Source organism: Rubritalea marina DSM 17716, from assembly GCF_000378105.1.
Classification (GTDB): Bacteria; Verrucomicrobiota; Verrucomicrobiia; order Verrucomicrobiales; family Akkermansiaceae; genus Rubritalea; species Rubritalea marina.
Genome location: NZ_KB899250.1, coordinates 113,935 through 171,605, shown reverse-complemented (window position 1 = coordinate 171,605; position 57,671 = coordinate 113,935). Strand labels below are relative to the sequence as shown.

Genomic DNA, 57,671 nt, shown 5'->3' with positions numbered 1-57,671 from the left:
GTTTGATGCCAATAATGAGCAAATTCAAGAGTACACGGTGCAAAAGGGGGACTCCTACTACAAGATTGTGAATCAGCATGAGATGAGTCTCGATTTTTTGATGTTTATCAATCAATTGCATCGAGTGGATCGCCTTTACCCAGGGCAGAAGCTCAAAGTCATGGCTCAAGAGTATCGAATGCAGGTGGATGTGAAGAGGGGGATTTTATCGATTTGGGACGGTGTGAGCTTTGTGAAGGGGTATTCTATCCAGTCTCACACGCTTCCTCAGAGGGAGGCAGACGTGAGTACGGAGTTGCTCGCTGTGGAGGGACACCTAGCTGGTAAGCGAATCAAAGGCCCAGGTTCAAGCTATCGAGATAGCTCTAAGGTTTTGATCCTTAATAGCCCTCAAGTGGAGGTGCGTGCCGTTGGTGATGATGCTCTAGCTGCCGAGCAAACGATCTTTATGAAGCGCGCAGACATCGAAGAACTTTCGGTGTTATTACGCTCTAGCAATTCCGTAGAAATTCGATATTAAACTTTGCCAAGCGCAACGAATACGACACACTAGTAACCATATTATGAGCACGAAGCCGCTGGAATTTGAACAACCAATCGCTGAACTCGAAGCTGAGATTCAGAAGTTGCAGGCGAAATCATCGTCACAGGATATCGACATGAGTGAGCAGATCGCTTCCATGGAAGAAAAACTCCGCCAGACTCGCGACGAAATTTATAACAACCTCACACCTTGGCAGCGGGTTCAGATCGCTCGCCATACCAATCGTCCATTCATGTTGGATTATGTGGTGCATGGTTTTGAGGACTTCTGTGAGCTGCACGGCGATCGCCACATTGGAGACGATCATTCGATGCCGGGAGGATTTGCACGCCTCGGTGACCAACGCGTTGTGGTCCTCGGCCATCAAAAAGGCCGTGATACCAAAGAGAATTTAAAGCGTAATTTCGGCAGTGCGCACCCAGAAGGGTACCGCAAGTCGCTGCGCTTGATGAAGATTGCGGAGCGCTTTGGGCTTCCTGTGATCACGCTCATCGACACACCTGGGGCATTTCCTGGGATTGGGGCAGAGGAGCGCAACATTGCTGAAGCAATTGCCTTTAACCTGCGTGAGATGGCTCTATTGAAGGTGCCGATTCTCGCATGTGTTCTAGGCGAAGGTGGATCAGGTGGTGCGCTAGGCATTGGCGTGGCTGATCGCGTGCTGATGATGGAGAATGCTTACTATTCTGTGATCAGTCCGGAAGGATGTGCAGCCATTCTATGGAAGCACCGAAAGCATGCACCAGAAGCTGCTGAGGCGATGAAGATTGCAGCGCCAGATCTTGGCAAACTAGGTCTGATTGATGAAGTGGTGCTGGAACCTAAGGGTGGAGCGCATCACGACCACGTGCAGTCTGCTGAAAACTTGAAAGTTTCATTGCTCAAGCAGCTTAAGGAAATCCAAGCCTTGAGTACTGAAGAAATGATCCAGCAACGCTACGACAAGTACCGTAAGTACGGTGAGTGGCAGGGAGAATAAGCTCGAGCTATCGTCATAATTCTTAAGGGCCTTGGGAAAAATCTCAAGGCTCTTTCCGTATGGTGAAATCCGAGCCAGATCGTGATAGATGTAGAATGTCTATTTAGTAGTATATTCTATGGAGGGTTTCATGCATTTTGTGATGTTTCACGTCGCATGTGGCCTTGTCATAATTCATTAGTGAGCCAGCACACTACCTGACTCACGCATTCAATACTACAAAGATGTCTGAACAAAATTCGAGTAACACTGTCCCATTCTCCCGTAGAGGCTTTATGAAGCAAGGAGTTCTAGCTGGCGCGGCCTTTGGCATCGCTGGTTTATCTAGCCCTGCCTCAGCTAAAGACTCAGCACCCAAGAAAATCAAAGCCTTGTTGGTCACTGGCGGAGGCCACCACGATTACGAAGCACAAAAGAAGATTCTCACCGAAGGCGTGAGCGAGCTCATTGATGTGGAATGGACGATCTGGCACGACGAAAAGTCTGTCGATACCAAGAAGGCACTTTCCGCAAAGGGGTGGGCGGACCCTTATGACATTGTGGTCTACAACATCTGTCATGCGCATGAGAATGATGAAGCCTACATCAATAGTGTGGTGAACGTTCACAAGGCTGGTAAGCCTATGGTTGCCATCCATTGTTCGATGCATTCCTACCACTGGAATGTGGGAGGAGGTCGTGAATCTAAGCAGGACAAAGAATGGAACAAATTGCTTGGTGTGCGTTCGATGAATCACGGCCCAGTTGGCCCAGCGATCACGGCAAAGAAAACCGAAGTGGATCACCCGGCGTATCGCCCAGCGAATAAGGAATGGAAGACACCGAAAGGTGAGCTCTACAACATCCACCAGATTTACCCAAGTGCGACCGTACTAGCTGAAGGCAACAATGGCCATGCTGATGGCCAGCCGGTGGTTTGGGTCAATGAGTACGGTAAGGCCAAAGTCTTTGGAACGACCATCGGTCATCACAATGAAACGGTGCAAACTAAAGAGTACCTTCAGGTGATTGCCAATGGCATGCTCTGGGCAGTATCCGCTACTTAGAATGCTTAATCTTGACTCGCAACGCGTGCGAGACTCAGCAAGTTTGGTCACCCAAGGTTCATTGTTAGATCTTGGGTGACCTTTTTTCTGAGCGTTGCGTACCTGCTAGGTCAGATGTAGAACATTGGTGTGTCTTCGTCTTCAATCAGGGTGCTCAAGGTGGTTTGTTTGAGGTGCGCGCTAAAGACTGCCCCAGCTTTTTTCCATGCCTTATTGACGCCTGATCCAGAGCTTCCCTCACTGACCGTGGTGTCGTCTAGTAAATTGGGCTCCACTGATTGGACAATATCAAAGAGTGAGATCTCGTCAGCCTTCTGGGCTAGTAGGTAGCCACCTAGCTTCCCTCGCTTACTAGAAACGAGTCCTGAGCGACGGAGGTCATTGAGAATTTGAACTAAAAAGTTCGAAGAAATATCTTCCCGTTGCGCAATCTCGTCGAGTCGTGTAATGGTTTTGGCATCAGCTTGCTTAGCCAACTGAGCCATTGCGCGACAGGCGTATTCTAATTTTTGGGATACTCTCACGCGCTTACTAACACCATACTATGTCAGAAAAAACGAGTCTTATTCCTTTAAAACTTTGCCAATCTACTAATGTATCGACAGAGGAGGTTTGGCAACAGCTCCGCTGTGCTGGCTCTGATCTTGCGGAGAAGGAACCTCAGCTCAGTGCGCTCGTGCACGATGTGTTACTCGACCGTGAGAGTCTGGGGGAGGCCCTGGCTGCGCGTTTGGCGCGCAAGCTGGCACGTGAGGATATGAGTCGTGAGGAATTGATGCCATTGTTGGTGTCTATTTTTACCGAGAGTGATTGCCTCACGGTGAGTGCTTCGGCTGATATGATGGCGATTAAGGAACGCGATGCCGCCTGTCATTCCCCGCTTGAGCCCTTGCTATTCTTTAAGGGGTTTTTGGCGATGACAACATATCGAGTGGCACATCATCTGTGGAATGCTGGTCGCAGGCCACTCGCGCTTTACTTCCAGAGTATTTGCAGTGAAGTATTCAGTGTGGATATCCATCCCGCCGCTAGAATTGGTCACGGGATTCTCTTAGATCATGCCACTAGTATCGTCATTGGCGAGACTGCGATCGTGGAGGACAATGTGTCTCTTCTGCATGAGGTGACGCTGGGGGGAACGGGTAAAGTCTCTGGCGATCGTCACCCGGTGGTGCGTAGTGGTGTTCTGATTGGAGCTGGCGCAAAGATTCTGGGACGCGTTGAGATTGGGCACTGTGCCAAGGTGGGGGCTGGTTCTGTAGTTCTCTCTGACGTGGCTCCTCACGTGACGGTGGCTGGTATCCCTGCGAAGAAGATGGGGAAGGCAAACCGTCCTGCCATGGATATGAATCAATGCTTCGAAAGTGGCCTGATCTAGGGTGCTTGCTAGGTCAAGCGGCTTGAGTCGTGAGCGGGGTCTCCTGAGTGCCGTGTGAGGCGCTCGGTTTTCCGGCTGGTGTGATTTTCGCTAGCGGTAATCTGCTGTAGGCTGCCTTTTCGTGGGTATTAATCGGGTTCATTAAAAACCTGAAATATAGCGGCATGAGTGAGATTCATGGTTTTTGAAAATTTAGGGGAGTGCCAGGATGCCAATGTTGGCACGACCAGTGCTGAGTGAGTGATGTTCTTAGATTATGAAAGCACACACACTCAAACAACATGTAGGTTCTCTATCTCTTGCTGCTGGTATGGCGATGACATCGTTCGTTGCCGCCGAGCAACTCGACGTTGAGAAGTCCGAACTTAAATTTGGTTTCATCAAGCTCACTGACTGTGCGCCGATCGTGATTGCCAAGGAAAAGGGATTCTTCGAAGATGAAGGTCTTCAGGTAGACGTTGTAGCACAACCAAACTGGAAGACTCTTCTGGATAACGTGATCTCTGGCGATCTTGACGGTGCGCACATGCTCTCCGGTCAGCCACTCGCTGCTACGATCGGCTTTGGTACCAAGGCGCACATCATCACCGCCTTCACCATGGATCTTAACGGCAACGGTATCACTGTTTCCAACAACATATGGGAGCAAATGCAGGCGAACGACGAGAAGCTCGATTCTGACACGCCTCCACACCCAATCACTGCGGATTCACTCAAGCCAATCGTAGAAGAGAAGCTTGAAGATGGTGAGAAGCTTCAGATGGGTATGGTTTTCCCAACATCCACTCACAACTACGAGCTTCGTTATTGGCTCGCTGCTGCTGGTATCAACCCAGGCATGTACACCAAGTCTGACGTAGGTGGTCGTACTGACGCTCAAGTAGAGCTTTCTGTGACTCCTCCGCCAATGATGCCAGCGACTCTCGAGTCTGGTAACATCCAAGGCTACTGTGTTGGTGAGCCATGGAACCAGCAGGCAGTATCCAAAGGAATCGGTGTCCCAGTGACAACGAACTACGACATCTGGAAGAATAACCCAGAGAAAGTATTCGGTGTTTCCAAATCATGGGCTGACGAAAACCCACAGACATACCTCGCGGTCACAAAAGCACTCATCCGTGCTGGTAAGTGGCTCGACGCAGCTGATGAGTCCGGTAAGCTTGTGAACCGTGAAGAAGCCGCACGTATCCTTTCACGCTCAGACTATGTGGGTGCTGACTATGACGTGATCAAGAACTCCATGACTGGTTACTTCTACTTCCAGAAGACTGACAAGCGTGAGATGCCTGAGTTCAACGTGTTCTTCAAAGATCACGCAACCTACCCATGGTACTCTGACGGTATTTGGTTCCTCACTCAGATGCGCCGCTGGGGTCAGATCTCTGAGCCTAAGTCTAAGGACTGGTACTACGAGACTGCCAAGAGCGTTTACAAGCCAGAGGTTTACCTCGCAGCTGCTAAGCTTCTCCTCGAAGATGGTCACGTCGAAAAAGCTGAAATCCCATGGGATGCTGACGGCTTCAAAGCTCCAACTAAAGACTTCATCGACGGTGTTGAGTACAATGGTAAAGAGCCAATTAAGTACCTCAACAGCCACACCATCGGTAACAAAGATCCTGAAGCTTAATTCATTCTGTTAAATACATCGGTAATTGATGTTGTTCATAGATGGGGCTCCACATTGTGGGGTCCCATTTTTTTTTGGTGTATCTATCTCATGGTGAGTTGGTTGATGTGTTAGCTTGTTTCACATTCTTGTAAAAGATGAATCAAATTAATGCTTGCTGGTCTACCGCCTGCTGAAGGTATGCCAACCGTGCAACGACATACGTCATGAAACTACTAAAACAACTTAAGTATTCATTATTAAAAGTCATCGACCTCAGTGGTCTGACATTTTTAGCACCCATCGTGAGACTCTGCTATGGCGAGGAACCGAAGGTGCAACTTCAGAAAATCGGGCAATGGATCCTGGTGCCAATCGCGGGTGTTTGTGCATTCCTATTCCTCTGGCACATTACCTCTGGAAGCATCCAGACCAAGTCAGGCACTCTGCCGAATCCGGTTGAAACCTGGCAGGGGTACAACGCGATTGACACCCAAGCAGAGCGTGAGGGTTTGAAGAAAACCTCTTATGAGTTGGTTGGTGAAGAGCGTGACCAGATGCTTGCCGACGCAGAGGATCGTCTCGCTGAGGTGAAGGTTCAAGTAGCTGAAACCAATGCTGCTGTGACTGCTGCCAAAGAGGCAGTGGATGCGCAAACAAAAGAACTTATTGCTCCACTCGATAAGGAATATAAGGAACTCAAGAGTCAGTACAAAGCAGCATCGAAAGCTCGCAAAGCAGTCCTCGTGACAGATGCTGATTCTCTCAAGGCTGGCAACGTGGCTGAGTACAACGCTTATTACGAAAAGGTGGAAGAGTCTGTCGTGAAGACTGCTCAGGAGAAAGAAGAGCTCAGCATACTAAAGAAGAAGATTGATAAGATTCGTGAGATCAAGTCGCCTGAGGTTGCTAAAGCACTCCTCGAGCAAACGTTCGCTGCTGAAGAAGCGCAGTATCTTAGCAAGCAGATTGAGCTCCTCAGCGATCGCAACCGCGCCGTGCAGGTTGAAACTGCTACAGGCATGATCAGCACATACAATGAGGAGTTTCTCAGCCTCACAGGAAAGGCTGCCTACGACAAGGCGCGTTCTATCGCCAAGGCGAAAGAGCGTCTCAGTAAGATGGAGAGTTCCTCATACGCTCAGCCGGCGACTATCTGGTACCAGGTAAAGCGTTCCATCTTCTGTGTGTTCACAGGCTTCATCATTGGAACGGCGATTGCAGTGCCAATCGGTATCCTCTGTGGTTTGAATTCAACCTTCATGGCGGCCATGACACCATTCATTGCAATCTTTAAGCCAGTGTCTCCGATCGTGTGGCTTCCGATCGCCTTGATCATCGTTTCGGGCCTCATCCCGGACCCAGACAACAACCCGCTGATGCTGTTCCTCTGGGATCTTCCACTCATTGGTGAGTACAAGATCAACCCAGCATTTATTGCATCTGCTGTGACTGTGGCTCTTTGTTCACTCTGGGCAACGCTCGCCAACACCGCGCTCGGTGTGGCATCCATCGACAAAGATCACATGAATGTGGCTCGCGTACTCAAGCTTGGCTTCTTCGCTCGTCTTTTCAAGATTGTGATTCCGTCAGCGCTTCCACTGATCTTTGCAGGTCTTCGAATCTCACTTGGAGTGGGCTGGATGGTGCTCATTGCCGCTGAACTACTCTCATCCTCTGAAGGTATTGGTAAGTTTGTGTGGGATCAGTTCAACAATGGAGCCTCCGACTCACTCGCCAAGATGATGGTGGTGGTGTTCCTCGTAGGGATCATCGGCCTCATCCTCGACCGAATCATGATTGTCTTCCAGCGTATGGTGACATTCGAAGGTTCAGTCAGTGTGTAAACTTTCACTCCCAACAGACTATGAACGACATCTTACAAATCAACAATGCTTCGGTGAGCTTCGGCCCACCGTCCAACCGCACCGACGTCCTCAAGGACCTCCAGCTCTCAGTGAAGGAGAATGAGTTTGTGGCAGTGATCGGGTTCTCAGGAGCAGGTAAGAGTACTCTCATGAATCTCCTATCAGGACTTCAACAGCCAAGCTCTGGTGAAGTTCTCTACAAGGGAGAGTCCATCAAAGAGCCTGGTCCAGACCTAGGTATGATGTTCCAAAACTATTCCTTGCTTCCGTGGTTGAGTGTTCTTGATAACGTCAAGCTTGCGATCGGTGCAGTTGAACCAAAGATTAGCAAATCTGAGTTGGACGAAAAAGCGCATCATTATGTGAAGATGGTGAAGCTCGATCACGCTTTTGATAAGAAACCGCATGAGCTTTCAGGCGGGATGCGCCAGCGCGCCTCGCTAGCAAGAACGCTCTCACTCGACCCTGAAGTGTTGCTACTTGACGAGCCGCTCTCCGCACTCGACGCACTCACTCGCTCCGAGTTACAGGATCAAATTCTCAATATCTGGGAAAAAGATAAGCGCACCGTGGTGATGATCACCAATGATGTGGATGAGGCGGTGCTAATGGCCGACCGCATTGTGCCACTCACCATGGGGCCGGGCGCGACACTTGCAGAGGAATTTGAAGTGAATATGGCTCGCCCTCGAGATCGCCACACGCTCAACGATCATCCCGAGTTTATGCGCCTGAAGTCTGAGATCACCAAGTTCATGATGGGGCTCAATAAGGAAAGTAAGGAACTCGCGGCAGACATTATTCCGATGCCGAAGGTGGAGCCTAAGAGCTTTGCACCTCCAGTATTGTCGCCAACATTCAAGCAAAACCCAGTATCCCGTAAGGGCAACAACAACGTAGCTTAAGACCATGAGTACGAATTCAAAGTTTGTAGAAATATCCAATCTCATTAAAGAATACCCCAATCCATACGGCGATCCGTTTCGTGTGGTTGAGGATTTCAACCTCAACATCAAAGAGGGTGAGTTTATTTCCCTGATTGGTCACTCTGGTTGTGGTAAGTCTACCGTTCTCACGATGCTGGCTGGTCTCAATGAGATCTCTGGCGGTGGTATCATTGTGGGAGATCGAGAAATTGACGGGCCTGGCCCGGATCGCTCAGTGGTCTTCCAGGCTCCTTGCCTCATGCCGTGGATGACAGCCTACCAAAACGTCATGCTAGGAGTGAAGAATGTTTACCCGCACGTGGACAAGGCGACTCAAAAACAAATTGTCGAGCACGCTCTATCTGTGGTGGGTCTAGCAGACGCCATGAAAAAGTATCCTAAAGAGCTTTCGGGTGGCATGCAGCAACGCGTGGGTATCGCCCGTGCGATCGCCCTTCAGCCTAAGGTGCTTCTTCTTGATGAGCCATTTGGTCGTCTCGATTCACTCACTCGCATGGAGCTTCAGGATGTGATTATCGATATCCTTGAGCGCGAAAAGCTAACCGCCATGATCGTGACCCACGATGTGGATGAGGCGGTGTTTATGGCCGATCGCTGTGTCATGATGTCAAATGGGCCGCGTGCCGGACTTGGCGAGATTCTAGAAATCGATTTCCCGCGTCCACGCAACCGCGAGGAGATCTTCAGTGATCCTAAGTTCTTCTCCTACCGCGAGCACCTCCTGGCCTTCCTAGAACAGCGCTCCCATATCAAAGGTGACACGCGTGTTTTCTCTGCTGGTGAGACTCTCGGCTTCCTCAATAAAGAGGAAATTGAGGAGATTCAGCACCAGAGTGAGGCCGTAGTAGCCTAAGTTTGAATCATTAATCTCATTCATTGATTTTCATTACTCACATTCATGTCTAACATGAGTGTGAGTGTTCATGCTTGGCATGACTGGTGCTCATGTTCTGCCTGTGAACAACGCAAAATTAAACGTACTAGATTTCAAGAACCCAAGTATTCGTACCTTGCACACGACTTGGGTTGCTTTTTTCATCACCTTTGTGGTGTGGTTCAACCATGCGCCACTGGGAGCGATTATTTCAGAAGCCTTCGATCTAAGCAAAGCGCAGTGGAAGGCATTGTTAATTGTGAATGTTGCCCTGACTATTCCATCACGAGTGATCGTTGGGATGTTGGTGGACAAGCTGGGTCCGCGTAAGACCTATTCCACCTTATTGATGATTTCTGGGCTTCTGTGTACTTGGTTTGCCTCAGCGCAATCCTATGAGCAGCTCGCTATCGCACGCTTTGCGATGGGGTTTGTGGGAGCTGGATTTGTCATTGGCATTCGCATGGTTGGTGAGTGGTTTCCAGCGCGCCAGGTTGGGCTTGCTGAGGGGATCTACGGTGGCTGGGGGAACTTTGGTTCAGCTGCAGCCGCTATGGCATTGCCCACATTAGTCGCAGCCTTTGGTGGTGAAAACGGCTGGAGGTATGCTCTTTATTGCACCGCAGCCATGGCATTTTGCTATGGGATCTTCTTTTATATTGTGGCGCGTGACACCCCGAAGGGAGCAACCTACTTCAAGCCTAAGAAAAGTGGTGGTATGGAAGTGAGTAACCGCAAGGATTTCTATTTCCTCTTGATCATGACGGTGCCGATGTATGCCGCGCTCGCGGTGCTTGCGTGGAAGCTTTCACCCTCTGGTGTGGGCCTTCTCACTCAGAATGTGGTGTATGTGATTTACTTTGCACTAGCGGCATTGTTCGCATTTCAGGTGAGTCAGATTTACCGAGTCAATAAGACGATGCTCAAAGAAGGTGGGGTGCCGGAAATGTTCCGCTACAAGTTCAAGCAAGTGGCCATTCTGGATCTGAATTACTTTGTTACTTTTGGATCTGAGCTCGCTGTGGTTTCGATGCTGCCTCTCTTTTTCATGGAGACCTTTGATTTGAGCCCAGTCAAGGCTGGTCTCCTGGCCTCCGGCTTTGCGTTCATGAACCTCGTGGCGCGCCCGGCTGGTGGGTTGATTTCCGATAAGTTTGGCCGCAGAAAGTCCATGATGATTTTCATGGTAGGGCTTGCGATTGGTTACTTCACGTTGAGTCAGATCGATGGCACTTGGGCTATTCCGCTGGCGGTGTTGGCCACCATGTGTTGCTCCTTTTTTGTACAATCTGGTGAAGGTGCTGTTTTTGCTATGGTGCCGTTAGTTCAGCGCCGGATGACTGGTCAAATAGCTGGCATGGCAGGTGCTTATGGGAATGTAGGGGCTGTGGTCTTTTTGACAATTTTCTCCTTTGTGGATGCCTCCACGTTCTTCATGATTATCGCCGCCTCTAGCTCGATTGGCTTCATTGCGACCTATTTCCTTGAAGAACCTGCTGGACATACCGCTGAGGTGATGCCAGATGGATCCGTTGAACTCATCGAAGTTTCTTAACCGAGAAGCCAGACGATTTTCATAGCGACTTTGCACACGATTGTTGTTGAGTCATTTTATGAGAGTAGTGAGTTCCATTCCTCATTACTCTCATTTTATTTACCGCTTTAACACACCATGATTTTAAATGAACCTACCGAGAATCAATTACAGATCTCTGTGGGACGTTGCTCCCGACCCGGAGTGAAAGCTCGTAATGAGGATAGTACTGGCTTCTATGAGCCAGACGAGAGCCTCATCTACACCAAAGGCTATGCTGCGGCGATTGCGGATGGTGTGAGTGCTGCCAGTGGTGGGGAGCAAGCTGCGGAAATGTGTGTGCATAGCTTCCTTTCAGATTATTACAGCACACCTGACTCTTGGTCGGTAAAAACCTCCGGGCAGAAGGTGCTCACGGCGCTTAATCGCTGGTTATACAGTCAGGGGCACAGTGAGGGGCTCGCTGATGAAAAAGGCTACCTTTCGACACATAGCTCGATCATCTTTGTGTCGAATACTGCCTCGATTTTCCATATTGGCGACACGCGGATCTACCGCATTCGTGAGGGGGTGATCGAGTTGCTCACTAAAGATCACAGCACCCAAATCTCGCGGAAGACCAGTTACTTGAGTCGGGCGATGGGCTTGAATCTCAACCCTAAGGTCGACTACAAAGAGCTGGGGGTTCAAGAAGGTGATCTTTACTTGCTTACTTCGGATGGAGTGCACGGGTGGTTGCTTGATCAAAAGTTATTAGAAATAGCTCAAAATGCGGCCACGCTTGAGGCGGCGGTCGAGCACATGGTGGAGTCTGCCTTGGTCTCTGGTAGTAATGATAATTTGAGTGCCATGATGCTGCGCATCGATGCCTTGCCGGGCGCTAGTCAGGATGAAATTCGGCGTTTTTTGAGTGAACGCCCATTTCCTCCATTGCTGTACCCCGGGGTCTCTGTAGATGGCTTGGAGGTGGAGCAGGTCTTGTTCGAGAGCGCACGTAGTCAGTTGTACAGAGTGAAGGATGTGCATGATGGCAAGCACTACGCGATGAAGACGCCATCACCGAATTTTAGTGACGACCCAGAGTACATCGATCGTTTTGCGGCTGAAGAGTGGATTGGCCGTCGCGTCGATCATAAGAACTTGGTGAAGGTGGTGGAGCGTGAGCACAAAGCGACCTTCCTCTATTACCTGATGGAAGAGGTTTCAGGTGTGACCCTGGCGCAATGGGTGGAGCAGCATGAAGGGGATATCGATACCTTGAAGGTGGTGCGTGTGATTGAGCAAATCGTCTCGGGTGTTCGCGCCCTGCACCGTAAGGAAACTATTCATCAAGATCTGAAGTTGGACAATATCATGCTAACTGAGGACGGGAGACCTGTCGTGATTGATTATGGCTCCTGTAGGGTTGAGAGCTTGCATGGTCAGGGCCGCGGTGCTGGTGAAGTAGATGCTCCTGGAACCATCGACTTTTCAGCACCTGAGTACCGCCTCGAAATTGCTGCCGACATCGGCCCGCGATCAGATCAATTTTCAATCGCGATGATCGCCTACCATTTGCTCACCGGTGGGGAGTCCCCCTATGGGGAGGCTTGGCTCAAAGCAAGGTCCTTCAAGAATTTTGCGACTTTGGAGTACATCCCAGCTCACAAGCATAAGCCCATGGTGCCAGTGTGGATTGATGGTGCGTTGAAGCGCGCCCTTCGGGTGGATACTGATGGGCGGTACAGTAGTATGAGTGAGTTCGTGAGTGATCTACAAAAGCCGAACCCGCTGTACATCGAGTCTCGTCACATGCCCTTGATGGCCCGCAATCCAGAGCGGTTTTGGCAGGTGGTTTCGTTGTTGCTATTGATCGGATTGATTTGTTCTTTGGTGTTCTAGGGTGCGGTTGGATGATTTTGATTCATGGTCTTCTGTGATTTTCACTCATGGTGAATGCGGCTCCCATGGCACACAATGTGCTTTTTACAGGGTATGACGTTGATGCCATCAGGAGTGAAGGAGGAGGAAAAGGTGGATGCTCTAGAGCTAGAGCGTGCCGCTACTTCTGAGCGCACCCTGGTGGATGCCCTGCTCGAAGAGCAGCGCTCGCTCACCGCTATTGAGCGTTTTAGTCAAAAGCATTCCGACGCTGTTTCGCCGATTCAGGCGCGCTACTACAAAGATCTTATCCCCATTCGTAAGCCATCGACAGGTGAGCAATACGCCTTTGAAGTGGACATGGACAAGTGCACCGGCTGCAAGGCTTGTGTTGTCGCTTGCCACAGCCTCAATGGACTCAAAGAGAAAGAATCATGGCGTGACATCGGCACCATCCGCGGGGTGGTGGATAACGAACCACAGCAGCAGACGGTTACCTCAGCATGTCACCATTGCATCGATCCTGGTTGCTTGAGTGGTTGCCCAGTAGGTGCTTATGAAAAGCTCGAAGATACTGGTGTGGTAAAGCATCTCGATGATCAATGCATCGGTTGCCAGTATTGCTCTTTGAAGTGCCCCTATGATGTACCCAAGTATGACGACGCGCTTGGGATCGTACGCAAGTGCGACATGTGTCACGAGCGCCTCGCCGAGGGGGAAGCTCCTGCTTGTGTCCAGTCCTGCCCGAATGGTGCAATATCTATTCAGTTGGTGAATATCGAGGAATCACGTCAGAAGTCACTTGAGGGTGGCTCTATGGTGGCGGGTGCGTTCCGCTCTGATTACACCTTGCCAACTACTAATTTCCGAAGCAAACGCGATCTCAGCAAGTCCATGGAGGCTGCGGATGAGAATGATCTGACTCCATCACACAACCACGTACCTTTGGTGTGGATGTTGGTGCTGACTCAGGTGGCTGTAGGGGCCAGCGGCATTGATCTGCTAGCGAGAGCCTTTGACCTCTATAGCTCCAGTACGACATCGCTTGTCGCGATCACAGCGGCAGTGGTTTTAGGGAAGGTTGGCTTGGTCGCCAGCCTGCTCCACTTAGGCAGCCCGCTGGGTGCCTGGAGGGTATTTCTAGGCCTCAAGACTTCATGGCTCAGCCGCGAGGTGGTGCTCTTTGGGGCTTGGATGCCCGCGTTGATGGTGTATGCCGCCTTGATCTAGTACCCTGCAGTCAGTGGGCTTTTACCTGAGGCTTTGGTGTTTGAAGTTCCTCAGTGGCTCACCCTAGGAGCTGGGGCAATGGCCTTTTTCCTCGGCCTTGTGTCGGTCTTTTGCTCAGTGATGGTTTATGTGGACACGAAGCGTGAGTTCTGGAGTATGTGGAAGACACTCGGTCGTTTTGTTGGGTCTTCGCTGGTTGGAGCCTTTGCGGTGTTATCCTTTTCTGAGCTAGTTTCTGTGGGGACTGTGAGTGCGTGGTTGTCCGTGGGGATGCTCGTCTCTATCTTATTTAAAGCGGTCGTTGAAGCTAGTCTGATCCTGCCGGCGCGAGAGGATGCTTGGAGCTTCTCCAAGAAGAGCGGCATGATCCAACTATACTCCCTGCGCAAGACACTAAGCATCCGATGGGCCGCCTTCGCAGTGGCTGCAGTGGCTGCAATGTTTGCAACACTCGTGCCCGCTCTTGGGGCCTTGATCCTTCCTGCGGTGATCCTTGGCGAACTCCTCGAACGTTGTATTTTCTTCCAGGCTGTGGTGACACTGAAGATGCCTGGTGAGCTTTCCAGAATTCAAGCCCATTAATCCATGAAAACACTCGCAAAAAAACTCGCTCAGTCGCTGCCGCCGATCCGTCAATGGAAAGGCCCAAAGACGGCTGAGTTGCTGCGTAGTCCTGGAAAGTTTGGGCTAGGTCAGGTGCCCACTAGCGTGAAGCCAGACGCCACCACCAACTTAGTTTGTGGCTTTTGTTCCACGGGTTGTGGTTTGAATGTCCACCTCAAAGATGGCAAGGCTGTGTCACTCACTCCTTCCACCAATTACCCTGTCAACTTAGGGATGGCGTGTCCTAAAGGTTGGGAGGCCTTGACGCCGTTGGAGTCAGATGACCGTGCGACCACTCCCATGCTGCGTAAGCAACGTGGTGGTGAGCTCGAAGCTGTGAGCTGGGAGGAGGCAATGGAGACTTTTTGTGGGCGCTTTAAAGAGATTCAAGCTGAGCATGGAGAGGAATCGGTAGCCTTCATCAGTACTGGACAGATTGTGGCCGAAGAAATGGCATTCCTCGGGGCCTTGAGTAAGTTCGGCATGGGGATCAAACACGGCGACGGCAACACACGCCAATGCATGGCGACATCTGTGGTGTCCTACAAGCAAAGCTTCGGCTTTGACGCACCTCCATACACTTACCAAGATTTTGAAGAATCCGATGTGATCATTCTAGTCGGTTCGAACCTATGTATTGCACACCCGATCATGTGGCAGCGCATTGAGCGCAACAAGCACAACCCTGAGATCGTGGTGATCGATCCACGCCGTACCGAGACCGCAGTGGCAGGCACGCAACACTACCCGATTTTGCCCAAGTCGGATCTCAGTTTCTTTTACGGATTGGCTAAAGTTCTAATCGATCAAGGATGGGTAGACCGTGGTTTCATTGCTGAACATTGCAATGGCTTTGCAGAGTTTGAAACCCATGTGGCTAGCTTTACCCCAGAATTTGTGCAGCAACAATCGGGCATCAGTCCTGAGCAGATGCTCAAGCTTGCAGAAACAATCCATAAGGGTGAGCGCGTCTCATTCTGGTGGACCATGGGAGTCAACCAGAGCCACGAAGGGGTGCGTACTGCACAAGCGATCATCAACCTCGCGTTGATGACAGCCAACATTGGTCGCCCAGGCACAGGGGCCAACTCGATCACCGGCCAGTGTAACGCCATGGGATCGCGCCTTTTTTCCAACACTACCAACCTTCTAGGTGGCCACGATTTTGCCAATGAGGCCCATCGTGAAAAGGTGGGCGCCATCACCGGGGTGGGTGCTGAAAACATCACCAAAGAGCTGGGCTGGACCTACGATCAAATTGTCGATGGAATTCATGCCGGAAAGATTAAAGGTCTCTGGGTTCTCGCGACGAATGGATCGCATTCCTGGATCCAGCAGGACAAGTACAGCGAGGCGATGGAGAAGCTCGATTTCCTCGTCGTGCAAGACATGTACAGTAGCACCGAAACTGCTCAACAAGCAGATCTTGTGTTACCTGCTGCGGGCTGGGCTGAAAAAGATGGGGTGTTTATCAATTCCGAGCGCAGAGTAGGCTTGGTGAAGAAGGTGGCAGAAGCACCTGGTCAGGCACTCTCCGACTTCAATATTTTCCGTTTGATTGCCCATTATTGGGGGGTGAGTGAGCGTTTCGCCAAGTGGAGTAGCCCAGAGGCCGTGTTCAAGATGCTTACCGAGCTCAGTGCAGGACAAGCGTGCGATATGACAGGCATTTCGAGTTATCAGATGGTGGACGAATTCGGAGGCATCCAATGGCCGTGCCGTGCGGAGGATGTGCCGGCACTCTCCCGTGACAATCAGCGTCGCCTTTTTGAAGACGGCAAATTCTACCATCCAGATCAAAAGGCTAAATTTGTCTTCGGCGACGCTACGCCGGTCTTGGAAGATACCGATGAGGAATTCCCATACGTTCTTCTCACTGGGCGTGGAAGCTCCGCCCAATGGCATACCCAGAGCCGCACCATCAAGTCTGAGGTGCTGCGCAAGCTACACCCAGCAGAGATCTACGTTGAGATCCACCCTGACGATGCCAAAGGACTAGGAATCAGGCCGAATAGTAAGATCAAGATCGTTTCCCGCCGTTCTACTGTGGAGGTGACAGCGAGCGTCACCCCTAGTGTTTATCCAGGCCAGTTGTTTATGCCAATGCATTATGCCAAGGCAAATAAGCTAACCATCGCCTCCTTTGATCCGTACTCACGCCAGCCAAGCTATAAGTTCTGTGCTGTCAATATCACCGTAGATTGAAGGGCTCACTGATCCTCCATTACGGATTCGTTGTTAGTCTCTAGCAACTAGTATGTTTATCGGATAGCGATCATGGTGAAATGTGGTAGTATTTGTTAGATCTAACATTATAGATCTACATATAGCTATGAGACTCCCGTCAGCCATTATACTGGGCTTATTGCTTGGCCTATTGCTCGTTTCACTACAGACGATCTTGGCCCAGTGGTATGCGTTATCTTTGGATCATTGGACGTATTTGATCAGCTTTTTGGTGTATTTTGTGACGGCGAGTGTCTCTGCAGATAGAAGGCTAGTAGCATGTGTTATCGTCTATCTATTGCAGACGAGTGTGATGTATTTGTGCTATCAGCTGATCTTTCATGGTCAGGCACAATTCCCTAGTACTATGGAGCTCATTCTATCGTCACAGGCGGCGCTTTCGCTGCTCGTTGAGTGTGTCATCATGTTGGGGGCGATCTATCTATCCTTGAAGCTTAGAATGTTTCAGAATGTATGAGTTCTACCCCTTCTTGGTGAGGCTGTTACTCTGAAGAAATGCCGAGAATGAAGACTAGCAGGCACGCTAGTGTTAGGCCGGCGAAGAGAGTCATTTGCAGGCCGCGGCTTTTAAGCTGTGGCAGTTGTTTGGCCATGAGTAAGGCAACGACACACTGAAGCATGTAAAAGAGGGCAAAGGCACGAGAGGCGACGGCGATGATGCTATTCACATCGGTGGCCCAGGTCAGGACAACTGTGATAACAAGAATCAGTGCGTAGGCGAAACGGGGAGAGATTTTCTTGCGGCTGATGTCGCGAATGAGTCCACCGGCTCCCTCGTTGTCTGCCACAGCGGCACTGAACTGGCTGCCCACAGCGGCGATGGCAATCAGGATGGGTAGGAGGAGTGCCACTGGCCGGATCAACTCGGTGATGGCAGTGACATCCGAGCCTAAGCCTTCATGGAAGAGTACCGTAGCAAGCCCGATGAAAATGAGATAAATGCACGATGAGAGCAGCTGGGCCCAGCGCATGGTCTGGATTCGTTCATCAGCGGAGTGCGCTTCACCAAGGTAGCGTGAAGTCTCAAAGCCTTGGACCACGATGAGTAGCCCTAGCAGCACACGCATGTCATGGAAGTCGATCACTGATGAGATGTTGGCAAGCTGCCATTTCCCTTCACCTAAGAGTTCGATGTTATAGATGCCGAGGGCGACCAGCAAGGAGGCGATCATGCCGAGGTTTAGGCTGACCGCGTATTTTTCTAAAAACTCTAGCATGCCGAGACCTCGCCACATGCCAATGCCGCCAATGAGGAGGAGCAAGGCGGTGGTGAAGAGGTTGGTAGTGTGAGGATCGGTGATACCCAGCGCCTGACCGACAAACGCGGCGAGCAGCTGGAGGTAGTAGCTCACCGAGACAAAGTATGCGCCAGCGAGGACGATGCGTGAGACAAAGGCAATTGATTGCGCGGGTCCCCGTTCGTTTTCTACTGGTTCGAAATGCCGGATGTTGAAGCGCACAGCGGAACCCACAGCATACGCTAGCAACAAGAGCACGGCCATGCAGAGCAGGGCACGATTGCCTACGAGCCCTCCGAGTAGCGGGGCGCTGACGAGGAAGCCGCTCCCCATAATCGAGGCCAAGGGGGTGACCAGTGCTTGCCACTTGCTTGAGCGTCGTAGCGTTGGTGAGAAGGACAGGTACGAGCCTAAACCTAATGCCACGACGATGATGATGAGATTGATCATGGATACGGGGGGGGCTTACCAAAGCCAAGATAAGGCGAGAGCATAGTTGTTACTATCGAAGCTCTTCTCGGTTTGGGTGCGGGTTCCGGTGTAGCTCAGAGTGAGGCCGAGTCGCTTGGTGAGTGAGTAGCCAGCGGCGAGTGAGAAGGCAAAGTTCTCTCCTGAGTCAGCTTTGTGAATGCCGTCGATGCGGTTCTGTCCACCGACCCCATAGCCGGTGCTGGCGCTACACCAAACGCCCGGTCGGTGGGTGTAAATGACGTGCCCTTGGAGGGTGTAGAAGGGATCCTGCTGGCGTTTGGTACCTTGCCAGAATTTGTCATTATCCGAATAGATCCAAGCTGAAGTGGAGAGCTCATAGGTCCATTTGCGGCGTTGGTGAATCACCCCGAACTGAGGGCGGAAGGTGAAGCGGTTGCTGCCGATGTTGATCAATTGCTCAGCACTGTAGTCGCCAGTGGGAAGCTGGACGATCAGTGCTGCCCCGATGAGTGTCTCTTGCTCAAAGGCTTGTTGGCGGTATTCTTTGAATGCTTTGCCTTTCAGTGGCGGGGCTCCATAAAGGATCGAGGAAAAGCGCATCACCGTGTCGGTAAGGCCACGACGCGTGGTGCTGGCTGGCTCTCCTTGCAGCAGGCCCTGCCATGTGCCATCTTGCACCGCTTGGCCGATCTCGAAGCGCGAGGTCGTCCCTAGGAATTCGAGGCTTCGAATGTAGCGGAAGGCGAGGGTGTGAATATCAGCTTGAAGGTCTTCCACTTGGAGAACTGGATCAATGAAGATGTCTGCGTCGGTGTAGACGTAGGCGGTCCCGGCAAAGTTGGTGTCGATTGGGAGGTGGCTCCAGCGACGTGGCGTAAGCTCTTGGGCGTGGAGCATCGTTGCCGTTAAAAAGAAACTGAGGAGATAATGTATGATCCGCGGCATGAGTAGAAGCTAGTTGGCTGCTTCATCATTTCAGCAGCGAGTCACTAAATGGATCAGAGACTCAGTAGTCACAATTTTCAAGATTGTGTTCGAAAAAAATTGCAGCTGACGCGATCTCACGGATGAAGTGGATGCTCTAGACGCTGGTCCGCCGCCCCAAGATAAGAAAATGATTAGGATTGTTAAAGCATTTTTCGGCTGATTCAAGCTGGGCCTGCCAGGCTGCGGCGGTATTGACAATCAGGGAAGAGAATTTCCTTGGTGAAAGGGCTATTTTTGTCAGGCATTGATGCGATAGATCTTTTTCATCCTCCGGCATGAGGGGGCCATCTTGATGCGGCGATGTGCCCAATTCGGGTGAAATGGTGGCACTTAGTCGCACCAGCTGAGGCGTCATAGCCAGCCAGAACGTGTGGCTTAGACTGCCATGGGGGAAGCTTGACCTTGGCTGAAATAGTGATTTTAAACGTGGCGCTTGTGCAAGAATCATGTGGCGCAAGCTGTGGTTTGTGACTGATTTGTTAGTTGATTAGTTTGGCTGAGCGGTATACACATTCGGACTCAGCGTTGGCCTCCGGGGGTACCCCACCAATGCGATAATTCAACGACAGCATTTTGGGATTTTTTGATTTAATTAAGCGTAGGCAACTTGCCTTGAAGGGGTTGTCTTCTGGGAAGAAACGCAGGACGCCAGGTGAACGCCAGATGGCGGGGTCGATGGAGCGCAGCCCCTTTTTCCGGGTGCTCATTTATACCTTGTTCATTGTTCTTGTGTCCTTTTTGGTCTACAGCAGCAGTGTCTTGGGGCACATTGCTTCGTCTAACGCCATTTTTGTGGCTACCTTCTTAGTGATCGGCTTGATCGTCATCTTTGATGTGCAGCATCAGCACAAGGTGAAGAACAGCCGAGCGATCTTGCTTTTCGGCAGTATGGCGGTCCAGCTCAGCTTGATCCACGCTGTCAGTTTCGTGGTGGAGGCCATGAAGCTAGATCCGAGTTATTCGTTGCTCTTGGTACCATTCCTCATTGCTCCTCTTACCAACACGGTGTTGTTGGGGCGTCTGAGTGGAATGTATACCAGCTACGTGGTGACATTGCTGGGGGCCACCCTAGTGCCTGTTGATTTCCGTTTGCAATACATGGTGTTGAGCTTGATTGCTGGCCTCACGGTGGTGATGCTGACGAAGCAAGTGCGCCGCCGCAGCGACATTTTACGTGCAGGTTTCTACGCGGGCATTGGAGTCTTGTTGCTTTCGGTGATGTTTGAGTTGGTTCTCATTCCAGGCGATTCTGTGTTGTTCCGAGAGTTTGGCTTGAAGACTCTGGCTGTGATTGGGGTGTCGATGTTTGTGACGATGGTCGTGGGGGGGATTTTACCAATCATTGAGTCTTTATTTGGAATCACCACCAATATTAGTTGGTTGGAGATGAGTGATTTGAACCATCGATTGCTGCGTCGTATGCAGCTTGAGGCTCCCGGGACATTTCATCACAGCTTGATTGTGGCGTCATTGGCTGAAACTGCTGCTGAAGAAGTGGGGGCCAATGCCACGCAGTGCCGTGTTTGCGCTTATTTTCACGATATTGGTAAGTTGAAGAAGCCCACGTACTTTATTGAGAACCAGGGTGATGTGAATCCGCATGATGCGCTCACGCCGAGTATGTCAGCATTGATCATCATTGCCCACGTGAAAGATGGGGTCGATTTGGCGGTGAAGCACAAGCTCAACCCAATGATCGTGGATGTGATCCGTGAACACCATGGTGATTCCCTTGTCTATTATTTCTACCACAAGGCACGTGAAGCTCGAAAAATGGCCGAATCAAAAGCTGGTCAAGGCTTAGAGAACATGGAGGACCTTCCGGATGTGAATGAGGAAAACTTCCGCTACCCGGGCCCGCGCCCCCGCACTCCTGAGAGCGGGATCATCAGCCTGGCCGACAGTGTCGAGAGTGCTTCCCGTAGTTTGAAAAAACCGACTCCAGCAAAGATTTCTTCACTCGTCGATGACATCATCAACAAGCGAATCGCTGAAGGGCAGCTTGACGACTGTGGCCTCACATTGCGTGAACTCCAGCTGGTGCGAGGAAGCTTTAGTAAGACGCTGCGCAATATGCTGCATTCACGCATTGATTATCCGAAAGAGGAAGACCGAAAGAACGATGCTGAGCGCCGCGCTGCTGGCCGTCCATCGAGCTTGCAGTTGCGCGTGGAAGACCGCCCCGAGTCAGTGGCTAAGATGTCTGAACGCCAATTGGTGAAAGCTGACGATGGGGATGCTTGAGGTATACAACAATCAAGAAGTGATCGCCATTGCTGGTGACGTCTTGGAGAAATTTGAAGCACTCGGGAGGCTCGCTCTCCCGATGGCTCTGGAAAATCCGTCGCATGGCGGTGGTGTGTTGCCGGACTTAGAGCTCGTGGAGGTCAGTATTGTTGATGACCCCACGATTGACCAAGTGCACCGAGACTTCATGGATATCCCAGGTGCTACTGACGTGATCACCTTTGCGCATGGTGAGATCGTGGTCAGTGTGGAGACTGCAAAAAGCTATGCTGCTGAGTATGGCCATAGCATGGAGCGGGAGCTGATGCTCTATATCATTCATGGCTTGCTCCATCTTTCCGGGCATGAGGACGCAGCGGCAGATGAACGCGCTACAATGGAGGGAATCCAAGGCGCTATGCTCGATCGCCTCTGGCCACGTGATGCGTGAGTGCCCAGTCGATTATGCCCAGTAGCGATGGAGCCAGAACACATCGAGCAGATGCTTGCTAAAGCTCTTCTCGTAGGATGCGGTGATGGCATCAATGACCTCATCACGCTGCGGCTCAGCAGAGCATTTTGATAGGTCGACTGGGAGAATCTCTACCAGCCATTGGCCTGGCTCAGGAGAGCTGAGGCTGAGGCTGAACAGTGGGGCTTGGGTGCGTAAGTGGAGTATTGCTGGGAGCTTGCTGCGGGCTGAATCGATGCCAAAAAAGGGACGTGTATTCTTTGGTCCACCAGATCGTTGATCGGCCAAAACACCAAGAATACCGCCATTGCGGATGAAGTTTGCCAGTTTGCTGGGTGAGGTTGATTTCGGGAACATCTGGCAATGGTACTCTTCGCGTTGCTGAGCAACGTAGCGATCGGCTGCTTTGCTGTCGAGTGGGCGGTAGACTGCGCCGAATTTTTTAGGTTCGGGGTCGAGGAGAGAGCTGATTTTGGTGAGAATCTCCCAGTTACCCATGTGGGCTAGGCAGAGTACTGCTCCGCTGTTGTTGAGGATTGCTTGCTGGTATTCTGTGGAGATGTGGATGGTGATGTGCTCGCTGAGTTGCTCAGGCGTCATGCCGTATGTTTTTAGTGTGCAGGCAAGCTGAGAAACATTGCGGCGGAAGATGGCTTCACTGAGGGCCGGAGATGGCACTACCTCAGGATGCTGCTTGGCGACGATGCGCATGTTGTTGTCGATGATTGCACGGCGCTTTGGCATGATGCGGTAGCCGATAGCGCCCACGATGTCGCCAATGAGCCAGGTGGTTTCGACCTTCATGTAACGGAACAAGATGTTCACGAGCGAAATGGCAACGATCACTGGGATGGATTTGAGGCGGTCGAGTATCATAGATGACAGTTCGGGCATTGTCGTTCACATCGAAGCATTGTCAATGACGCGCTTGATCTTCGGAGAGAAGAAGCGCTTGCTTCGTTCTGCATAATCTAGCAAGTATTGATCATGGCTTCACTCTCTGTGCTTCTCACCATCGTTTTGCTTTCATTGTTGGCGGTACGCATCGGCTCGAATGCGCTGCAACTTACTGGCGTTTCTGCACAGGCTGCGCAGTTTCAGGCTGCCTCGGCATTCTTTGGTGTGGGCTACACCACCAATGAAGCTGAGCTAGTGATGCGTCACCCTGCGCGCCGTCGCATCGTGTTGCACTTGATTGTGGCGGGGAATATTGGGATTACCTCTGCCTTGGCCACTTTGATTGCGACCTTGATGCATGAGGATAATAGTTCGATCAACAATGGGCTGCAGCTCTTTATCATTATCGTGGCCGTCTTATCTGTTGCATTTTTAGCAAACCTCAAGCTCGTTAAGGCACCGATTGATTCGATCATTGTGCGCAGCCTCAAGCATTCAGGCGTCGTCGATGTCCAAGATTATGAATTGCTACTCAAGGTGCAAGATGGCTTTTCAGTGGCTGAGCTGACCATCGTCGATGGGCACCCGTGGGCATCCCTTAGCCTACGTGAATCGCGACCCTCCGACATTGGCGTGGTGATTTTAAATATCAGCCGTCCAGACGGGCAATTTAGTGGAGCCCCCGACAAAGATTGTATGATTTATGAAGGCGATCAGATCATGATTTATGGCTCAGAAGATTCGGTGCAAGCGGTGAGAATGCTCGCACAATCAGCGGATGCTGGCCCTCTTTCAAGAGCCTAATCACTGATAGTAAACGAGCAAGAAGATGCTTGAATTTGTGCGCCATTTCAGAGTCTTAAAAAAATATCTTTTTTAACAAAAGAGAGCTTGCAATCGCTGAGTGATTCGTGCAGATTGCGCCCGCACCGCGAAAGCGACCAAGTTTACTTCAAGGTTCCGCAAGGAAACCAAGGGGTATGTCCGGTGCAACCACTCCATATCGGGGAGTAGCTCAGCTTGGTAGAGCGCCGGCTTTGGGAGCCGGATGTCGCAGGTTCGAATCCTGTCTCCCCGACCATTTTAAAAGGGCCATCCAATTGCGGATGGCCCTTCTACTTTTTCCAGGATAAGTGGCGATTTAACAGGAAGTCGACCTGGATAGGAAATAGGCAATTAATTTCATGTTTAAATTGACATGTATCGATGAGGCTGCGATTTCCAAGGTGTACTGAGTGCTTGGGTATGGTGCTTGAGCTCGAGGTATCTAGACAAAACGACAAGAGAATGAGTGCGACAGCAAAAGACATTTTGGATGAATTGGTACGTGGAAACGCAGCCTACGCGAGTGGGGAAGTGGTAGCCTATGACAGGGAGCGGGATCAGACGCATTCTGCGAGTCCACAGTTTCCGAAAGCGGTGGTGGTTTCCTGTCTGGATTCACGAGTGCCAGTGGAGCGTGTGTTCAACCAAGGTGTGGGTGATTTGTTTGTGGCGCGCGTGGCGGGCAATGTGATGAATGATGACATTGTGGGTTCTCTGGAATTTGCGTTAATAGCCAATGAGGTGAAGCTGGTGATTGTGCTCGGTCATACAAAGTGCGGTGCGGTGAAGGGAGCTTGTGCGCACGTGGAGCTTGGAAGTTTGACCCAGTTGCTCGACAAGATTCAGCCAGCGATTGAGCAAGCGAAGGCTGATGCCTCTGAAGGTACTGACTTTGATTCTGCAGCATTCATTGACGCCGTGGCGGCGCAGAATGCAGTGCATGTGGTCGAGGAGATCAAGAAGAGTAGCCCTGGCATCGCTGATCTTGCCAAGAAAGGTGAAGTCCTGCTCGTACCTGCAATCTATGATCTAGAGTCGCAGAGAGTCGAACTTCTCAGCTAAGCTAAGCAGGAGCGTTGATCATGAGTGAAGTACGTTCGAATTTATCGTCCCATTGGACTTTTTTAACCAACCATTTTCATGTGTTGTTGGTGCTGCATAAGAACCCGGATTCGAGGATCCGTGATATAGCAGATCAAGTGGGGATCACCGAGCGTGCTGTTCAGAAGATTCTCGCGGAACTCGCTGAGATCGAGGTGATCAACAGTGAAAAAGTGGGGCGTCGAAACACCTACACGATTGATCACAACGTGCACCTCAAGCATCCGATGGAGAGCAAGCACAAGGTCGGTGAGCTACTGCAATTACTAGGATAGAGATCCAGCTTGTGGGATAGAACCATGTTTTAAGCCGCTGGCCATGACGGGTCAGCGGTTTTTTCGCGCACGGCATCCTGAGCTACCAGGGTTGAGAGCCTATGGCGTGAAAAAGTTTTTCACTGTTTGGTAGATCGGCTGACCACTGGTTCTGCGCTTGAATAGGATCATCGCAACGACGGTGAATAGGACATTGGTAGCCCAAGCAGCGGCGATGGGGCTGAGGTAGCCAGACTCGCCTAGCGTCGGAAACACGGTGGAGCAGAAGATCATTCCAGCACAGAGGAAGATGGCTACGGCGATGCCGCCGCCGACACCGCGTCTGCTGAAGACGACTCCGAGTGGCGCTGCGAGCAAGATGGTGATCATGCAGATGAAGGGTTGGGCCAGACGGTAATGCCAGTGAGTTAGATAGGAGCGCTTGTCAGAAAGCGGGTGGTCGCGGTGGTTGCTAAGCCAACTGGTGAGCTCAGGGATGCCCAGAAAGTGGGGCTTCAAGCCGGGGTTGATGATTTGGAAGGGTGTTTCTACCCAATCGAATGTGAGATTATCATCATACTTTGTGGCAGTGATGTCTTTGGAGCTTAAGTCGAAAACGAGTGGGGCTTCAAAGGTCCAGATAGCAGTTTCTTGATCCCAGACAGCACTGTCACTGATGATGCGCGATTGTATTTCCCCATCTTTCAGTTCGGCGACGTTGACGGACTTTAGCGGCTTGCCGTGTTGGTCATCAGCGGGAAAGGCTCCTACGTACCAATGGCGTGTGTCGTCGTCATTTTGAAAGGCCACGTGACGGGCTTCACTGGCGGCGATCCCTTTGGCTTCTTCGAGCAAGCGGCTTTCTTGGCTATCAGCGTAGGGAGCCCAATGATAATTGAAGATCAGGCAAAGAAGGGTGCAGATGAAACCAAATGAAATCAATGGGGTGACGATGCGCGTGACACTGCGGCCAGTCTGCACCATGGAGACAATTTCTTGTGCTTTGGACATTTTCCCCAGAGCCCAGAGCAATCCGAGCATCAAAGTGTATGGCAGGATAAAGGAAATCAGTGCAGGGAGTTTGATGAGGTAATATTCGCCCATCAGTCGCAGCGCTTCGTCGTTCTCCATGAAGTCGGGTAGGTTGTCCTGCACGTCTTCGAGCATGATCAAGATGAAGAGGGCGCCAAAGCAAATGCCGAAGGAATTGAGGAAAATCCGCAGCGTGTAGCGATCGAGAAGTCCACAGCAGTTGTAGTAGATCGAGGTGAGGAAGGGCATGAACAACATGGCTGCCAATAGCCATGGGCGCAGCTCGTAGGCTGGAATCACGGAGTTCGGGTAGCCGATCACCTGCTGATTCACCGCAGCTTGCTCAATCGGGCACAGATAATATGAGGCTGCCGCTCCAAAAAGAAGAAGTAAAATAGGCGGTAGGGCTCTGCGCAGCAGCTTCGGCATAGAGGCAATGTGTGGTTGATAGATGAAATCTTCAATGCAAAATTGTTATTTGAGGAATTGCGGTGAGCAGGAAAGCTTGCTGGTGATTTCATTTGCAGGAATTGGTATCTGGACGTACCGTTGCTGCTAGATGAATCAAGCAAGTATGAGCAATCAGATAGCCAGCAAGTTTCAAGGCGCTCCGGTTACCAAGTACCTATTGATCCTCAATATCCTGTTCTTCATGCTGGACGTGGCTGGTGCTGGGCATGATCGACTAGGACGTTTGGCTCCGTATTTGGCCTTCACTGTGCCTTCTGTATTTTACGATTGGCAGGTCTGGCGTTTGATAGGATTTCAATTTTTGCATGGTGATTTGTTTCATTTATTTTTCAATATGTTTGCGATCTACATGTTTGGGGCAACGGTGGAGCAGATCATGGGCTCGCGCAGGTTCCTTGCCTACTACTTGTTATGTGGTGTTGCTGGGGCTTTGTTCTATTCATTTTTGGTGATTGTTGGGTGGCTAGAAACTGGTGTCTTAGTGGGGGCTTCGGCTGGGATTTTTGGAATCTTAGTGGCTTTGATTGTGGTGGCTCCGGACATGCGAGTGATGTTGTTATTCCCGCCGATTCCGATGAAGTTGAAGACTTTTGGCATGATCATTCTTGGCTTTGGTGTCTTCACGGTGATGATCAATGGTAACAATGCGGGTGGCGAGGCAGGGCACCTTGGTGGGGCCTTGCTAGGTTTCATCTTGATGCGTAAGCCTGGCTTGTTGGACTGGGCGGAGCGCATAGGAAGTGGAGCTTCCATGCGGATGCCTCAGCGCAAGAAGAAAGCAACGCGTCGCTACGAACCAAAGATCAAAGCTCGGAGTTCGATGCGTGAAGATGCCTCTGAGATCGACCGCATTCTCGATAAGGTTTCAGCAGAGGGGATTCATTCTCTCACCGAGCTTGAACGTAAAAAGCTTCTCGATGTTTCCCAAAAGAACAATGAATGATCAAGAAATGGTTGAGTGCTCTGAGCCAGCACGACAAGTAGAACGCCTACGCGCTATCATGCACCGTCTGCGTGCTCCGGGTGGGTGCCCGTGGGATGCTGAACAAACCCATCAAAGCCTGCTGCCGCATTTGATAGAAGAAGCATACGAAACGGTGGATACGATCCAGCGTGGTGACCTCGAGCACATGCGCGAGGAACTCGGGGATCTATTACTCCAAGTCGTATTTCACAGCGAAATTGCTGAGGAGTCCGGGCAGTTTACTTTTGATGACGTGGCTCAAGAAATTTCGGAGAAACTCATACGACGGCACCCCCATGTTTACGCATCGAGCGACGCGCAGGATGCCGATGCCGTACTGACTCAGTGGGATGAGATCAAGCGCCAGGAAAAGGGGATCGAAGAGAAGTCTTATCTCGCTGGCGTAGGTGATGGGTTGCCGGCGATACTCAAAGCACTGAAGTTACAAAAAAAGGCGGCTAAAGTGGGCTTTGACTGGCCCGACCTGAAGTCGACGATGGATAAGGTGCATGAAGAGGTGGCCGAGTTAGAGGAGCTGCTAGATCAGGAAGAAAATACCAGAAACCTTAAAGATATAGAGGCTGAGCTAGGAGATGTTTTTTTCTCACTCATCAATGTGGCTCGTAAACTTAAGATCAATCCAGAGCTCGCGCTCGATTGCACCAATCGTAAGTTTCTGCAACGGTTTGAGAAGGTAGAGACTGGTTTGCGTGCGCGGGGAGAGACGCTTGAAGGAGCCAGCCTGGAGCAAATGGATGCTGAGTGGAATAAGGCAAAGTGACGGATTTACTGGGATAGATTTCCAATCAAATTGCATTCTCTATCAATTTGGTGTCTAATCTATCAATCTGATGGATCCTAAGTTCCAGCAAAATATCGACGCCATATTAGATGCCTCAAATGAAGGGATTTGGGACTGGTCACTCGCGTCTGATTCAATTTATTTCAGCACCAGCATCCACACCTTTTTGGGGCGAATCCCAGGTTCGGACTTGGAGAACTTTTTCCGTAAGCCAGATGGAGTGATTCACCCTAAAGACTTGGTGAGTTTCCGGAGGACCTTGCAGCAGGCGCTCGATGATCCAACGGCCGAATGTTTTGCAATCGACTGCCGAGCCATGCGAATTGATGCGAGTGTCTGTTGGTTACGCATTCGTGCGGTCATTGTGCGTGAGCTCGGAAGGGTGCAGCGCTTGGTGGGCACGATGATTGATATCTCAGAGCGCTGCAATCACGAACAATCCTTGAAGCGCGAGCGTTCGATGTTAGAAATGGTGGTCAATAACGTGCCGGTTTTGATGTACTTTAAGGATCGTTACTCACGTTATCGCATCGTCAATGACAAGATGGTGGAGTGGCTGGGCTGTTCGAGCATGGAAGATGTCGTGGGGCATACCGACGCGCAATTTTATTCCGCAGAGACGGCAGCTAGCATCCATCGCGATGAACTACGTGTGATTGAAAGTGGTGAGCCGATTCCTGAAAAAATTCGCCACGAGCACTGGAAGAATAAGCCAGATTCCTTCGTCAAGGAGGTGAAGTATCCTTGGCTTGATCGTGATGGCGAGGTCATTGGGACCTTTGGTGCTGCGACTGATGTGACTCGCTTACGCTTGCTTCAGAGCAAGCTGGAGAACGTGGCCATTGACCTGCAGAGTAAGGTGCAATCATACCGCGAAGAATTGGCGATGGCGCGCGAGCTTCAGCAGGCAATTTTGCCCGTGAATGATGGGTACTGGCAGGAACGTGTGGATTGCCTCAGCCAGCACGCTAGGATCGACTCGAGCTACCAATCAGCCCTGGAGCTGGCTGGGGATTACTATGACCTCCTACCTCTATCAGATGGAAAGCTAGGTGTCTTTATCTGCGATGTGTCTGGGATTGGCGTGCGATCAGCCTTCATCGTTTCGATGATTCGGGGCTTGATTGAGAAAGCGATGAAGGTAGCTGATGAACCAACGCTTTTTTTGCACAGTCTCAATGCGGGGATGATTAACCTACTAGGCGAGACAATGGGCAAGTTGCCAACGGCAGCTTGTTACACGGTGATGGATTTTAATACGGCCATTGCTACTGTGGCGGTGGCGGGTGATATGGAGCCCTTGGTATTCACCCCTGAGTGTGATGCGGTTCTCGAGCTGAGCGAGGGTGACTTTGAGCCGTCGATGGAGCTAGGCGTGGACCGTGACGCCTTGTTTAAAAGCCATAGCATTGCTCTCTCTGAGGCTGGGATGTTTCTGTTTAGCACGGATGGTGCACGCAATAGTAAGAACCCTCAGGGTGAGTCTCTGGGTTTGGCTCGCTTGGCTGCGTTGGCGATGCAGGCTGCGGATGCGGAGCGTCCTTGTCGCGAGCTTGCTCAGGCGATCTGCCAGTGGACCGAGCAAGATGATTTTGAAGATGATGTGTGTTTGATCTCTGTGAGGTCTGCAGATTGAGAACGATGCCATGGATGAGAAGCAACTAGAACGGATTGATTTGGCTTTGAGAGCCTCGAATGAGGGACTCTGGCAATGGTGCGTCAAGGATGGTGAGATCCTGTATTCGGCACGTAGTCTGAGTTTTCTGGGTGCTAAAGGTGATGGCTATGACAATATTTTTCTCGATCCTGAGCGGCACTTTCACTTTGAGGATCTACGGCGTGTGAGGGCCGCGATCCAGTTGGTGCTAGAGGATCCATACAACCATCCATTGATGGCGGTTGAGGGCAGAGTGAAGCGGATGGATGGTGGCGTCACTTGGTTGCGAATTCGAGCTTCTGCGATCCTCGGGGGTGACGGCAACTTGGAGTTTTTGGCGGGATCGATGATCGATATTTCTCGGCGTAAGGAAACGGAAATCAAACTTGATGATGAACGTTTCCTACTCCACCAATTGATCGAGAATATCCCACACAACCTTTATTTTAAGGATCTTGAGTCACGCTTTGTCATGGCCAACCAAGCGACTGCTGAGAAGATGGGCCTGAGCCGCGTGCAGCAAATTCTCGGTAAGTCAGATCACGACTTTTTCAATAAGAAGCACGCTGACTTTTCACGTGATGAAGAGCTGGCAGTGATGCGCAATGACCGCGTGAGTAAGCCGAAGTTGATTCGTGAACTTTGGAATGGCGACGCGGATACCTGGGGGGTGTCATACAAGATTCCTTGGTTTGACTCGGATGGCAAAGTACTTGGAACCTTTGGCGTCACCAGTGACGTCACAGAAATGGTACAAGTGCAGCAGCGGCTTACCCAAGCGACGGCAAAGTTGCAGGATATGAATACCAGGTATTACGATGAGCTAGAGCTGGCGAAGCAAGTCCAGCAAGCGGCGCTAGATGCCAGCCCAGCCTCATTCCCACGCGGAGATTTTGCGACGGAATGGCGCGCACAATTCACCCCGTTTTACAAGCCCGACAGCGAGATGGCTGGAGACTTCTATGAAGTCTTTCCAATCAGCTCAAGCAAGGCTGGTGTTTTGATTTGTGATGTGATGGGGCACGGAGTGAAAGCTGCTCTCACGGTGGCGCTGATTCGTGGAATGATCGAGAAGGGCGAGGCCATGGCCTCAGCTCCCGAGAAGTTTTTAAGCATCCTCAATGAGCGATTGGTAGATATCTTTGGGCACGCTGGTATTCAGATGTTTGCGACGGCTTGTTATATGGTTTTGGATCTGGAAAAGGGAGATATGCAGATGAGTTCGGCTGGCCATCCGATGCCACTCGTTAGTAATGCAGGGAAAGTGAGTGTGCTGGAACCTGATTCCCCGATGCGCGGTCCAGCCCTCGGGATGATCGAAGATGCTCCGTATCGATCTTGTGTGGTGGCTCTGGAAGAGCTAGAGCAGATACTGCTCTACACCGATGGTATTTATGAAGTAGAGAATGCGGCAGGAGAAGAGCTGGGGGTTGAGGGGCTCGTGAACGCCTTGGCTGGAAGCCCATGCCGAGCCGGCGGTCTCACGATCGACAAAGTGCTCACTGTCGCCAGTGCGCATGGTGGCACTGACGAATTTGGCGATGACGTTTGCCTAGTGGCTGTGGATATAGCCCGCGCTAGCCTTGGTACGCGCCCTGCGAGTAGGTAAGGTCGTAGCTGTGAGAATAAATTTCGAAGACCACGCCAAAGGGGTCTTCGACATAGACCATGCGGTAGGGTTTTTCGCCCGGGTAGTATTCCCTGATGGGCATGCGTTGCTTACCTCCATGAGCCACAATTTTTTCGACGAGCCCTTCGATGTCTGGATCCTGAATACAGAAGTGGAAGGTGCCGGTCTTGTAGTATTCGAATTCCGAAGGCGTGCAGTTGTTCGGGAATTCGAACATCTCGATGCCGATTTTGTCACCGGTAGAAATATGGGCAATCTTGAACGAGCCCCAGCCGGTGCCGAAGACGTCGATGCACATCTTGCCGATAGCTGTGTCATTTTCTTCTGTTACGGTGGTGGGAGCCATGATGGTGTACCAGCCCATAACGTCTTTGTAGAACTTTACCGCGGCTTCGAGGTCAGGTACTGAGATGCCAATATGAGAGAAGGTTTTTGGGTATATCATAACAGTGGGTATACTAACGGATTGACCGCAAATGAAAAGCAAGCATCTCAGCCACTTTACAATGCGTTTGCTAGTTCGAAGTGTCTCGGTCGTGCCTGCTGGTCTTTGTTGGTGATTAGGCCTTCCACCCACCGTGGGGCTGTTTCTGGTGTGAGCCATACGGGCATGCTTTTGAGCTTGCGCCACTCAGACTGGCAGAACTTGCGGTAACTCGCTGGCAGTCGATCCGCAATCCAGGCCTCATATTCAATCCACCATTCCAACAGGGGGCATAGCGATTCTAGCATCTTGCACGGGGGCTGGCGGCGGATGTCATCCTGAGTCCATTTGCCGGGTACCACTGGCTCTTCTGGAAGCCAGCTGTAAAAGCTGTTGCGTTTGCGCAGAAAGACCACGCTACCTTCATGCGTGTAGGCGGCAGCGCAGGAACCATGGAGTTCGATACTGAGGCCATCGCGTTCTAAGGTATAGCAACTGGTGCCTTTGAGTCCTTTAGAAGGTGTTTTTTTAAAGCCAAATGCCTCAAGTTGATTGCCAGACGGGTGCATCACATCCTTCCCCAAGAAGTACATTTGTTGATAGAAGCCTGTTGCGCAGTCCTTTAGGAGTATCCTCAAACGCTTTTCATCGATTCCTTCCGCTTTCATTTGCCACATCTGGTAGCATGAAGTTTCAGGTAAATGCAACTATATTGCGTTTAGTTAGAGTGTGGTGATCTTTGCGTTTGGAGATGTGGAAGGTGAGTGCGGTATTATTTCAGCGACTTGGCAGTATTGAAGACTGTCGGGGAGCCTTTCGCTTGGACGGTGCCATCTTTGTCGAGTAGGACGTAAAATGGCACGCGGCCTGAGGTGTGGTATTTGCCTAGCTTGGATCGTTTGACTTTATCGGGCAGCACGTGAAACCAGGGGAAGTTTTCTTTTTGAGCCCATTGAAGGGCTGCTTTCTCATCTCGATCTAGCGAAACATGGATCATTTCGACGCTGGGATGATTGGCGATGATTTCGTTGTATTTGGCCACTAACTGTGGCGCTCCAGTGCGGCAGGGCGGTCACCAACTGGCTGAGAAATAAAGCAGGTAGTATTCTGGAGCTTTGTCGAGTTCTGCGCGTACGAAGCGGTTGCCATCCAGCTTTTCGAGGATTCCGGGTTTGAGGTTTTTCCCTATAGTTTGCTCGGCGAGTTGTTCTTTGACCGAGGCGGAATCTTCAGCGGTTGTTTCCTTTTGAGATTCGAGGCGTATCCACTGACGGTCCTCTAAAGAGAGCTTAGTGAGGGGGAATGAAAGTTTCTTGTAGCCTTTGGTGACCGTCACCATCCCAGATTCTTCATGGTAGCTTTTGAATTGCCCTTCAAAGGTTCTTGAACCATCGGAGCTGGTCCATGTGCGAGCATTCAAGTTGCTACCCATAATCGCTAGACTCAATGCTGTGATTGTGAATCGTTTCATACCAAACATGTTAGATGTGCGGTAGTAAACCTGCGAGAGAAAAAATTAAGGAGTAAAACAAACAAGCCGCTGAGTGTGACTCAGCGGCTTGTTTTGAGAAGTGGTAGGCCTACTAGGGCTCGAACCTAGAATGACGGAATCAAAATCCGGAGTGTTACCATTACACCATAGGCCTATCGTTGGATAGTGTGCATTTAGAGCCTTTCGGCGCTGCTTGCGGGCGAATGATTACGCTAGCAACGAGAGAGATGCAATAAAAAATTACGATGAAATTAGAGTTTTTTTAGAAGCGACAGTTGCGGGATTGAGGTGAGATATCTTAGTGATTGCTGCTCAGTAGGATCTGCGCTCTGGGTGTTTTCGGCGGGTTGACTCGCGTTGCAGGGGGCTGATGTTCGGAGGCGAGAGCCGACGAGAAAAAAAGCCACCCTCTGGGATAGAGGGTGGCTTTGGTGATTGCTACAATCGAATATTTGCTGGCGATGCCTAGGCTTCGATTTTGGTCCAGGCTGCGTTTTTGGCGCTAGATCCAACGACGGCATCAATGAATGCCATGCCGCGGATTCCGTCGTCGATTTTTGGGTAATCGAGGGCGACTGAGCATGGTTCTTCACCGGCTTCGACCGCGCGGATGTGCTTGCTGAAGTTGAGGTAGAGATTGGCGAATGCTTCTAGGTAGCCTTCTGGGTGAGCCGCTGGAGTGCGGGTGGCTGCTTTCGCTTCATCACAACAATATTCATTGCCCGTACGGTAGACCTGTGCTGGTTGGTCCTTAGGTTTGAAGAGGAGGGTGTTTGGCTCTTTTTGGTGCCACTCAAGGCCGCCATCGCTTCCCCAAACTCGGATGTTGAGGTTATTTTCTTCACCTACGGCGATTTGCGATGCCATGAGAATTCCTTTGGCTCCACCTTCGAAACGGAGTAGCACATTGCCATCGTCGTCAAGACGGCGGCCAGGAACGAAAGCGGTGAGGTCAGCAGCGAGCTCGTCGACGTGGAGACCCGAGATTTCTTCTGCGAGGTTTTCAGCGTGTGTGCCGATGTCTCCCATGCAGCCTGCGGCGCCTGACTTCTCTGGATCGGTGCGCCATGCTGCTTGCTTTTGACCTTCGGTATCAATGGCGTCAGCGAGCCATCCTTGCGGGTATTCCACCACGACCTTGCGAATTTCTCCGAGCATGCCAGAGGCGGCCATGTGGCGTGCCTGCTTGACCATTGGGTAGCCGGAGTAGGTGTGGGTGAGGCCGAAGAGCTTGCCGGACTTTTCGATGATCGACTTGAGCTCGATGGCTTCAGCTTTGTTGAGGGTCACAGGCTTATCACACATCACGTGGAAGCCGGCTTCGAGTGCAGCCTTAGCGGCTGGGAAATGGACGTGGTTTGGGGTGACGATGGCAACGAATTGCATGCGTTCGCTTTCAGGAAGTGCGAGTTCCTTTTCCATCATTTCCTCGAAGGTGCCATAGCAACGGTCTTCAGGAAGGTAGAGGTCAGAGCCAGAGTCTTTGGAGCGTTGTGGGTCAGAGGAGAACGCGCCGCAGACGAGTTCGATCTGTTGGTCAATCGCCGCTGCAATGCGGTGAACGGCACCAATAAAGGCGCCTCGGCCACCACCGATCATTCCCATACGAATTTTAGCCATAAGAATATGTAGAAAGTTGTGATTAAAGGTTGAGGTGTGAGAGCTAGCCTTGCGCGCTGTTGTCGAATGCTCCGTCGAAGGCAAGATTCTCGTTCGGTGTGAAGTCTAGCTTGCGGACGAATTCGCAAGATTCCTTGGCACCGAAGAAGCGATCCATTCTGCCGTCTTCCCATTCAACAGAGAGCGGGCCAGCGTATTTGATGTCGTTGAGTGCTACGATGATTTCTTCAAAATTGACGTCACCACGGCCTACGGAACGGAAGTCCCAGTAGCGTCGGTGGTCGGTAAAGTCGGTGTGCCCGCCAAATACGCCTACGGAGCCATCACCGTGACCGTACCAGACGTCTTTCATGTGGCAGTGGTAGATGCGGTCTTCGAAGCGATGGATGAATTTCACGTAATCCACACCCTGATAGGCGAGGTGGGATGGATCGTAGTTGAAGCCGAAGCGTGGGTTGCGATCGAGTGCGTCGAGCGCGCGTTCCGCTGAAGCGATGTCGAAGGCAATCTCGGTCGGGTGTACTTCGAGAGCGAAGTAGACGTCCTCAGCCTCGAATGCGTCGAGGATTGGGTTGAAGCGGTTTGCGAAGTCATCGAAGCCAGCCTGGATGTACTCCTGTGAGGTTGGTGGGAAGGCGTAGAGAGCGCCCCAGATGGAGGAGCCGGTGAAGCCGTTGACGACAACGCGTTCTGGCGCACCACCAGGACGAAGGTTGAAAAACTTGCGTGCAGCGCGTGCTGTCTCGCTGAGCTCTATTGCGGCGCGTTGGCGCACGCCTTCTGGCTCGCCGTCACCCCAGATGTGCGGGGGGAGGATGGCTTCATGGCGAGAGTCGATTGGGTCGCAGACTGCCTGACCAACTAGGTGCGAGGAAATGGCGTAACAATCCAGTCCTGCATCAGTGATTTGCTTCCACTTTGCTTCGCAATAGCCATCTTCATTGAGAGCTTTTTGAACGTCGAAGTGGTCGCCCCAACAAGCGAGTTCTACTCCGTCGTATCCCATTTCTTTGACTCGTGGGAGTAGTTCGTCAGCTGAAAGATCGGCCCATTGGCCAGTGAATAGTGTGATGTTACGCATATTTATTTGTCTAGTGGGTGGTTGAATGACCTAGCAAATAAAGCGATGGCGTGACTAGAAATCGAGATTAAATTGATCGATTTTACAATTTTTGTTTACCGATAAAGGAGTTCTGTGAACTTTTCACCAAGGCTTGTGTATATCACTTCAGAATCGGGCTGGGGAGTGATGGCGCGGCGTTGCTTTGATTTGCAGAAGTCATGGGCGAGCTGCTCGATTTGGTGCCCGTCGGCATAGGCTGCGATCATCGCTGCTCCGAGAGAGGCCGATGCGTGGGTGTAGAGGCGCTTGATTGGCCGTTGGAAAATATTTGCAATGGTTTGACAGACGCCATCACTCTGTGAAATTCCGCCGGTGACGACGATCGACTCTGGCGCTGGGCCATGCCACAGGGAATGGTGGCGCATGTTGAGAAATTGGCCATCCACCAATGAAGCTGCAGTGGTTTTTGATTGATCCACTGCGCGAGCAGGAGGTGTGATTTCAGTGTCGTAAAATGGTAAGCTGACTGGACTATCTGGTGTGCGCGGCACCAGCAGTGCTCGATCAAAATCATCCCAGGTAATGTTGAGTTGTTCCTTGAGCGCAATGCACGCTAGTGCGCCATTTTTGAAGCAGGAAAGCGACATATAGTTACCCAGGGGGTTGCCAAAGATGTGACCGTAGCCTTGGGGGTCGACGAAGGGGGTTTGGGTGGCTGAAAAGAGGGTGTAGGAGGTGCCGAGTGAGATGACCCATTCGCCTGGGGTGGTCACTCCCATGCCAACAAGGCTGGCCGGGTTGTCACCCGTCCAATGCGCGCATTTGGCATCTGCAGGAATTCCATAACGTTGGGTAAAGTAATGTGAGACGGTGCCGGCAATGTCGGTCGTGCTGGCGAGGCCAGGGAGGCGCTTGATGGTGCCGGGCGCGGTGGCATCGGCCATCTTTTTGTCCCAATTGCGGCGGGTGATGTGCATCAAGTTCATGCCTGCGCCGTCGCCGTAGTCGATGTTCGCTGAGTGGCCCACCATGAGTGAGCCCATGAAGGAAGAGACCAGGTGCACTTTGAAGGTGTCTTGCCAATGGCCGGGAAATTGTTTCGCGTGCTTGCGAATTTGTGAGGCTGAGAAGCGCGGGATGATGGATGAGCCGGTGCGTTGCACGGATTCGCGATTTCCGCCTAGAGTTTCGATGATTTCATCGCATTCTTTCACGGTAGATGCATCTAGCCAGATGGGCGATACAGGACGAGTGAAGCTATCTTTCAGCTGTTCTACCAGTGGCAGGTCTGAACGCAGGTGTGCGAGCGTGCGTTCGAAGTTGTGGTTGAGGTAGACGGTGGAATGTTGCTGAGCGGAGCCACTGATTGCTTTGATTTGATCGAGCGGAGCATTGCTTTTTTTCATCTTCTCTAAGAGAAGATCGAGTGCTTCGACCCACATCAAGGGGTCACAAAAAAACTCATCAGGTTCCGCGCCGCGCACGAAGCCATGATGAGTTTGGTAATGAGGTAATTCTGTCTCGAAGTGAACGGACTCCTGGATTTCGACTGTTCCTGACTCAGCGTTTATGAGTGTGGCCGTGAGGCTTTGGGTAGAACAGTCGAGACCAAGATACATACTTTGCTTTATAAAGGAATGTTAGGGGAAATTCCAAGCAAAGAATTCCTATCGAGAAGAATCTTAGAATTCAGTGTTGGTGTCGAGTTCGACTGGCTTGTAGCCGCCGCGTGACTTGTACCATACTGCGATAAAGAAGTAACAGATGCCCATCACGAGTGGAAAGGCAAGTGCCGTGGTGAAGAGTGCCTGCTTGCCGGACATTGCCTTGGCTGTGGAAACTTCTTCTTCAAGACCGAGTTCTTCAGCCATTTCTGCAGCTTTTGCGCCATCAAGTGCTTCGTACTTGAAGTTGAACATAGCAGCTTCTTTCTTAGCAGCTTCGTAGATCTCTGTAGAGATTTCTCTGACGTTCTTCTGAGCGTGGTGATCCTGGAACGCACCGATGAGTGGTGTGCCGATGATACCCACGGAGAGAAGACCAATCGCGGAAACTGTGTTGAGTGCCATTGCGCCACCTTTAGGGAACTGCTCGGAAGTGAAGCCAAGAACAGTTGGCCAGTAGAATGTTTGACCTACTGCGTAGATAACGAATGCGAGGATGATCATGAATGCGCTGCTCACCTGTGAAAGGAGAATCAGACCAGTCATGGAGAAGAAGGAGCTGATAGTAAGGATCACTGGAGCTGTGAAAAGCTTGGTGAAGATGCCAGCTTGGAAGCGGAGAACCATCATGATGCCTGCTGAAAGAGCAAGAGCAAGACCAGCATATTTACCCATAGAAGAGCGCATGAGTTCCTGAATCCAGCCGTCAGTTCCTAGCTCGGTGGTAGCAAGTGGTACCATGAGCAAGCAGAGAATAAAGTACATGACACTACCAACAGACTTCGTGATGAAGCCGAAGATTGCGCCGATTACTAGACCGATACCAGCAGCAACGTAGATGTCCATTTGCTGACCAGTAATCACGCCGTAAACCGCGTGGGTGAGAAGGAAACCTGCTACAGAAGCAGAGAGGAAACCGACATCCTTAAGAGATTCTTTGTATGGGATCTTTGCAGCAACACGCTCGTCTACTGGGAACTTAGAGATGAGGAACATGACGCCGTAGGCAAGGATTGGAATACCAGTCCAAAGTGCGTTTGTTTGGTAGCCAAGATCAGAAGTGAAGAACATGATCACACAGCAAACCATGAGGCCAGCAGGCCAGGCAGCGTGGAGAATGTTGAGCCACTTTGTTTTGTCTTTGTTGTAGATTGCTGCACAAACTGGGTTGATGACCGCTTCTACGATACCGTGAGCGAAACCAGCACAGATTGCTGCGTACTTGATTTGATCAATAGACTCAGCAGTGAAGGACATGTAGACGGAGATCGCATGAAGTACCCAGCAAATGATCATTGATGGCTTGTAGCCTACAAAGTCAACAATCAAGCTGAAGACGATCATGGTGATCGCAATTGGCCAGAAGTAGTTACCTAGTACAATTCCGCCGAGTTCTGCTCCACTCAGGTTGAACTTGCTACCCCACTCGCCAAGGCTGAGGGCGCGGTATGTGAAGGCCATGCCGGATGCCATGAGGGAAAGGAAGCTAGCCCAAAATAGAACTTTCTTTTGGCTTTCCGTTAGTTGTTCGTTTTCCATAGTTATTAGTGTTAAGGTTTTGGGTTTTGGCTGTTTTGTTAGCCGCAACCGGCCTGCCTATAACCATTATCAATGATACTGTCTAGCATTGAGATTCCATCAGACACATTTTTCTAACTCTTAGTCGAAATTGATTTTTCACCCTACTTGATTAATTTCTACATGTTCGTTGAATGGATATTGGCGTAGAGTGTGTTAGATAATAGATAAAAAGTGTGGACGGTTTTCTGTTTTTGTGATATTTCGTCAGGGGATGAGTGTGATTAAAGATTTAAACGTGACTGATATCAACGAGGAGGAGGTAGAAGAGTTCTTAGATGCCTTGCGACCAGGTCAGATTTCATTGGTTTTATTTCAGGCGATGCCTGATGTGATGTTTTGGATAAAGAACTCCAAAGGGGAGTTTATCTACTTTAATGACGCATTCCGTGGGCACTTGAGAATCAAGCCACAAGTTGGCATGCGTGATTGTGACATGGTGCCGGTGGAAATGGCTCAGGTGTACATGCAAGATGACCAAACGGTGATGGAGACCGATCAGTCGATTTGGAACAAAGTGGAGCTTGTTGTCACGGCCACAGACGGAGTTGAGTGGCGTGCTACGAGTAAGGTGCCGCTGAAGAACCGTGACGGTATGGTGGTGGGGACTGCGGGGATTAGCCGTCGTGTTGGACTCACTGAGGGTGTGCCGCTTCCGAGTCAGCAGCGGGACATGGCTGCCATTGTGGGGGCAATCTACAAGAGTGTGGATAAAGACATCAAGGTGAGTAAGATTGCTGAATCAGTTGGTTTATCAGTTTCTAGTTTAGAGCGTTTGTTTAAGGCAAACATGAACACGACTCCGAAGCAGTTCATTATTCAGGCTAAGGTTTCCACCGCTTGTGAGCGCTTGATTGGCACTCAGATGAGTGTCAAAGAGATCGGTGTCAGTGTGGGGTATTCAGACCACGCGAATTTCACACGTGGCTTCCGCAAGGTGATGAACATGAGCCCGTCAATGTACCGCCGCACCTACCGCAGGCAATAGTACAAGAAGCATATTCTGCACCTGCCTCAGCCGAGGTGTGGTGCACAGTAATCATCTAGCCTCGCTTGCTCTGTTAGAGTGAGATTAATCAATGGGGTTAGATGTTTTGTTTTTCAGATTAGTCATTTTTACGTCTGGCTGAGATATTGGGGCTTGGTTGACAAGTTCCTGGGCTGTCGATAGAAACGGGCCATGGTGAGGCTACCGGTCGAGGACGTTAGGAATAAGATCATTGATGCATTAGGGAACGAGAATGCTCGTCTCTTACTTAAAGCCCCTACTGGATCGGGGAAGTCTACAGTGGTGCCTCAGATTGTATGTGATTCTGGGCTTGTTGATGGTTTGATTGTGGTGGTGCAGCCGCGTCGTATTGCGGCGAGGATGCTTGCTCGGCGTGTGGCTAGCTTGCGTGGTGTCGCTTTGGGGGGGGAAGTTGGGTATGTGGTGAGGTTTGACCGCAAGATGAGTGCGGCCACACGTGTGGTGTTTGTGACGGACGGTGTGCTGGAGTCATGGCTGACGGGAGCGAAGATGGATGGTGTGGGGATGGTCATTTTTGATGAGTTTCACGAGCGCAGGGTGGCCAATGATATTTCCTTGGCCCTCAGCTTAGACATGCAGCGGCGTCAGCCTTTGAGGGTGATGGTGATGTCTGCGACCTTGGAGTTGGGGGCGCTTTCGGAGTATCTGGGGGAGGAGTGTGTCGAACTTGAGTCAATGGGCCGCAGTTATCCAGTTGAGGTTGAGTATCGTGCTGAGGCGGCTGCAGCACGTGGTGCACGCAAGCCAGTGGACTCGTGGCAGCGTTGTGCTTTAGCAATACGCGATCTGGTAGGGCGCTTCCAAGAAGGGCATATTTTGGTATTCCAGCCGGGAGTGTTTGAAATCAACAAGACGGTGCAGTTGATCGAAGCCGCTGGCTGGGCACGCGCTTTCATGGTGTGTCCTTTATACAGTAGTCTAGCAGCAGATAAGCAAGATCTCGCTGTCTATGGAGATGGTTCGGAGCGGCGGCGTATCATTATCTCGACCAATGTGGCAGAGACCTCTCTGACCATAGACGGTGTGCGTGCTGTGGTGGATGCTGGTACTGCCCGGGTGGCACAGTTTGATCCAGTGAGAGGGTTGGATACATTATTGATTGAGAAAATTTCGAGAGCATCGGCGGAGCAACGAGCTGGGCGTGCAGGGAGAACTGGCCCAGGGGTTTGTGTGCGTCTTTGGAGTGAAGCAGACCACGCGAGGCGGGTGGCTTTTGATGCCGCCGAGGTGCAGCGCGTGGATCTCGCGGCTGAGGTGCTACGCTTGAAGCAATTGGGTTATAGTGATGTGCGTGATTTTCCGTGGTTTGAGCAACCGAACGAAGAATTGCTGCAACAAGTGGAGGCGTTGTTGGCGCAGCTTGGAGCGACTGATGCGGATGGCACTCTGACTGAGCTTGGGCAGACGATGCTGCATTGGCATGAGCATCCAAGGTTTACTCGCATGTTGATTGAGGGTGAGCGGGAAGGATGTTTAGCAGAGGTGGCGTTCATCATGGCATCAGTCCCGGTGGGCGATTTATTTGCCAAGCATGGTGACGGTGTGGGGCAATTTCGCTATGCTGATGACGCTTCCGATTTTGTGGCTGAGTGGCGAGCATTCGAGTCGGCCCGAGCCATGCGCTTTGATCTACAAAGATGTCAGGGGATCGGGGTGATGGCGCGAACGGCGCGTGAGCTTGATCAAGGATACCGTCAGATCATCCAGCAGTGCGAACGCGCGGGGCTTGTACTCAATGAAGTGGATTTTTCGATGAAAGCTGAGGCGATCAGTCGTTCGGTTTTGGTGGCGTTTAGTGATCGTGTGGCGATGCGTTTGGGACGTGGGAATTATGCTTGTCGCTTGGTAGGGAAGCGCAGGGGTAGGCTGAAGGAAACTAGTGCGGTGGCGGATGCAGCGATGTTTGTTGCAACGCAGCTTACCGAGGTGCAGGGTAAAGAGGTTCAATTGTATCTAGATCGTGGTGTTGCGATCGATCAGGGGCAATTGGCGGCTCAATTTCCAGGAGATTTTTATGAGAGCGAGGGTGCGCGTTATGACGAAGGGCTGCGGCGAGTGGTACAGAGTCATGAATTGAAGTTCCGAGATCTCATTATTTCCTCAAAGGACGGAGGCGTTCCCGATGCGTCGATGGCTTCACAGTTGTTAGCGGAGCGTGTCGCAGCGGGTGAGTTGAAGTTGAAGAAGTGGGATGCAAGCGCTGAGCAATGGATCGCACGATTGTTGTGCCTGCGCGAGTGGCTACCGGAGCTGGAGCTGCCGGGCTTTGATGAGGAGGATCGCGCGATCGCGTTTGAGCAAATTTGCGAAGGCGCGGTGTCTTACAAGGAGATTAAAGATCGTGAAGTGATGCCGGCTTTGAGGGGCTGGCTTTCTTCTGCACAGACGGCGGCTATGGATCATTACGCCCCCACAAGGTTGAAGTTAGATAATGGTAGGGAAGTGAAGCTCAAGTACGAGCTTGGCAAGGCTCCGGCAATCGCACTGCAGGTTCAGCGGCTTTTTGGGGTGAAGCAGACTCCAACGATAGCAGATGGCAAGGTGAAGGTGTTGGTGAATATTTGCGCTCCCAACCAACGCCCGTGGCAAATGACGCAGGATCTAGAAGGGTTTTGGGCGCGTGGTTTTGAGCAAATGCGCAAAGACCTAGCTGGGCGCTACCCGAAGCACGATTGGGTGAATCCACACCCACCGGCCTGAAGCCTACTTTTTACCGTACTTACGCAGCCTGCGAGGTACCTGGGTTTGTTGGAGGCGTTGGTATTCTTTCTCTGCAATGAGGAACTTTGGTTGTAGTTCTTTCTCGATCCAATCGAAGCCAGCTTGCAAGCCATCCTTAGCGTAGATGCGGCCAATTTGCGCTTCCACTGAAGTGGGGTTGCCGTAGCAGCTGAGGAATTCATTTGACGTGAAGCGCACGAACATTTCGCCATCCATCCTGCCATGTTCTTGGAGAATCCATTCACGGACGTAGAGCGCGAGTACGGCGTCGCCAGTCCAGGCTTCGGCGCGTTCTTGCATAACTGCGGGATCTTGTTTCTTTGGAGCTGCCATGATCGAGGTGGATTGATGATAGCGCATGCCTGCGCGACTCCACGCTGTAGTCTCAAAATCATCATTTGTAAACGCCTAGTGTTGCACAGCCCCTAACAAGTGTAGAAGCAGGGTAATCAGTCTGTGGCTGTTTCTTCGATGATGTGGAGAGAGAGGCTGCAGAGAGCTACCTCTCATGGCGTGGTACTGGCGACGCTTGGTTTCTTGATATTGTTGAACAATTGCGTGGCAACTTCTCTGGATTGTTCCGCAAAGTCTTCGGCGCTGAAATCTTGATTTTTGGCGATGAGGATGAGGTGGACGCCTGGATCTTGGCGGAAGCCAAAGGTTTGTTTGACGTAGCTTTGGTGGTCCTGGATCAGTTTGTGGCTGACGATGAAGTATTCGCAGTACCAATGCTTGCCATCGGTTTTTACTGAGGGGACATCGGCGGGCTCTAGCTCGATGCCACGGTATTTGAGGCAGACCTCTACGGCGTGGTGTCTATCGCTTCCTTGGGCGTCGTACCAGATGAGTCCGAGCTTGGCGGGTTGTCCCTCTATTTTTAATTCGTAGCCCATCCCTTCGATCACGCGTTTTTGAACGTTATCTGGCGGCACGAGGCTTTCTGAGTTTAGGGTGAAAAGAATGGCTGCTAAAAATGGCAGAAAGAGCAGAGGTGCTGAGACGGTAGTGAGGAGTCGCTCCCAATTGAGGCTGAGCCGATTGGGAGCATCGATGGCGTGGGTCTCGCTCCGACGGTACCAATCATAAGCTAGGTAGGCAAAGATCACGCTAGCGAGGACGTTAGAACCCGGGATAAGCACAAAAAGTGGGCAGGCTGTGGCGACGCAGGCAATACCAGCGGGACGCATGAGCCATCTAAAATTGATGGTGAGAGGGCTGATGAGGAGCCATGGTAGCCAGAGGGACTCGATTCCAGCCCATGCGATGGCAAATGCCAGCAGGGCCCATACGGCAATTGCGACGATGTGACGTTTGTGGAATGTTTCCGTAAAACGCGAGTTTACCATGCACAAGAGTGCGCCCACAGCAGTGATCCAGTGGTTGGGAAGGCTGAGTAGTGGGGCTAGCAATCCAAGGATTGCAGAGATGTGGAGAAGTTCAAACCAGAAGGCTTTCTTGGCGTGTTGAGCCTGGCGAGGGATCGAGAGAAGCGCAAATGGGATGAGCCAGATAAACCCGAAGAAATAATGCAGCTGTGGAGATTCAACTTCTGGGTAGACGGCGAATCGATACATGACGAGTGTGAGCACACGCAAGACATTGGCGGCTATAGCTGGAGGGATTACCGCGAGCATGCGCAGCCAATAGCGGCGGTCTTGCTTCACGTTACGGTTCATCCAAGCGAAGATGGCAAGTAACACCAAAAGCAAGTTCATGCCAGCACAGTCGCGTGTCCATGGAACTTGGAGGTGCGCCACATTCATGTAGCTGCCGTGATCTGCGGTGCTCAGTCCAAAGAGGCTTAGGATGAACAAGGCGATCGGCTTACAGATCTCGCCATAGGCGCTGACCACTGTCTCTTGAGAAGCCAATAGTGAGACAATGATCAAAGGGATCAGACCTTTCCAGAGGGGTGGTTTTTCCTGGGAGTTTGAGGAGGGAGGGGTCATGGAGGAGGATAGTTAGGTGCGGCACCCTGGATTTTATTAAACCCAATCTTGCATCATAGGTTGTTAGTCTAGCACAGCTCTGAGTCACAAATCAATGATAGTAGAACAAAGATTTAGATTGGAGTCTCTTGAGGGGGCTCCAATAAAGTGACGCTGATAGCATGAAAAAAACCCACATTGTGATGTGGGGCTTTGCTCTAAGTTCGTCTGTTCGCTTGCTAGGTGGCAACTGGGCACCAGGTTCTAGCGTTTGAACTCTCTGATTTTGTCTTTCATGCCCAAGACTGCGGCGAAAAGCATGAGTGCGTACAGTGGTGGTGTTGGGGCACCTGGAGCACTTTCTTGAGCCCATACCCAAGTGGTGGTGCCGCTGTCTACAGTGGTGGTTTGGGTGCCATTGACTTCGCCTACGACGGTACCAATGTCTGCGATGCTATCGGAGAGTGGGTTGAATGATTCGATGCGGGTGGTGTAGTTGTCCGACTCGAAGCCGCCGCCTCCTTGGGTGGTAAGCTCGACACTATCCCAGCTGGTGTTCTCATCGCCAAAGAAGTTGATGAAGGCATAAGGCTCGCCTTTGTTGCCACCTGTGAGTGGGTTGCCATAATAGTCAGTGCCAAGAGCGAGGTTGTCGAACATGGAAGCCGTGGTGTACTCAGCCACCACATCGGCGCCACTGTAGAAAGTGAGTAAGTTGCTTGCGTCGCCAGCTGACCACCAAAATCCAAAGTAGGAGCTTGGGGAGTTGAGGCTGAGTGTGGTTGTGTTTGACCAGCGGTTGCCTACCCAAGAGAACTTGGAAGCTTGTCCTGTGCTCTCGTCCACTGCGCCGCCCCATACATTGGCGTTAGAAATGAAGAGTTGATCAAATGAACCGACACCTTCCATGGAGACGTCATAGTTGTAGCCTGTGGAGAGGTCGTTAAAATCGAACACGTTGGTGTTGTCCAAGGCGCTGGTGGTCTGGCCAGCGTCAGAGACTGAAACGAGGAGTGAGCCGGCGATTGCGTGATTAGTAAGTGCTGGCACGGTTAGAGCTGCGGCGAAGAGGATCGTTTTAGTGAGTTTAGGAGTCATCGTCTATAAGGTTGGTTTGGAGGTTTGTGAGCCAGCCTGACATTCACGCGGTTTAGGGATTAAGTGATGGTATCACTCAGCCGAGAAGGCGTTCAATGTTTTATCTGGAGGTGGAGGAGCTTGGCCGGCGGCCGATGCTCGATGAACTATTATGCAACCACTGTGCCAAGTTTTCAGAGAGGGTTCAAAAGCTTGTTAAATCAAGGGTTTCGTGGCCAGGTGGCTCAAAGGTGCTCAAAAAAACCTGTATAATTTACCGTCTTGATTGAACGTGATCCGTAAAGATTACACAGCAGGAGAAAACATTCAAAAGAGGTGAAGCATCTCACTTGATCAGAGCGGGGGGGGAGGATTTCCTTCTCATGAAGAAGACTTTAGAAATGCCATCATGATCTAGAAGAGACACATCTTCATTGGGGGGCTATGTGGTAGCTTGCGGTCACCCGAGGTGCCCCCTGGAGTCGTGGACTAGGATCAAAGTACTGGTGACCAGATGGATGGAAGGGTGGCAAGCACTGGAGGGAGGCTGGACTGCCGTGCAGAGAGAATGTGCATGCTTGCCGGCGTCGGAGAAAATCGGGAGAGGGGGGGGACGCCCACTAAAACCCAAAAACACACTCTGGTTTCCTATCTACAGCTGACTGATCATGGATCTCAGCATCATCAATTTGACCTGCTTGGGGTGTGAGCAGATCGAATGGACCTTAGTTTACCAGAGTGTGTTGTTAGCGTGAAATTGTTTAGCGGGGGTGAGCAATTTCATCGCATTGGGGTATCGAGGGGAAAGGGGGGCATTGATCCCCATGGGGGGATGAGGATCAATGTGTTTGGGGGTGTTTGGGGGTGTTTGGGGGTGTTTGGGGGTGTTTGGGGGTGTTTGGGGGTGTTTGGGGGTGTTGCGCTGCGGGGGACGCGCAAGCTAGTTTATTTATACAGGCACTGTGCCAAGATGGATGTGAGTGGTTGTGATCCTTGATAAGTCAAGGGTTGTGGGTTTGTCCACGGGTGATGAATGCAGTTGTGCTCCTGTATGGCTTACAGCAAGCGATGGCTTGAGGCTGTAATATTTACAGTTCTGTTGGCTGCTTGGCCATGAGGGGCGGCTTCAATCATTGGCTAGGGTTCAACAAAAAAGCAGCCCCTCCGGCTAAACCGGCGGGACTGCTACTTGAGAGAGGAGGTGTTGCTTAGGCTAAAGGCCCTTGAGGCACTGCTGGATGGCTTCGAAGTCGGGCATGTCGCTAGGGACTTCGAGGACTTCGGCGTATTGTACGACTCCTTGCTTGTCGATGACGAAGGCGGAACGCTTAGGCACACCGCCCATGATCAGGTTCTTTTCGGGAAGGAAGCTTTGGTAAGCCACTCCATATGCTTCTGTGGCACTATGCTCGTAGTCTGCGAGTAGGCTGATGGTGATGCCTTCTTTTTCGGCCCAAGCTGCTTGTGCGAATGGGTTGTCGCCGGAGATGCCGAGTACCGTCGCATCGAGTTGGTCATAGGTGCTGATGTTCTGAGAAATATCGCAGAATTCCTTGGTACAACCACCGGTGAATGCCATTGGCACGAAGAGGAGAACAATGTTTTTGGAGCCAATTGCTTCAGAGAGAGTGAATGTCTCTGGGCCATTGGATCCTAGAGTGACGAGGGTGAAGTCTGGCGCTTTGTCGCCTACGTTGATGCTCATGGGTATAATTAAGTATGGTTTTGTGGCACAGTACTGTGCGTACGGGGCGTATGTTAGTCTGGAAATGCCAATCATGGCAAGGGGGGAAGGTGGAGGTTTTTACGATTGACCAACAACGGATGCGTGTGACTATCAGCAGTCCCTAATCGCTATGAACCAAGAACAACTATTCCAAGAGATTTTGATGGCACGTCAGCGTGTGTATGCAGCAGGTGATGTCACCCCACTGCAGCAGCTGGAGATTGCGGAATATGATTTTGAATTGTGGGCAAAGCGTGAAGATTTGGGGCCAATCAAAGCCTACAAATGGCGTGGAGCCTACAATGCCGTAGCGGCATTGAGTGAGGTGCAGCGCGCCAAAGGAATCATCGCAGCATCCGCGGGGAATCACGGACAAGGTGTGGCTTTGGCTGCGCGTAAGCTGCAGTGCCAAGCAATTGTGTTCATGCCGGTGTCGACTCCTGAGGTGAAGCAACACGAGGTGAAGCGTCATGGTGGCGAGCACGTAGAGATCCGCCTTATCGGAGACTCATACGACGAGGCGGGAATTGCCGCGCGGGCCTATTGTGATGAGGTAGGTGCTGAATACATTCATCCATACAATGATCCTGTCACGATGGGTGGGCAAGGAACTGTGGCGGATGAGATTGTGATGAGTGGCCATGGGCCATTTGATCGAGTCTATATAGCCGTGGGCGGCGGTGGACTTGCGTCGTCAGTGAGCTGCTGGCTCAAGAAGTACTGGCCTGAATGTAAGGTGATCGGCGTCGAAGGTGAAGATCAGGCTTCGATGAAGGCGGCGATAGAAGCAGGCAAACCGGTGGAACTCGAGTACCTCGATGTTTTTTGTGATGGCACGGCAGTGCGCAAGGTGGGTGAGAATACATTTGAAATTTGTAAGGATCTTCTCGATGAGATTGTGACGGTATCGAATGATGAGGTGTGCCATGGTGTGCGCCGCCTCTGGGAGACGGTGCGCGCTATCCCCGAGCCAAGTGGTGCCATGGGCTTGGCGGCGATCGCTAAAGACTTTGCAGCAGGCAAAATCAAGCCAGGTGAAAAGGTGCTCACGATCATCTGTGGGGCGAATATGGACTTTGCTCAGCTGGCAAACATTTCTCGTCGTGCGGGCATTGGTTCGCGTCACCGTAGATTCCTCAGAGTGCCTATTCCGGAAGGTAATGGTTCCTTGCTTGATTTCTTGAAGGCATTGCCTGAAGCGGTCAGTATCGTCGATCTTCAATATGGTCGCGTCGGAACGGAGGAGCAGTATCCGGTAATTGGCATGATTGGCTCAGCTGAAGAATACGCTGCCGTTGATGCGCTTCTCGAAGCGCGTTGTGTGACTGCAGCAGACGTCTCTAGTGAGGAAATCGTGGACTACCGGATCATCAACTACGATCCCAGCCTCTTTACCTGTCCGCTTTTCGTCAATGTCGAGTTTCCTGAGCGCGCTGGAGCATTCCAGCAGTTCATGGAGAAGGTCAGCGACTACAGCAGCCTATGTTACTTCAACTACGAATATTCGGGTGAGCGCGTTGGCCGAGCCTTGGTGGGCATGGATTTTCCAGATCAAGCTGCGAAAGATGCTTGTCGCGACTTGCTCAATGGAATGGTGGGTGGCGATATTCGTGACGTCCGCCCGGTGAGTGAGGAGACGCTACAGCGACTTCTTGGGTAAGCGGCGACGCACCTTGCGGCGTGGAATCGTACTGCGACGTGAGTGCGATAGTTGCGATTGAGTGCGCTGCATTGGGCTCGTGAGATCGTGCCTGACATTGTTCACTGCATGTTCGGCAGCGCTGATGTCGGCATCGTGAGCTCCTAGTTGCGTGATGCTCAAGTCTGCAATCTGTCTCATTTGATCATCGAGCGATGTCGCTGAGTCACTGAGGAGGTCGAGTTGCATGAGCCATTGGTCAAAATCTTGGCTTTCCAGTGTGTCGCCAAACAAGGCAATGAGTTGCTCGTGGAAGGCGTGCAGGAGATTGTGAATCTCGTGGTCGCGCTCCACCAGCAGGATGGAGTAGCGGGTCACCGCATTGGTGAATATAAAGACGTGCTCGTCATTTGATTCTGTAGAGATGAGGAGCTCGCAGCGCCACATCGCACGCCAGTCAAATGCGAGGATGGTTTCGGTGTCTTTTTTGAGTTTGAACGGGTTGAGTTCAAAGTGTGTCTGGACCTGGTGGCTCAGGTACAATTGTGTAGTCATGGTATAGGGGAGGGCTTATTTCTGATTTAGCTACGCTAGCATGCCGCTCCCCTTAATTGTTTGAAAGATCTAACTTTTAGCAATCTGTCTCATTCACCTCGCAATTTGTGTTATTTTCAATTGGTTACTTCAAACTTAGTTGGCGCGTTCAAGAAATCACCCGAATGCTGGGTGTTCTAAAGTTAAATCTCTGTAATCGATTGCAAAATAAAATACGGTTCACCTAACTTGTTAGTTGTGTGAATATCTAATAGACAATTGATAGACCAATCATTGAGTTCATCTGGGTCTGAAATGACTTGGTTTATTTGCCAAAATTGCTGGTCGTCAGAAATTTTAATAATTGTGTTTTTGGAGTTCCTAGCTTCTGGGTCTAATCGCATACTATGATGATTTTGGAAGTAGGTATCGATGATTGGGTCGATGCGTTCGAAGTTCCAAGCTTGATCATTTTGGTCTTTAGGAGCGAATTGTTGGAGGAAGGAATCAATTTCATCGTAGGCGAGGAATTTGAGTGCTTGGAGGATTTTTTGGCGTAGGAGTTTATCAAGCTTGCGCTTTTGTTGGCTGAGTGGTTTTTCAGCAGTTTCTTTAGCTTTGGCGGCTTTTTCTTCGAGGAAATTTGGGTTTTGCATGAGTTCCCACTCATCGATGAGTGAGGAGTCGATGTTGTTGACATGTTCCTTGAGGTATTGCTCGGCCTCGAGCAGGGTATCGTTCTTGAGGTTGGGTGGCACTGTTTGCGCGAGCACTTTATAGACCTCACTGAGGTGGCGAAGCAGGATGGCTTCGGATCGCTCTAGTTTGTAGTCTTTGATGTAATCTTCGAAGTCGAGGTATTCCTCGAACATCTCTCTCGCGATCGATTTTGGGCGAATTCCTTCACTGCGTACCCACGGGTGCTTTTCGCGAAACTGGTTGTATGTGTCGTAGATGAAGCCTTTGCCTGGCTGAGGGTAGGTCACGTCCTCAAGACGTTCCATGCGTTCCTCGTAGCTCACGCCTTCATCTCGCAGTTGGGCAATGAGCTTGCCTTTTGCCTTACTGATTTGGGCTTTAAGGATGGCTGCTGGGTCTTCGAGTATGGCCTCAATGAGGCTGATGACTTGAAGTGCGTATTCAGGATGCTCGCGGTCAAGGTCTGGCACGGTCTCTAGGAGGTAGAGGCCGAGTGCTTGGTTCATGGTGAAGTCGTCTTGCAGATCGATGTGTAACTGTACCTTTGGAGCTGCTGCGGAGACGGCGCGTTCTGACGGTGGGATGATGGTCAAGACACCGCCGCGGACGAGTGCGATAAACATCTTGCGAGCTTGCTCGCGAAGTTTTTGTTTTGAGCTGTCATTTTCGTGACAGTTTTCAAGGATGGCTTGGAGCGAGGCGCAGCCATCTTCGTGGCGACGGCTTAGCACATTGAGAATAAAGTTGTGGCGCAGTCTGAAGCTGGACTTCAGTGGCTCGGGAGCTGAGTTTTCAAGCTTATAGAAGGTGTCTTCGTTCCACGCGACGTAGCCATGTTCCGGAGCCTTCTTTTTGACGACTTTCTTTTTCTTTGTGGATGCGGCGGCTTTGGCTTCGAGTCTTATATTTTCGATGATGTGTTCTGGGGCTTGAGCCACTACGTAGCCGCGGTCGTCGTAGCCTCGGCGTCCTGCCCGGCCGGCGATTTGCTTGAAATCACGTACGGTTAGTATTTTAACACCTGATCCATCGAACTTGCAGAGTTGGGTGAAGAGTACTGAGCGAATGGGGACGTTGACCCCAACCCCTAGGGTGTCGGTGCCACAGATGACTTTGAGTAATCCTTGTTGCGTGAGTTTCTCAACGAGGATGCGGTATTTTGGTAGGAGTCCGGCGTGGTGGATGCCGATGCCGTGGCGTAAGAGTTTGCTGATTTCTTTGCCATAGGGGGAGCGGAAGTTGGCGTCTCTGAGTTGCTCGGCAATGGCATGCTTTTCTTCTTTGCTACAGAAATTTTGCGAGAGAAGGTTTTGAGATGATTCCGCGGCGGCGCGTTGGGAAAAGTGTACGAGGTAGACGGGGGCTTTGTCGTTTTCTACGAGTTCTGAAACCTTTTCAGATAGGGGGATTTCCGAGTAATCAAATTCTAGGGGTACGGGACGTTGGTCGGATTGTACCAATGTGGTGACGGCCCCGGTGAGTTTGCTGAGGCAATCCACAAAGAATTCGTTATCGCCGATTGTGGCAGACATGAGGGTGAAGCGCGCTTGTGGCAGCGTGAGTAATGGTACTTGCCATGCGATGCCGCGTTCCTCGTCAGAGTAGTAGTGAAACTCATCGATGATCACATCATCTACTTTGGCGCTGCTGCCGTCGCGCAGTGCGATATTGGCCAGGATCTCAGCTGTGCAACAAATGATGGGAGCGCTGGGGTTTACCGTGGCGTCGCCGGTGACCATGCCGACATGCTCCGGTCCAAAGGTTTTGCAGAGCGAGAGGAATTTTTCGTTGGCCAGCGCCTTGATGGGCACGGTGTAGTAAGAGATGCGGCCAGCGCAGAATGACTTGTAGTGGTGTGCCAAGGCTACCAGCGATTTCCCTGAGCCCGTCGGCGTGTTCAATATGACGTTGTGGTTCTCAAAAATTTCCAAGATGGCTTCTTCTTGGTGATCGTAGAGATCCAGCCCTGCAGCAGTGACTGCCTCTAGAAATTGCTGCAAGCTTGATTCCTGGTCGATATGCCCTGCTGGCTTGGTGAGTTGCATGTCGCTAGAATGCTGGGAATCTGGGTGAGTGGAAGCATATTTCTTAGGCAATTCTAGGCTCAGCTCACTCAAATAAAAAAAAAAGAAAATGAGTTGAAAAGCTTGATAGATTTCTTCGTACTGTGGGAGATGAAAAAATTTACCAAGAGTAATCAGTTTTTCGCCCTAACGGGTGCAGCATTCGTTGCCGCAGCTGGCATGACAGATTTGCATGCCCACGGAGGTGAAGACCATAAGCACGATAAGTCAGAAGCAAAAGAAGTGACCGGTGGCATCACTGGCACCGAAGGCTATATGTTCAAGGCTGACCCAACATGGGGTGGCATGGAGGAAGGTAAGCGTTTCGGTCAAACTCACGGTGGTGTGGTGATCGATAAGCAAGGTCTAGTCTACGTTTCTACCGACACACACGCATCCATCCACGTCTTCGGCCAAGATGGTAAGTTGTTGAAGAGCATTGCTCCGGAAGCTCGTGGTGTCCACCACATGGCGATTCGCGAAGAAAATGGCGAAGAGTTCATCTACTGTGCGCAGCTCCTCTCTGCAAAGAACGAGCCACCACGCCTCCTCAAGATGAAGCTCGACGGAGAAATCGTGATGACCATCCCGAACGAGAACACTGGCGAAGTAGAAGGCGGCTTCAAGGGCACTACCGGTATCGCGGTGGCTCCGGATGGCACGATCTACTGTTCTATGGGCTACGGCTCCAACCTCATTCACGCCTTCAGCCCAGAGGGTAAGCACCTCAATGCTTTTGGTGGCCAAGGCCGTACCGATGGCAAGTTCGTGACTCCGCACACACTTTCGATTGATCTTCGTTTTGACGAGCCACGCATCCTCGTGTGTGACCGTGAAAACCGTCGCCTCCAGCACTTCACCCTCGGTGGTGAGTTCATCGGCATCCACAGCTCCGGCCTGAACCGCCCATGTTCTGTTTCATTCCTCGGTGACTTGGTCGCTGTGGCTGAGCTAGAAGCGCGTGTGACACTCCTCGATAAAGAAGGTAAAATCCTCGCACACCTCGGCGAGAACGACAACAAAGAGGAATGGGCAAAGTTCAACCTCAAGCCAGAGGGTTACCGCCTCGGCGTCTTCTCCGCACCACACGGTGTAAGCTTTGACAAAGACGGCAACCTCTACGTTCAAGACTGGAACGTTGCGGGTCGCGTCACCAAGCTTGAGAAGCTCGATAAATAATCTCTGATCGTAACACATTGATTTTAAATGGCTCCATTGCTTCTGGCTGTGGAGCCATTTTTTTGTGCAATCCCCAGTGGGCTCAAGCTCCGTCTATCAGTCCCTTGTGGCGTATTCGTTGCATTAGGTTGCGGCAGGGCAGAGGACGAGGGATGTTGACATTGTTTTAGCTGTTAGTATGTTATGAGGTGCTGCTATGAAAAAATCCCAATTAATTCGTTCACGCATGTTGTTTCCCTGGCGCTACGCGTGTGTGGCATTAGTCTGCCACACGGCGCCGATTGTGTATGCCGCGAGCGATGAAGACCTGAGTGCTCTACGCGATGAAGTGTCTGCGATTCGTCAGTCTTATGAAGACCGAATCGCCAAGTTGGAAGCCAGGATTTCTGAGATGGAGCAGGAAAAAAAGGCAGACCAACAAACTTTAGAAAAAGTGGAAAAGCAGGCCGCAGCAGCGAGTTCGGTAGCGGCCACCAACTCTGCAGCGATTCGTAACGTCAAAGCAGCGCCGGCACCTCCCACGCCGAGTGAAGAGCTTCCTGATGCGAGCGTGGAAAAAATTCGCAAAGAGATGGACGCTTATGATGTGACGCGTGGTTTTACTTTCAGTGGCTATTTTCGATCTGGCTTAGGCACCGATGCCAGTGGCAACACGATGGAGGCGTTTCGCGCGCCCAATGCTCAATCGAAGTTCCGTTTGGGTAACGAGGCAGAGACCTATGTGGAGACAGCATTTGGCTATTCTTTCCCGAACTTAGACTTACCTGAAGGTGTGGAGTTTTCGGTGAAGTTTATGCCTTCCTATTCGGTCCCGAATGCGAATGCTGCGAAATCGACGTTTTCATGGCGTCAGGCATATGCTCAAGCCAAGGGGGTGTGGGCCGGCCAGCCAAAAGCATCATTTTGGGCGGGTGAGAGGTTTTATAATCGATATGACGTGCATATGAGCGACTTCTACTACCTTGACATGAGCGGCTTTGGCGGTGGCGTAGAGAATATTGAATTGGGTGATCTTGCGAAGCTTTCAGTGGCCTGGATAGGCGGTAGTATTGACCGTCTCGACAGCACTGGTAGTGAGGCAGTCACTCGACTGGGGGGGAAGAATAGCCTGGATATCCGGATCCATGATATTGAGGTGCCTGGCGGTAAGGGGATGCTGTGGCTCGATATTGCAGATGTGAAGGATAGCGTCAGGCCGAATGGGGCGAATGTGGAGGTGAAAGGGAATACGGGATTTGCCATTGGCTTGTTGCACGAGGCGGATGATGTCTTTGGTGGAACCAACCGTGCCATGGTGCAGTTCGGTGTGGGCGCGGCATCGAACTTTCGATCGACTGAACCAGATTATAGCGGCATTGCTCCAGCCGATACGGAACCACCACTTTTGGTGGACTACAATGACGTGCATCATTTTCGTTTCGTGAACGACTTGGTGATGAAACCATCTGATCAGTGGAACCTATCCAGCACGCTAGTCTATGATTATTATGACGCGAGTTTGGAGGAACGAGGGGAGGTCAATTGGGTTTCATTTGGTGTGCGCCCAGTCTACTTCTTCAATGACTTTTTCTCTTTAGCAATCGAAGCGGGTGTCGATCATACCAATGAAACTGGAGGCGACTCAGGTGAGGTCTACAAGTTTACCATCGCGCCGCAGATTGCGCCTGGGCGCGACATGTTCTCTCGGCCGTCGATCCGTTTTTTTATGACCTACGCAGCGTGGTCGGATGATTTCATCGGTAAAGTATCCTCCCAAAACTATGGCAATGATTCCCAAGGCCTGAACATTGGTGTGCAGGCGGAAGCCTGGTGGTAGGGTTTTCTGGTTTCCTGGACAAACGATAGGTGCCGAATCCGGTGATGCCTGGGTTAGGAAAGTGCTGAGGCAGCCGCTGCGTCGATGTAGAAGTCCGTGTTGGGGTGGCGTTGTAGGTAGGAGGCTGAGACGCTGCTATTGACTGAACCATTGAGTGCTTGGTTGATGATGTCCGCTTTAGAGTTTCCCCAAGCCATGAGCACAATGCGTTTTGCTGAGAGGATGGTGCCGCAGCCCATGGTGATGGCTGAAGTGGGCACTTGGGCGAGACCACCGAAGGTGCGAGCAGCGTCTTCGCGGGTCACGGGATCCAAGGAAACGGCCCGTGTGCGTGAGTCGATTGGTGAGCCAGGTTCGTTGAAGCCGATGTGTCCGGTGCGACCGATCCCGAGGATTTGCATATCGAGCCCGCCGGCATCGAGGATCGCTTGTTCGTAGGCGTGACAGTGCGCAGGGATGTCAGCCTCGGCAACGGTTCCTGATGGCATGTGGATGTTCTCGGGTAAGATGTCGATGTGCTGGAACAGCTGGTTGTGCATGAACTGCCAATATGACTGTGGGTGGTCGCGGCAGAGACCTGTGTATTCATCCAGATTAAAGCAGGTCACAGTTGCAAAGCTCAGGCCGCGTTCTTGGTGCCATTTGATGAGTTCCTTGTAATAGGGCACGGGCGTGTCGCCGGTGGCTAGGCCCAGGACCGTGTGTTTGCCTTTGGCTTCATTGTCCTTGATCAGGCTGGCAGTTTCTAACGCTAACTGAGTTGCGGCGTCTGCGCGGGTGGGGAATACGTGTACTGGAATCTTCTGCATGGCAGTTTCCTGTTTCGCAACGATGCTTGAGCAATGGTATGCTGGCGCCTCGGTGGTGTTTCAGCTTGCAGCGTAGCACAGGAGCAGAAAGCGAGCAATGTTCAAGGTTGGCAGCGAGGGCAGTAAAAAGTAGAGCGCTGCCCTAGTACGACGCGCTTGATGGTACCATCGCAGACTTTGCAGGGCTCAGCTTCACGACCGTAGACGTAGAGCTCTTGCTGGAAGTAACCCGGCTGGCCATCGCTTTTGGTGAAGTCGCGCAGGGTCGTGCCTCCTTGTTCGATGGCATTGGATAGTACCTTACGAATGTTTTGATGGAGGAGCCTGAGCTTTGGCTTTGAGACCTTGGCTGCAGGTTTTTTAGGGTTGATCTTGGAGAAATGCAGGGCCTCGCAGGCGTAGATGTTGCCGACTCCTACGACGACGTGTCCATCCATGATGTGTTGCTTGATGGTACGTTGGCGGCCTTCACAACTTTGGATAAGGTGCTCAGGAGTGAATGCTTCACTGAGAGGCTCGGGTCCGAGTGATCGAATCAGCGTGTGCCTTGCCGGTGACTCATGAGTCCAGAGAGCACAACCAAATCGACGTGGGTCGTGGTAGCGCATTTGCTTGCCATCGGGCAGGTGGAAGATCAGGTGGTCGTGTTTTTTGAGTGGTTCATCGGCATCGATGACACGCAGACTTCCAGACATGCCGAGGTGAATGATCATGTGGCCATCACCCGTTTCGATGAGGATGTACTTTGATCTGCGGCTGACGCTGTGGACTTGAGCCTGACGCAGAGAGTGGATTTCTTCGGAAACTGGCCAACGAAGCTGGCCGTTGAGGACTTCGATGTGGTCGATGGATTTGCCCACGAGGTGAGGGCGGATCCCACGACAACTAGTTTCCACTTCTGGCAG

At 51.3% G+C, this 57,671-nt stretch carries 48 protein-coding genes, 2 tRNA genes and 1 pseudogene (2 of these 51 only partly in view); 28 read left to right on the top strand and 23 right to left on the bottom strand.

All coding sequences use genetic code 11. The annotated features are described in order from the left end of the window. From F454_RS0104510 to F454_RS14175, 3 genes are all read left to right on the top strand, one after another. Positions 1–520 carry the 3' portion of a LysM peptidoglycan-binding domain-containing protein gene (locus F454_RS0104510; RefSeq protein ID WP_018969436.1) on the top strand. 383 nt of this gene lie to the left of the window's left edge, so the window shows 520 of its 903 coding nt (coding positions 384–903); its start codon lies off the left edge, out of view; its stop codon occupies positions 518–520. A 40-nt stretch (positions 521–560) separates the two neighbouring features. Beyond that, positions 561–1,523 (top strand): acetyl-CoA carboxylase carboxyltransferase subunit alpha, encoded by a 963-nt coding sequence (locus F454_RS0104505; protein ID WP_425481060.1) that lies wholly within the window; start codon positions 561–563, stop codon positions 1,521–1,523. 275 nt (positions 1,524–1,798) lie between these two features. Beyond that, positions 1,799–2,569 carry a ThuA domain-containing protein gene (locus F454_RS14175; protein WP_169334319.1) on the top strand — a complete coding sequence of 257 codons (771 nt, stop codon included), beginning with the start codon at positions 1,799–1,801 and terminating at the stop codon, positions 2,567–2,569. Between the two features lie 110 nt (positions 2,570–2,679). Here F454_RS14175 and F454_RS0104495 read toward each other — a convergent pair whose 3' ends face one another. Next, positions 2,680–3,093, bottom strand: coding sequence for an RrF2 family transcriptional regulator (locus F454_RS0104495; protein WP_026292704.1), 414 nt, complete (start codon positions 3,091–3,093; stop codon positions 2,680–2,682). 20 nt (positions 3,094–3,113) lie between these two features. Here F454_RS0104495 and cysE point away from each other — a divergent pair, with 20 nt between their 5' ends. The 10 genes from cysE to F454_RS0104450 all read left to right on the top strand — a co-directional run bounded on the left by cysE (position 3,114) and on the right by F454_RS0104450 (position 16,674). After that, positions 3,114–3,947: a serine O-acetyltransferase gene (cysE, locus tag F454_RS0104490; RefSeq protein WP_018969432.1), complete on the top strand. Its 834-nt coding sequence runs from the start codon at positions 3,114–3,116 to the stop codon at positions 3,945–3,947. A gap of 310 nt (positions 3,948–4,257) precedes the next feature. Beyond that, complete coding sequence (locus F454_RS0104485) at positions 4,258–5,574, top strand: CmpA/NrtA family ABC transporter substrate-binding protein (RefSeq protein WP_343123143.1); 1,317 nt, start codon at positions 4,258–4,260, stop codon at positions 5,572–5,574. Between the two features lie 206 nt (positions 5,575–5,780). Beyond that, positions 5,781–7,400, top strand: coding sequence for an ABC transporter permease (locus F454_RS0104480; RefSeq protein WP_018969430.1), 1,620 nt, complete (start codon positions 5,781–5,783; stop codon positions 7,398–7,400). Positions 7,401–7,420: 20 nt separating this feature from the next. After that, positions 7,421–8,326 carry an ABC transporter ATP-binding protein gene (locus F454_RS16495; protein WP_018969429.1) on the top strand — a complete coding sequence of 302 codons (906 nt, stop codon included), beginning with the start codon at positions 7,421–7,423 and terminating at the stop codon, positions 8,324–8,326. 4 nt (positions 8,327–8,330) lie between these two features. Then, complete coding sequence (locus F454_RS16490; RefSeq protein WP_018969428.1) at positions 8,331–9,221, top strand: ABC transporter ATP-binding protein; 891 nt, start codon at positions 8,331–8,333, stop codon at positions 9,219–9,221. A 70-nt stretch (positions 9,222–9,291) separates the two neighbouring features. Continuing rightward, a complete protein-coding gene (locus F454_RS0104465; RefSeq protein ID WP_018969427.1) occupies positions 9,292–10,797 on the top strand; it encodes a NarK family nitrate/nitrite MFS transporter in 1,506 nt (501 codons plus the stop codon). A 117-nt stretch (positions 10,798–10,914) separates the two neighbouring features. After that, the gene (locus F454_RS0104460) at positions 10,915–12,657 is read left to right on the top strand and encodes a bifunctional protein-serine/threonine kinase/phosphatase (protein WP_018969426.1); all 1,743 of its coding nucleotides are present in this window, start codon (positions 10,915–10,917) and stop codon (positions 12,655–12,657) included. Between the two features lie 102 nt (positions 12,658–12,759). Then, positions 12,760–13,866 carry a DmsC/YnfH family molybdoenzyme membrane anchor subunit gene (locus F454_RS15570; RefSeq protein ID WP_051083282.1) on the top strand — a complete coding sequence of 369 codons (1,107 nt, stop codon included), beginning with the start codon at positions 12,760–12,762 and terminating at the stop codon, positions 13,864–13,866. A gap of 36 nt (positions 13,867–13,902) precedes the next feature. Then, a complete protein-coding gene (locus F454_RS15565) occupies positions 13,903–14,448 on the top strand; it encodes a hypothetical protein (RefSeq protein ID WP_156817132.1) in 546 nt (181 codons plus the stop codon). A 3-nt stretch (positions 14,449–14,451) separates the two neighbouring features. Beyond that, positions 14,452–16,674, top strand: coding sequence for a molybdopterin oxidoreductase family protein (locus F454_RS0104450; RefSeq protein WP_018969423.1), 2,223 nt, complete (start codon positions 14,452–14,454; stop codon positions 16,672–16,674). 524 nt (positions 16,675–17,198) lie between these two features. Here the strand turns inward: F454_RS0104450 and F454_RS0104440 are convergent. From F454_RS0104440 to F454_RS16275, 3 genes are all read right to left on the bottom strand, one after another. Continuing rightward, the gene (locus F454_RS0104440) at positions 17,199–18,404 is read right to left on the bottom strand and encodes a hypothetical protein (RefSeq protein WP_018969421.1); all 1,206 of its coding nucleotides are present in this window, start codon (positions 18,402–18,404) and stop codon (positions 17,199–17,201) included. Between the two features lie 15 nt (positions 18,405–18,419). Next, on the bottom strand, positions 18,420–19,283 hold the full coding sequence (locus F454_RS0104435) for a transporter (RefSeq protein ID WP_018969420.1): 864 nt from the start codon (positions 19,281–19,283) through the stop codon (positions 18,420–18,422). 184 nt (positions 19,284–19,467) lie between these two features. Beyond that, positions 19,468–19,821, bottom strand: a complete 354-nt coding sequence (locus tag F454_RS16275; RefSeq protein ID WP_156817130.1) for a hypothetical protein — start codon at positions 19,819–19,821, stop codon at positions 19,468–19,470. Positions 19,822–19,985: 164 nt separating this feature from the next. Between F454_RS16275 and F454_RS0104425 the strand changes: the two genes are divergently transcribed. Both F454_RS0104425 and ybeY read left to right on the top strand, forming a co-directional pair. Further along, a complete protein-coding gene (locus tag F454_RS0104425; RefSeq protein WP_205618988.1) occupies positions 19,986–21,617 on the top strand; it encodes an HD family phosphohydrolase in 1,632 nt (543 codons plus the stop codon). After that, positions 21,610–22,050 carry an rRNA maturation RNase YbeY gene (gene ybeY / locus F454_RS15560; protein ID WP_051083281.1) on the top strand — a complete coding sequence of 147 codons (441 nt, stop codon included), beginning with the start codon at positions 21,610–21,612 and terminating at the stop codon, positions 22,048–22,050. Before F454_RS0104425 ends, ybeY begins: the two co-directional genes overlap by 8 nt. A gap of 12 nt (positions 22,051–22,062) precedes the next feature. Here the strand turns inward: ybeY and F454_RS0104415 are convergent, their stop codons facing one another. Continuing rightward, positions 22,063–22,947 carry a lysophospholipid acyltransferase family protein gene (locus F454_RS0104415; RefSeq protein ID WP_018969417.1) on the bottom strand — a complete coding sequence of 295 codons (885 nt, stop codon included), beginning with the start codon at positions 22,945–22,947 and terminating at the stop codon, positions 22,063–22,065. A 111-nt stretch (positions 22,948–23,058) separates the two neighbouring features. Here F454_RS0104415 and F454_RS0104410 point away from each other — a divergent pair, with 111 nt between their 5' ends. From F454_RS0104410 to F454_RS0104395, 4 genes are all read left to right on the top strand, one after another. After that, on the top strand, positions 23,059–23,772 hold the full coding sequence (locus F454_RS0104410) for a TrkA C-terminal domain-containing protein (RefSeq protein ID WP_018969416.1): 714 nt from the start codon (positions 23,059–23,061) through the stop codon (positions 23,770–23,772). Positions 23,773–23,972: 200 nt separating this feature from the next. Further along, positions 23,973–24,049 (top strand) — tRNA-Pro (locus tag F454_RS0104405). 206 nt (positions 24,050–24,255) lie between these two features. Further along, complete coding sequence (locus tag F454_RS0104400) at positions 24,256–24,855, top strand: carbonic anhydrase (protein WP_169334317.1); 600 nt, start codon at positions 24,256–24,258, stop codon at positions 24,853–24,855. Between the two features lie 20 nt (positions 24,856–24,875). Further along, entirely contained in the window at positions 24,876–25,169 is a 294-nt protein-coding gene (locus F454_RS0104395) for a helix-turn-helix transcriptional regulator (RefSeq protein WP_026292701.1), read from the top strand. A gap of 99 nt (positions 25,170–25,268) precedes the next feature. Here F454_RS0104395 and F454_RS0104390 read toward each other — a convergent pair whose 3' ends face one another. Then, complete coding sequence (locus F454_RS0104390) at positions 25,269–26,609, bottom strand: LptF/LptG family permease (protein ID WP_018969413.1); 1,341 nt, start codon at positions 26,607–26,609, stop codon at positions 25,269–25,271. 145 nt (positions 26,610–26,754) lie between these two features. Between F454_RS0104390 and F454_RS14160 the strand changes: the two genes are divergently transcribed. From F454_RS14160 to F454_RS0104370, 4 genes are all read left to right on the top strand, one after another. Beyond that, positions 26,755–27,594, top strand: a complete 840-nt coding sequence (locus tag F454_RS14160) for a rhomboid family intramembrane serine protease (protein WP_051083280.1) — start codon at positions 26,755–26,757, stop codon at positions 27,592–27,594. Continuing rightward, positions 27,587–28,396, top strand: a complete 810-nt coding sequence (gene mazG / locus F454_RS0104380) for a nucleoside triphosphate pyrophosphohydrolase (RefSeq protein WP_018969411.1) — start codon at positions 27,587–27,589, stop codon at positions 28,394–28,396. Before F454_RS14160 ends, mazG begins: the two co-directional genes overlap by 8 nt. A 70-nt stretch (positions 28,397–28,466) precedes the next feature. Then, entirely contained in the window at positions 28,467–30,053 is a 1,587-nt protein-coding gene (locus tag F454_RS0104375) for a SpoIIE family protein phosphatase (protein ID WP_018969410.1), read from the top strand. A 10-nt stretch (positions 30,054–30,063) separates the two neighbouring features. After that, on the top strand, positions 30,064–31,683 hold the full coding sequence (locus F454_RS0104370; RefSeq protein ID WP_018969409.1) for a SpoIIE family protein phosphatase: 1,620 nt from the start codon (positions 30,064–30,066) through the stop codon (positions 31,681–31,683). Here the strand turns inward: F454_RS0104370 and F454_RS0104365 are convergent. From F454_RS0104365 to F454_RS0104325, 9 genes and pseudogenes are all read right to left on the bottom strand, one after another. Further along, on the bottom strand, positions 31,652–32,149 hold the full coding sequence (locus F454_RS0104365; RefSeq protein WP_018969408.1) for a lactoylglutathione lyase family protein: 498 nt from the start codon (positions 32,147–32,149) through the stop codon (positions 31,652–31,654). The genes F454_RS0104370 and F454_RS0104365 overlap by 32 nt on opposite strands. A 56-nt stretch (positions 32,150–32,205) precedes the next feature. After that, on the bottom strand, positions 32,206–32,796 hold the full coding sequence (locus F454_RS0104360; RefSeq protein ID WP_156817128.1) for a hypothetical protein: 591 nt from the start codon (positions 32,794–32,796) through the stop codon (positions 32,206–32,208). A 104-nt stretch (positions 32,797–32,900) separates the two neighbouring features. Continuing rightward, positions 32,901–33,188, bottom strand: a pseudogene (locus F454_RS0104355) (thioredoxin-like domain-containing protein); the annotation flags it as partial. A gap of 12 nt (positions 33,189–33,200) precedes the next feature. After that, on the bottom strand, positions 33,201–33,599 hold the full coding sequence (locus tag F454_RS0104350) for a hypothetical protein (RefSeq protein ID WP_156817127.1): 399 nt from the start codon (positions 33,597–33,599) through the stop codon (positions 33,201–33,203). A 101-nt stretch (positions 33,600–33,700) separates the two neighbouring features. Further along, a tRNA-Gln gene (locus F454_RS0104345) sits at positions 33,701–33,774 on the bottom strand. Between the two features lie 311 nt (positions 33,775–34,085). After that, positions 34,086–35,240, bottom strand: coding sequence for a Gfo/Idh/MocA family protein (locus F454_RS0104340; protein ID WP_018969404.1), 1,155 nt, complete (start codon positions 35,238–35,240; stop codon positions 34,086–34,088). A 43-nt stretch (positions 35,241–35,283) separates the two neighbouring features. Beyond that, positions 35,284–36,321 carry a sugar phosphate isomerase/epimerase family protein gene (locus F454_RS0104335; protein ID WP_018969403.1) on the bottom strand — a complete coding sequence of 346 codons (1,038 nt, stop codon included), beginning with the start codon at positions 36,319–36,321 and terminating at the stop codon, positions 35,284–35,286. 95 nt (positions 36,322–36,416) lie between these two features. After that, complete coding sequence (locus F454_RS14155; protein ID WP_018969402.1) at positions 36,417–37,922, bottom strand: xylulokinase; 1,506 nt, start codon at positions 37,920–37,922, stop codon at positions 36,417–36,419. Between the two features lie 63 nt (positions 37,923–37,985). Then, positions 37,986–39,506: an MFS transporter gene (locus F454_RS0104325; RefSeq protein WP_018969401.1), complete on the bottom strand. Its 1,521-nt coding sequence runs from the start codon at positions 39,504–39,506 to the stop codon at positions 37,986–37,988. A gap of 259 nt (positions 39,507–39,765) precedes the next feature. On the opposite strand from F454_RS0104325, the gene F454_RS0104320 reads away from it, so the two are divergent. After that, entirely contained in the window at positions 39,766–40,533 is a 768-nt protein-coding gene (locus F454_RS0104320; protein WP_169334316.1) for an AraC family transcriptional regulator, read from the top strand. A 192-nt stretch (positions 40,534–40,725) separates the two neighbouring features. Then, positions 40,726–43,275 (top strand): ATP-dependent helicase HrpB, encoded by a 2,550-nt coding sequence (gene hrpB / locus F454_RS14150; protein WP_018969399.1) that lies wholly within the window; start codon positions 40,726–40,728, stop codon positions 43,273–43,275. Positions 43,276–43,278: 3 nt separating this feature from the next. On the opposite strand, the gene F454_RS14145 is transcribed toward hrpB, so the two are convergent. The 4 genes from F454_RS14145 to F454_RS0104290 form a co-directional block, all read right to left on the bottom strand. Then, complete coding sequence (locus F454_RS14145; protein WP_018969398.1) at positions 43,279–43,656, bottom strand: ribonuclease III domain-containing protein; 378 nt, start codon at positions 43,654–43,656, stop codon at positions 43,279–43,281. 146 nt (positions 43,657–43,802) lie between these two features. Next, the gene (gene xrtZ, locus F454_RS0104305) at positions 43,803–45,245 is read right to left on the bottom strand and encodes an exosortase Z (RefSeq protein ID WP_018969397.1); all 1,443 of its coding nucleotides are present in this window, start codon (positions 45,243–45,245) and stop codon (positions 43,803–43,805) included. A 243-nt stretch (positions 45,246–45,488) separates the two neighbouring features. After that, positions 45,489–46,322 (bottom strand): Npun_F0296 family exosortase-dependent surface protein, encoded by an 834-nt coding sequence (locus F454_RS0104300; RefSeq protein WP_018969396.1) that lies wholly within the window; start codon positions 46,320–46,322, stop codon positions 45,489–45,491. A 1,192-nt stretch (positions 46,323–47,514) separates the two neighbouring features. Next, entirely contained in the window at positions 47,515–48,006 is a 492-nt protein-coding gene (locus tag F454_RS0104290; protein WP_018969394.1) for a redoxin domain-containing protein, read from the bottom strand. 151 nt (positions 48,007–48,157) lie between these two features. Here F454_RS0104290 and F454_RS0104285 point away from each other — a divergent pair, with 151 nt between their 5' ends. Beyond that, a complete protein-coding gene (locus tag F454_RS0104285; protein ID WP_018969393.1) occupies positions 48,158–49,687 on the top strand; it encodes a pyridoxal-phosphate dependent enzyme in 1,530 nt (509 codons plus the stop codon). Here the strand turns inward: F454_RS0104285 and F454_RS0104280 are convergent. Both F454_RS0104280 and F454_RS0104275 read right to left on the bottom strand, forming a co-directional pair. Further along, positions 49,667–50,221 (bottom strand): hypothetical protein, encoded by a 555-nt coding sequence (locus F454_RS0104280; RefSeq protein WP_018969392.1) that lies wholly within the window; start codon positions 50,219–50,221, stop codon positions 49,667–49,669. The genes F454_RS0104285 and F454_RS0104280 overlap by 21 nt on opposite strands. 182 nt (positions 50,222–50,403) lie before the next feature. After that, positions 50,404–52,944, bottom strand: a complete 2,541-nt coding sequence (locus F454_RS0104275; protein WP_018969391.1) for a DEAD/DEAH box helicase — start codon at positions 52,942–52,944, stop codon at positions 50,404–50,406. 129 nt (positions 52,945–53,073) lie between these two features. Here F454_RS0104275 and F454_RS14140 point away from each other — a divergent pair, with 129 nt between their 5' ends. Next, positions 53,074–54,141, top strand: a complete 1,068-nt coding sequence (locus F454_RS14140; protein ID WP_018969390.1) for an NHL repeat-containing protein — start codon at positions 53,074–53,076, stop codon at positions 54,139–54,141. A 196-nt stretch (positions 54,142–54,337) separates the two neighbouring features. Beyond that, positions 54,338–55,957, top strand: coding sequence for a maltoporin (locus F454_RS15555; protein WP_083912884.1), 1,620 nt, complete (start codon positions 54,338–54,340; stop codon positions 55,955–55,957). A 53-nt stretch (positions 55,958–56,010) separates the two neighbouring features. Here F454_RS15555 and nagB read toward each other — a convergent pair whose 3' ends face one another. Next, positions 56,011–56,766, bottom strand: a complete 756-nt coding sequence (gene nagB, locus F454_RS0104260) for a glucosamine-6-phosphate deaminase (protein ID WP_018969388.1) — start codon at positions 56,764–56,766, stop codon at positions 56,011–56,013. A 101-nt stretch (positions 56,767–56,867) separates the two neighbouring features. Next, positions 56,868–57,671, bottom strand: partial view of a bifunctional DNA-formamidopyrimidine glycosylase/DNA-(apurinic or apyrimidinic site) lyase gene (mutM, locus tag F454_RS0104255; protein ID WP_026292698.1) — the 3' portion only. Its footprint extends 9 nt past the window's final position; 804 of the gene's 813 nt are visible here — the last part of the coding sequence; its start codon lies beyond the right edge, outside the window; its stop codon occupies positions 56,868–56,870.

What these genes read in the sequence shown, in the direction of transcription:
- F454_RS15570 (WP_051083282.1), top strand. Translation starts at nt 12,760, where the DNA reads ATGCCATCAGGAGTGAAGGAGGAGGAAAAGGTGGATGCTCTAGAGCTA.
- F454_RS0104460 (WP_018969426.1), top strand. Translation starts at nt 10,915, where the DNA reads ATGATTTTAAATGAACCTACCGAGAATCAATTACAGATCTCTGTGGGA.
- F454_RS0104290 (WP_018969394.1), bottom strand. Translation starts at nt 48,006, where the DNA reads ATGAGCATCAACGTAGGCGACAAAGCGCCAGACTTCACCCTCGTCACT.
- F454_RS0104480 (WP_018969430.1), top strand. Translation starts at nt 5,781, where the DNA reads ATGAAACTACTAAAACAACTTAAGTATTCATTATTAAAAGTCATCGAC.
- F454_RS0104410 (WP_018969416.1), top strand. Translation starts at nt 23,059, where the DNA reads ATGGCTTCACTCTCTGTGCTTCTCACCATCGTTTTGCTTTCATTGTTG.
- hrpB (WP_018969399.1), top strand. Translation starts at nt 40,726, where the DNA reads ATGGTGAGGCTACCGGTCGAGGACGTTAGGAATAAGATCATTGATGCA.
- F454_RS0104450 (WP_018969423.1), top strand. Translation starts at nt 14,452, where the DNA reads ATGAAAACACTCGCAAAAAAACTCGCTCAGTCGCTGCCGCCGATCCGT.
- F454_RS14145 (WP_018969398.1), bottom strand. Translation starts at nt 43,656, where the DNA reads ATGCGCTATCATCAATCCACCTCGATCATGGCAGCTCCAAAGAAACAA.
- F454_RS0104395 (WP_026292701.1), top strand. Translation starts at nt 24,876, where the DNA reads ATGAGTGAAGTACGTTCGAATTTATCGTCCCATTGGACTTTTTTAACC.
- F454_RS14175 (WP_169334319.1), top strand. Translation starts at nt 1,799, where the DNA reads ATGAAGCAAGGAGTTCTAGCTGGCGCGGCCTTTGGCATCGCTGGTTTA.
- F454_RS16275 (WP_156817130.1), bottom strand. Translation starts at nt 19,821, where the DNA reads ATGATTCTTGCACAAGCGCCACGTTTAAAATCACTATTTCAGCCAAGG.
- F454_RS0104370 (WP_018969409.1), top strand. Translation starts at nt 30,064, where the DNA reads ATGGATGAGAAGCAACTAGAACGGATTGATTTGGCTTTGAGAGCCTCG.
- xrtZ (WP_018969397.1), bottom strand. Translation starts at nt 45,245, where the DNA reads ATGACCCCTCCCTCCTCAAACTCCCAGGAAAAACCACCCCTCTGGAAA.
- F454_RS0104465 (WP_018969427.1), top strand. Translation starts at nt 9,292, where the DNA reads ATGCTTGGCATGACTGGTGCTCATGTTCTGCCTGTGAACAACGCAAAA.
- F454_RS0104285 (WP_018969393.1), top strand. Translation starts at nt 48,158, where the DNA reads ATGAACCAAGAACAACTATTCCAAGAGATTTTGATGGCACGTCAGCGT.
- cysE (WP_018969432.1), top strand. Translation starts at nt 3,114, where the DNA reads ATGTCAGAAAAAACGAGTCTTATTCCTTTAAAACTTTGCCAATCTACT.
- F454_RS0104280 (WP_018969392.1), bottom strand. Translation starts at nt 50,221, where the DNA reads ATGACTACACAATTGTACCTGAGCCACCAGGTCCAGACACACTTTGAA.
- F454_RS0104390 (WP_018969413.1), bottom strand. Translation starts at nt 26,609, where the DNA reads ATGCCGAAGCTGCTGCGCAGAGCCCTACCGCCTATTTTACTTCTTCTT.
- F454_RS0104375 (WP_018969410.1), top strand. Translation starts at nt 28,467, where the DNA reads ATGGATCCTAAGTTCCAGCAAAATATCGACGCCATATTAGATGCCTCA.
- F454_RS14155 (WP_018969402.1), bottom strand. Translation starts at nt 37,922, where the DNA reads ATGTATCTTGGTCTCGACTGTTCTACCCAAAGCCTCACGGCCACACTC.
- F454_RS14160 (WP_051083280.1), top strand. Translation starts at nt 26,755, where the DNA reads ATGAGCAATCAGATAGCCAGCAAGTTTCAAGGCGCTCCGGTTACCAAG.
- F454_RS0104360 (WP_156817128.1), bottom strand. Translation starts at nt 32,796, where the DNA reads ATGAAAGCGGAAGGAATCGATGAAAAGCGTTTGAGGATACTCCTAAAG.
- F454_RS0104400 (WP_169334317.1), top strand. Translation starts at nt 24,256, where the DNA reads ATGAGTGCGACAGCAAAAGACATTTTGGATGAATTGGTACGTGGAAAC.
- F454_RS16490 (WP_018969428.1), top strand. Translation starts at nt 8,331, where the DNA reads ATGAGTACGAATTCAAAGTTTGTAGAAATATCCAATCTCATTAAAGAA.
- F454_RS14140 (WP_018969390.1), top strand. Translation starts at nt 53,074, where the DNA reads ATGAAAAAATTTACCAAGAGTAATCAGTTTTTCGCCCTAACGGGTGCA.
- F454_RS0104440 (WP_018969421.1), bottom strand. Translation starts at nt 18,404, where the DNA reads ATGATCAATCTCATCATCATCGTCGTGGCATTAGGTTTAGGCTCGTAC.
- F454_RS0104335 (WP_018969403.1), bottom strand. Translation starts at nt 36,321, where the DNA reads ATGCGTAACATCACACTATTCACTGGCCAATGGGCCGATCTTTCAGCT.
- F454_RS0104300 (WP_018969396.1), bottom strand. Translation starts at nt 46,322, where the DNA reads ATGACTCCTAAACTCACTAAAACGATCCTCTTCGCCGCAGCTCTAACC.
- F454_RS0104485 (WP_343123143.1), top strand. Translation starts at nt 4,258, where the DNA reads ATGGCGATGACATCGTTCGTTGCCGCCGAGCAACTCGACGTTGAGAAG.
- F454_RS0104340 (WP_018969404.1), bottom strand. Translation starts at nt 35,240, where the DNA reads ATGGCTAAAATTCGTATGGGAATGATCGGTGGTGGCCGAGGCGCCTTT.
- mazG (WP_018969411.1), top strand. Translation starts at nt 27,587, where the DNA reads ATGAATGATCAAGAAATGGTTGAGTGCTCTGAGCCAGCACGACAAGTA.
- F454_RS0104415 (WP_018969417.1), bottom strand. Translation starts at nt 22,947, where the DNA reads ATGATACTCGACCGCCTCAAATCCATCCCAGTGATCGTTGCCATTTCG.
- F454_RS16495 (WP_018969429.1), top strand. Translation starts at nt 7,421, where the DNA reads ATGAACGACATCTTACAAATCAACAATGCTTCGGTGAGCTTCGGCCCA.
- nagB (WP_018969388.1), bottom strand. Translation starts at nt 56,766, where the DNA reads ATGCAGAAGATTCCAGTACACGTATTCCCCACCCGCGCAGACGCCGCA.
- F454_RS15555 (WP_083912884.1), top strand. Translation starts at nt 54,338, where the DNA reads ATGAAAAAATCCCAATTAATTCGTTCACGCATGTTGTTTCCCTGGCGC.
- F454_RS0104350 (WP_156817127.1), bottom strand. Translation starts at nt 33,599, where the DNA reads ATGAAACGATTCACAATCACAGCATTGAGTCTAGCGATTATGGGTAGC.
- F454_RS0104325 (WP_018969401.1), bottom strand. Translation starts at nt 39,506, where the DNA reads ATGGAAAACGAACAACTAACGGAAAGCCAAAAGAAAGTTCTATTTTGG.
- F454_RS0104275 (WP_018969391.1), bottom strand. Translation starts at nt 52,944, where the DNA reads ATGCAACTCACCAAGCCAGCAGGGCATATCGACCAGGAATCAAGCTTG.
- F454_RS0104435 (WP_018969420.1), bottom strand. Translation starts at nt 19,283, where the DNA reads ATGCTCCACGCCCAAGAGCTTACGCCACGTCGCTGGAGCCACCTCCCA.
- F454_RS0104365 (WP_018969408.1), bottom strand. Translation starts at nt 32,149, where the DNA reads ATGATATACCCAAAAACCTTCTCTCATATTGGCATCTCAGTACCTGAC.
- ybeY (WP_051083281.1), top strand. Translation starts at nt 21,610, where the DNA reads ATGCTTGAGGTATACAACAATCAAGAAGTGATCGCCATTGCTGGTGAC.